40 protein-coding genes, 1 tRNA gene, 1 pseudogene and 1 riboswitch are annotated in these 41182 nt (G+C 72.6%); of the genes and pseudogenes, 17 read left to right on the top strand and 25 right to left on the bottom strand.

The annotated features are described in order from the left end of the window. A partial coding sequence (locus tag EST54_RS34895; protein WP_174857475.1) for a TerD family protein occupies positions 1-919 on the bottom strand: 919 nt, incomplete at its 3' end. Between the two features lie 217 nt (positions 920-1136). On the opposite strand from EST54_RS34895, the gene EST54_RS20250 reads away from it, so the two are divergent. The 4 genes from EST54_RS20250 to EST54_RS20235 all read left to right on the top strand — a co-directional run bounded on the left by EST54_RS20250 (position 1137) and on the right by EST54_RS20235 (position 6496). After that, a complete protein-coding gene (locus tag EST54_RS20250) occupies positions 1137-2309 on the top strand; it encodes an HpcH/HpaI aldolase/citrate lyase family protein (protein WP_129249045.1) in 1173 nt (390 codons plus the stop codon). A gap of 44 nt (positions 2310-2353) precedes the next feature. Continuing rightward, positions 2354-4870 (top strand): phosphoribosyltransferase, encoded by a 2517-nt coding sequence (locus tag EST54_RS20245; RefSeq protein ID WP_129249044.1) that lies wholly within the window; start codon positions 2354-2356, stop codon positions 4868-4870. After that, positions 4870-5760, top strand: a complete 891-nt coding sequence (locus tag EST54_RS20240) for an HAD family hydrolase (RefSeq protein WP_372448275.1) — start codon at positions 4870-4872, stop codon at positions 5758-5760. The genes EST54_RS20245 and EST54_RS20240 overlap by 1 nt, the downstream gene beginning before the upstream one ends. Before the next feature lie 112 nt (positions 5761-5872). Next, entirely contained in the window at positions 5873-6496 is a 624-nt protein-coding gene (locus EST54_RS20235; RefSeq protein WP_174857476.1) for an O-methyltransferase, read from the top strand. A 47-nt stretch (positions 6497-6543) separates the two neighbouring features. On the opposite strand, the gene EST54_RS20230 is transcribed toward EST54_RS20235, so the two are convergent. The 7 genes from EST54_RS20230 to EST54_RS20195 form a co-directional block, all read right to left on the bottom strand. Further along, positions 6544-6765: an FmdB family zinc ribbon protein gene (locus EST54_RS20230; protein ID WP_129249042.1), complete on the bottom strand. Its 222-nt coding sequence runs from the start codon at positions 6763-6765 to the stop codon at positions 6544-6546. 25 nt (positions 6766-6790) lie between these two features. Then, positions 6791-7822 (bottom strand): sugar kinase, encoded by a 1032-nt coding sequence (locus tag EST54_RS20225; protein WP_129249052.1) that lies wholly within the window; start codon positions 7820-7822, stop codon positions 6791-6793. Next, positions 7819-8439, bottom strand: coding sequence for a bifunctional 4-hydroxy-2-oxoglutarate aldolase/2-dehydro-3-deoxy-phosphogluconate aldolase (locus EST54_RS20220; protein WP_129249041.1), 621 nt, complete (start codon positions 8437-8439; stop codon positions 7819-7821). The genes EST54_RS20225 and EST54_RS20220 overlap by 4 nt, the downstream gene beginning before the upstream one ends. A 217-nt stretch (positions 8440-8656) precedes the next feature. Further along, positions 8657-9802 carry a galactonate dehydratase gene (gene dgoD / locus EST54_RS20210; RefSeq protein WP_129249039.1) on the bottom strand — a complete coding sequence of 382 codons (1146 nt, stop codon included), beginning with the start codon at positions 9800-9802 and terminating at the stop codon, positions 8657-8659. 183 nt (positions 9803-9985) lie between these two features. After that, on the bottom strand, positions 9986-10690 hold the full coding sequence (locus EST54_RS20205) for a FadR/GntR family transcriptional regulator (RefSeq protein ID WP_129249038.1): 705 nt from the start codon (positions 10688-10690) through the stop codon (positions 9986-9988). Positions 10691-10712: 22 nt separating this feature from the next. Continuing rightward, positions 10713-11483, bottom strand: a complete 771-nt coding sequence (locus EST54_RS20200) for a DUF4383 domain-containing protein (RefSeq protein WP_239013767.1) — start codon at positions 11481-11483, stop codon at positions 10713-10715. A gap of 242 nt (positions 11484-11725) precedes the next feature. Further along, positions 11726-13114: a coiled-coil domain-containing protein gene (locus tag EST54_RS20195; protein ID WP_129249037.1), complete on the bottom strand. Its 1389-nt coding sequence runs from the start codon at positions 13112-13114 to the stop codon at positions 11726-11728. A gap of 140 nt (positions 13115-13254) precedes the next feature. Between EST54_RS20195 and EST54_RS20190 the strand changes: the two genes are divergently transcribed. Continuing rightward, positions 13255-13329: transfer RNA gene (locus EST54_RS20190), tRNA-Val, on the top strand. Between the two features lie 87 nt (positions 13330-13416). On the opposite strand, the gene EST54_RS20185 is transcribed toward EST54_RS20190, so the two are convergent. Together EST54_RS20185 and EST54_RS20180 are read right to left on the bottom strand one after the other, a co-directional pair. Further along, positions 13417-13800 carry a helix-turn-helix domain-containing protein gene (locus tag EST54_RS20185; RefSeq protein WP_239013768.1) on the bottom strand — a complete coding sequence of 128 codons (384 nt, stop codon included), beginning with the start codon at positions 13798-13800 and terminating at the stop codon, positions 13417-13419. 105 nt (positions 13801-13905) lie between these two features. Next, positions 13906-14547, bottom strand: coding sequence for an HAD family hydrolase (locus tag EST54_RS20180; RefSeq protein WP_129249036.1), 642 nt, complete (start codon positions 14545-14547; stop codon positions 13906-13908). A 64-nt stretch (positions 14548-14611) separates the two neighbouring features. Here EST54_RS20180 and EST54_RS20175 point away from each other — a divergent pair, with 64 nt between their 5' ends. Then, positions 14612-14803, top strand: a complete 192-nt coding sequence (locus EST54_RS20175; RefSeq protein ID WP_129249035.1) for a hypothetical protein — start codon at positions 14612-14614, stop codon at positions 14801-14803. A gap of 51 nt (positions 14804-14854) precedes the next feature. Beyond that, complete coding sequence (locus tag EST54_RS20170) at positions 14855-15358, top strand: hypothetical protein (protein ID WP_129249034.1); 504 nt, start codon at positions 14855-14857, stop codon at positions 15356-15358. Between the two features lie 85 nt (positions 15359-15443). Here the strand turns inward: EST54_RS20170 and EST54_RS20165 are convergent, their stop codons facing one another. Next, entirely contained in the window at positions 15444-16235 is a 792-nt protein-coding gene (locus EST54_RS20165; RefSeq protein ID WP_244942570.1) for a bestrophin-like domain, read from the bottom strand. 228 nt (positions 16236-16463) lie between these two features. On the opposite strand from EST54_RS20165, the gene EST54_RS20160 reads away from it, so the two are divergent. Then, positions 16464-17888 (top strand): protein kinase domain-containing protein, encoded by a 1425-nt coding sequence (locus tag EST54_RS20160; RefSeq protein ID WP_129249033.1) that lies wholly within the window; start codon positions 16464-16466, stop codon positions 17886-17888. A gap of 54 nt (positions 17889-17942) precedes the next feature. Here EST54_RS20160 and EST54_RS20155 read toward each other — a convergent pair whose 3' ends face one another. Then, positions 17943-18842: a LysR family transcriptional regulator gene (locus EST54_RS20155; protein WP_129249032.1), complete on the bottom strand. Its 900-nt coding sequence runs from the start codon at positions 18840-18842 to the stop codon at positions 17943-17945. A 240-nt stretch (positions 18843-19082) separates the two neighbouring features. Here EST54_RS20155 and EST54_RS20150 point away from each other — a divergent pair, with 240 nt between their 5' ends. The 6 genes from EST54_RS20150 (at position 19083) to EST54_RS20125 (ending at position 25434) form a co-directional block, all read left to right on the top strand. Beyond that, positions 19083-19529 carry an ATP-binding protein gene (locus EST54_RS20150; RefSeq protein WP_129249031.1) on the top strand — a complete coding sequence of 149 codons (447 nt, stop codon included), beginning with the start codon at positions 19083-19085 and terminating at the stop codon, positions 19527-19529. 187 nt (positions 19530-19716) lie between these two features. Then, on the top strand, positions 19717-21021 hold the full coding sequence (locus EST54_RS20145) for an MFS transporter (protein ID WP_239013769.1): 1305 nt from the start codon (positions 19717-19719) through the stop codon (positions 21019-21021). Between the two features lie 102 nt (positions 21022-21123). Continuing rightward, a complete protein-coding gene (locus tag EST54_RS20140; protein WP_129249030.1) occupies positions 21124-22539 on the top strand; it encodes a M20/M25/M40 family metallo-hydrolase in 1416 nt (471 codons plus the stop codon). Positions 22540-22544: 5 nt separating this feature from the next. Then, a complete protein-coding gene (locus tag EST54_RS20135; protein WP_129249029.1) occupies positions 22545-23771 on the top strand; it encodes a CaiB/BaiF CoA transferase family protein in 1227 nt (408 codons plus the stop codon). A 41-nt stretch (positions 23772-23812) separates the two neighbouring features. Next, positions 23813-24625, top strand: a complete 813-nt coding sequence (locus EST54_RS20130; RefSeq protein ID WP_244942569.1) for an enoyl-CoA hydratase/isomerase family protein — start codon at positions 23813-23815, stop codon at positions 24623-24625. Between the two features lie 308 nt (positions 24626-24933). Beyond that, complete coding sequence (locus EST54_RS20125; protein ID WP_129249028.1) at positions 24934-25434, top strand: VOC family protein; 501 nt, start codon at positions 24934-24936, stop codon at positions 25432-25434. Between the two features lie 128 nt (positions 25435-25562). On the opposite strand, the pseudogene EST54_RS20120 reads toward EST54_RS20125, so the two are convergent. From EST54_RS20120 to EST54_RS20110, 3 genes and pseudogenes are all read right to left on the bottom strand, one after another. Continuing rightward, positions 25563-26678: pseudogene (locus EST54_RS20120) on the bottom strand (HoxN/HupN/NixA family nickel/cobalt transporter); the annotation flags it as partial. Positions 26679-26709: 31 nt separating this feature from the next. Further along, a riboswitch (cobalamin riboswitch) is annotated at positions 26710-26923 on the bottom strand. A 79-nt stretch (positions 26924-27002) separates the two neighbouring features. Continuing rightward, positions 27003-27851, bottom strand: a complete 849-nt coding sequence (locus tag EST54_RS20115; protein ID WP_129249027.1) for an alpha/beta fold hydrolase — start codon at positions 27849-27851, stop codon at positions 27003-27005. After that, positions 27848-28495, bottom strand: a complete 648-nt coding sequence (locus tag EST54_RS20110; RefSeq protein ID WP_239013770.1) for a MarR family winged helix-turn-helix transcriptional regulator — start codon at positions 28493-28495, stop codon at positions 27848-27850. Before EST54_RS20110 ends, EST54_RS20115 begins: the two co-directional genes overlap by 4 nt. Before the next feature lie 120 nt (positions 28496-28615). On the opposite strand from EST54_RS20110, the gene EST54_RS20105 reads away from it, so the two are divergent. Beyond that, positions 28616-28987, top strand: coding sequence for a hypothetical protein (locus tag EST54_RS20105; protein ID WP_129249026.1), 372 nt, complete (start codon positions 28616-28618; stop codon positions 28985-28987). 19 nt (positions 28988-29006) lie between these two features. Here EST54_RS20105 and EST54_RS20100 read toward each other — a convergent pair whose 3' ends face one another. The 8 genes from EST54_RS20100 to EST54_RS20065 all read right to left on the bottom strand — a co-directional run bounded on the left by EST54_RS20100 (position 29007) and on the right by EST54_RS20065 (position 38148). Further along, a complete protein-coding gene (locus EST54_RS20100) occupies positions 29007-29663 on the bottom strand; it encodes a nucleoside/nucleotide kinase family protein (RefSeq protein WP_129249025.1) in 657 nt (218 codons plus the stop codon). A gap of 170 nt (positions 29664-29833) precedes the next feature. Continuing rightward, on the bottom strand, positions 29834-31030 hold the full coding sequence (locus EST54_RS20095; RefSeq protein ID WP_129249024.1) for a methyltransferase: 1197 nt from the start codon (positions 31028-31030) through the stop codon (positions 29834-29836). Between the two features lie 207 nt (positions 31031-31237). Further along, positions 31238-31885: a GNAT family N-acetyltransferase gene (locus EST54_RS20090; RefSeq protein ID WP_129249023.1), complete on the bottom strand. Its 648-nt coding sequence runs from the start codon at positions 31883-31885 to the stop codon at positions 31238-31240. A gap of 186 nt (positions 31886-32071) precedes the next feature. Next, on the bottom strand, positions 32072-32725 hold the full coding sequence (locus tag EST54_RS20085; RefSeq protein WP_167511577.1) for a DedA family protein: 654 nt from the start codon (positions 32723-32725) through the stop codon (positions 32072-32074). 234 nt (positions 32726-32959) lie between these two features. Beyond that, positions 32960-33424: a DoxX family protein gene (locus EST54_RS20080; RefSeq protein ID WP_129249022.1), complete on the bottom strand. Its 465-nt coding sequence runs from the start codon at positions 33422-33424 to the stop codon at positions 32960-32962. Between the two features lie 80 nt (positions 33425-33504). Beyond that, positions 33505-35475, bottom strand: coding sequence for an FAD/NAD(P)-binding protein (locus EST54_RS20075; RefSeq protein ID WP_129249021.1), 1971 nt, complete (start codon positions 35473-35475; stop codon positions 33505-33507). Between the two features lie 193 nt (positions 35476-35668). Beyond that, positions 35669-37390 carry an alkaline phosphatase D family protein gene (locus EST54_RS20070; RefSeq protein ID WP_129249020.1) on the bottom strand — a complete coding sequence of 574 codons (1722 nt, stop codon included), beginning with the start codon at positions 37388-37390 and terminating at the stop codon, positions 35669-35671. A gap of 113 nt (positions 37391-37503) precedes the next feature. Continuing rightward, positions 37504-38148 carry an HNH endonuclease family protein gene (locus EST54_RS20065; RefSeq protein ID WP_129249019.1) on the bottom strand — a complete coding sequence of 215 codons (645 nt, stop codon included), beginning with the start codon at positions 38146-38148 and terminating at the stop codon, positions 37504-37506. Between the two features lie 206 nt (positions 38149-38354). Between EST54_RS20065 and EST54_RS20060 the strand changes: the two genes are divergently transcribed. Continuing rightward, positions 38355-39113, top strand: a complete 759-nt coding sequence (locus EST54_RS20060) for an ABC transporter permease (protein ID WP_129249018.1) — start codon at positions 38355-38357, stop codon at positions 39111-39113. Between the two features lie 231 nt (positions 39114-39344). Continuing rightward, on the top strand, positions 39345-39926 hold the full coding sequence (locus EST54_RS20055; RefSeq protein ID WP_129249017.1) for a TMEM165/GDT1 family protein: 582 nt from the start codon (positions 39345-39347) through the stop codon (positions 39924-39926). Between the two features lie 121 nt (positions 39927-40047). Here EST54_RS20055 and EST54_RS20050 read toward each other — a convergent pair whose 3' ends face one another. Both EST54_RS20050 and EST54_RS20045 read right to left on the bottom strand, forming a co-directional pair. Beyond that, complete coding sequence (locus tag EST54_RS20050; protein ID WP_129249016.1) at positions 40048-40710, bottom strand: HAD-IA family hydrolase; 663 nt, start codon at positions 40708-40710, stop codon at positions 40048-40050. Positions 40711-40881: 171 nt separating this feature from the next. Beyond that, a partial coding sequence (locus tag EST54_RS20045) for a peptidoglycan-binding domain-containing protein (protein WP_135796894.1) occupies positions 40882-41182 on the bottom strand: 301 nt, incomplete at its 5' end.

Below are 41182 nucleotides of genomic sequence, written 5' to 3'. Positions count from 1 at the left end.
GGGGCTGCGTCGGCGGGGGCGGCACGTTCTGCGGGTAGCCGTAGCCGCCGCCGGTGGGCGCGGGAGGGGCCGGCGGGGCGCCGGCCGGCGGCAGCGGTGCGGACGAGAACGGCTCCGGCATCCCCTCCGGCACATGCTGGGTGACCGCGTCGGGGTCCGACGCCGCGGCGGTCTGCGGATCCGCCGCGGACGGCGGGCCGGAGGCCTCCTCGGGCCAGGTGCTGGGCGGCGGGGTCGCGGGGGAGCCGTCGGCACCCGCCGACGGGCCGGGCTCGCTGCGGGGGGACGGGATGTCGGCAGCCGCGGGCTCCGTGCCGGGCTTCTCCGGCTCCGGTGCCGTCGCCTCCGGGGCGTCGGTGGGTGCCGCGGCCGGTTCGTTCTCGTCCACCGAGATGCCGAACTCGGTCGCCAGGCCGACCAGGCCGCTGGCGTACCCCTGCCCCAGGGCGCGGAACTTCCAGGCCTCGCCGCGGCGGTACAACTCCCCGCAGATCAGGGCCGTCTCGTCGCCCGTCTCGGGTACCACGTCGAAGACCGCGAGCGGCTCGCCGTCGCTCGCCGCCGCGTCGTACAGCAGGACCCGCAGATCCGTCACGCCCGCGAACGGCCCGCCGTCCGAGGACGCGGCCAGGACGACCCGGTCCACCGAGGGGTCCAGTGCCGCCAGATCCGCCTCGATGGTGTCGGTCAGCGCCTCGTCGACCTGCGTCTTGGGCAGATGCCGCACCAGGCCGCTGGGGTGGCGGGGCTGGTTGTAGAACACGAAGTCCTCGTCGGAGCGCACGCGTCCCCCGGGTCCCACCAGCAGGGCCGAGGCATCGACATCGGGCGCGCCGGCGCCGGGCGTCCAGCGCAGGACGGCCCGGACAGCCGTGGCATCGAGGGGTACGTTCGACCCTTTCAGCATCGCGTGCGTCATGCCGCAATCCTGCCTTCCCTCAGGTCGCAGGGACAACGCGGGGGCCCCGTGAGCCGCGAACGGCCCGGCCGGCGGACACCCGGGCGCCTCGCGTGGGTTACGTGATTTTCACGCACGCGGGAACCATCCACACCCCCACACACGTACGATTACCGGCTGGATCCAGACAGCGAGCCGCCGCGGGGGGCCCGGGTCCCGCAGGTATACGGGGAGTTCTATGCAGCATTTTGGGCACCTAGCGCCCGACGTTCGGAAGGCACTGTTCCACCAGGAGCCGGTGGAGTTCACCGCCGATTCCCCGGCCCGCACGCTCGCGGTCGCCCTGGGCGCCACGCTCTACAGCCCCGCCACCCGCCCGCAGCTCGCCGCCGACGTCCTCAAGCAGGCCGGGCGTGGCGTGCTGTCCATGGTGCTGTGCCTGGAGGACTCCATAGGGGACGGGGACGTCGAGGCCGGCGAGGAGAACCTCGTGCGCCAGCTCGCCCTGCTCGACGAGGCGGCCGCCGCGGGAACGTCCCTTCCGCTGCTGTTCATCCGGGTCCGTGCCCCCGGCCAGATACCGGACCTGGTGCGGCGGATGGGACCCGCCGTGCACAGGCTGTCTGGATTTGTACTTCCGAAATTCACCGAGGAAAGCGGCATCCCGTTCCTTGAGGCGCTGACCGCGGCCGAGTCCGCAAGCGACCGGCGGCTGTTCGCGATGCCGGTGCTGGAATCCCCGCAGCTGCTGCATCTGGAGAGCCGCGCCGAGACCCTGCAAGGGATCGCCAGGTCCGTCGACAAGTACCGGGACCGGGTGCTCGCCCTGCGCCTCGGCGTCACCGACTTCTGCTCGGCCTACGGACTGCGCCGCGCTCCCGACATGACGGCGTACGACGTCCGGATCGTCGCGTCCGTGATATCCGACGTGGTCAATGTGCTGGGACGGGCGGACGGTACGGGCTTCACGGTCACCGGCCCGGTGTGGGAGTACTTCCGGCTGCAGGAGCGGATGTTCAAGCCGCAGCTGCGGCGCAGCCCGTTCCTCGGGCGGGCCGAGGAACTGCGGACGGCCCTGATCGAGCACGACATGGACGGTCTGCTGCGGGAGATCGAACTCGACCGCGCCAACGGTCTGCAGGGCAAGACCTGCATCCACCCCTCGCACGTCGCACCGGTGCACGCCCTCTCGGTCGTCAGCCACGAGGAGTTCAGCGACGCGGTCGACATCCTGCGGCCCGAGCGGGGCGCCGGCGGAGTCCTGCGCTCCGCGTACACGAACAAGATGAACGAGGTGAAACCGCACCGGGCCTGGGCCGAGCGGACCCTGCTGCGCGCCGAGGCGTTCGGCGTCGCCGGGGAGGGCATCGGGTTCGTGGAGCTGCTGACGGCGAGCGTGGTGCCGACGTGACCGGCGCCGCACGACATGACGGTACGACCAAGGAGACACAGCGCGTGGTCTGGACGGGAGAATGGGTCGCCGGTCGGCTCGGGGTCTCGCTGAGCGGCGGGGACGAGCTGCCGGAACTGCTCGGGCTGGCGCTGCGGCGCAACCCCAAGCGGGCCCATCTGCTCGTGTCGAACGTGCTCGGCAAGCACGTGCCGCAGCGGCCGGACGTGGTCCATGGCGCCGGCCTCGGCCTGGGACGCCGGGTGCGGCAGCTGCTGGGCGAGGAGGCCGCCGCCCGCTCCGTCGTCCTGGGCTACGCCGAGACCGCCACCGGCCTGGGACATTCGGTGGCCGACGGCCTGGCGCTGGCGCCGTATCTGCACTCCACCCGCCGGCCGGTGGCGGGCGTGGCGCAGGTGGGCGGCTTCGAGGAGGAGCACAGCCACGCCACCTCGCATCTGCTGCTCCCGCAGGACCGCGCACTCCTGGCCGGGGACGGACCGCTGGTGCTCGTCGACGACGAGTTCTCCACCGGCCGGACCGTGCTGAACACCATCCGGGCGCTGCACGCGCACTTCCCGCGCGAGCGGTACGTGGTCGTCGCCCTGGTGGACATGCGCTCCGACGAGGACCGCAGCCGTCTGGAGAAGTGCGCGGCGGAGCTGGGCGCCCGGGTCGACCTCGTGGCGCTGGCCGCGGGCGGCGTCCGCCTCCCCGACGATGTGCTCTCCCGCGGCCAGGACCTCGTCGCCCGGCACGAGGCCCGCGCGGCAGGGACGCCCGGCCCCGACGGAGCGCCCCAGGACGGGCCCCGGCCGGCGGACACGTCGGGCGCACCCGCCGCCGGCGGTGCGCCCGCCGTACGGGTCGACCTCGGCTGGCCCGCCGGTCTGCCGGACGGCGGGCGGCACGGCTTCACCCCCGCGCACCGCGAGCGGCTGGAGGCCGGGCTGCCCGCCATGGCGGCCCGGCTCGCACGGCACCTGGACGGCGCGCGCCGCGTCCTCGTCCTCGGCAACGAGGAGTTGATGTACGCGCCGCTGCGGATCGCCGGGGCGCTGGACGCGCTGGTCACCGCGGAGCACGGCGACGCCGCCCCGGCACCCGCCGACGGCACCGGCGCGGGCGTCTTCTTCTCCACCACCACCCGCTCGCCGGTGCTCGCCGTGGACGACCCCGGGTACGCGATCCGCACCCGGCTGTCCTTCCCCGCCCATGACGGCCCGGCCGACGGGCCGGGGGAGCGCTACGCCTACAACGTCGCGCCCGGCTCCGCCCCGGAACGCCGCTTCGACGCCATCGTGGCCGTCGTGGACGCGCCCGGCGACCGCCCCGAACTGCACGCCGCCGGCGGTCTGCTGCACCGTCTCGCCGCGCACACCGACCGGCTGCTGCTCGCCGTCCTCCCCTCGTACACGCCGCCGCCGGAGGCCGGATCCATGCCCCTCCCCGAGCCGCTGCGCGGCCCCGCCTTCTCCTCCTACGCGGCCGACGAGGTCGGCTGGCTGCTCCAGGACCTCTCCGGCGTCTCCCTGGAAGCGCCGACCGAGGAACGCGAGGAGGCGATCCAGCGCGGCGGCGCCCACTACGCGGAGTCGCTGCCCGTCGAATTCCAGCCGAGCCAGGAGTACCAGGCGCTGTTCCACAGCGCGCTGCAGGCCTCGGCGAGCCGGATCGCGCGGGCCGTCGGGACCGTCACCGAGACCGTGCTCGCCGAACGCGGCCCGCGCCCCGTACTGGTCTCGCTGGCCCGCGCCGGCACCCCCGTCGGGGTGCTGATGCGCCGCTGGGCCCGGCACGTCCACGGGCGGGAGCTGCCGCACTACGCGGTCTCGATCGTCCGCGGCCGGGGCATCGACACCACGGCGCTGCGCTGGCTGGCCGCCCGGCACGATCCGGCGGACGTCGTCTTCGTGGACGGCTGGACCGGCAAGGGCGCCATCACCCGTGAACTCGACCGGGCACTGGCGGACTTCCCGGGCTTCGATCCGCGGATGGTCGTGCTCGCCGACCCCGGCGGCTGCGTCGAGACCTACGGCACCCGCGACGACTTCCTCATCCCGTCCGCCTGCCTCAACTCCACCGTCTCCGGCCTCATATCGCGCACCGTCCTGCGCGCGGACCTGGTGGGCCCGGACGACTTCCACGGCGCGAAGTTCTACCGCGAACTGGCCGCGGCCGATCTGTCCGGGACGTTCCTGGACACGGTCGCCGCGCGCTTCGACGAGGTCGCCGAGGAGGTCGCCGCGGAGGTGAAGGAGCTGGCCGCCGCGGACCGGACACCCACCTGGGAGGGCTGGGCGGCCGTCCGGCGGATCAGCGAGGAGTACGGCATCCACGACGTCAATCTGGTCAAACCCGGTGTCGGGGAGACCACCCGCGTCCTGCTGCGCCGGGTCCCCTGGAAGATCCTGGCCCGGCGGGGCGCGGGGGCCGATCTCGCGCATGTGCGCCTCCTGGCGGAACAGCGCGGCGTCCCCGTCGAAGAGGTCGACCAACTGCCCTACACCTGCGTGGGGTTGATCCACCCCCGCTTCACCCGCGGGGCCACCGGGGCCGACGGCAAGGCGGTGGCCTCCTGATGAGCGGCCGGCCCCTCGCCCACCACCACCCTTCCCCGGAAGCGCTGCGCGCTGCCCCTCTTTTGGTCGCCAGCGACCTCGACCGCACCCTGATCTATTCGGCCGCGGCGCTGGACCTCGCCATGCCCGACGCCGAAGCCCCCCGGCTGCTGTGCGTCGAGACGTACGAGCGCAAGCCGCTGTCCTACCTGACCGAGACGGCCGCCGGGCTGCTCGCCGAACTCGCCGGCCGCACCACCTTCGTGCCCACCACCACCCGCACCCGCGCCCAGTACGGCCGCATCCATCTCCCCGGACCGGCACCGGAGTTCGCCATCTGCGCCAACGGTGGGCAGCTGCTCGTCCGGGGCGAGCCGGACCCGGACTGGCGGCGCACCGTCGACGAGCGGATCGCCGCGCGGTGCGCGCCCCTGGCCGAGGTCCGCGCCCATCTCGTCCGCACCGCCGACCCGGCCTGGCTGCGCAAGGAGCGGGTCGCCGAGGACCTCTTCGCCTATCTCGTCGTGGAGCGGCCGCTGTTGCCGGACACTTGGGTGAAGGACCTCGCCGGCTGGGCGGCGGAGCGCGGCTGGACGGTGTCCCTCCAGGGCCGCAAGATCTACGCCGTACCGCGGCCGCTGACCAAGAGCGCCGCCGTGGCGGAGGTGGCCCGCCGCACGGGCGCCGCCGAGATCCTCGCGGCCGGTGACTCCCTGCTCGACGCCGATCTGTTGCAGGCCGCCGACCGCGGATGGCGGCCCGGACACGGCGAACTGGCGGCGACCGGCTGGTCCGCCCCCCACGTCACGGCGCTGGATGCCCGCGGGGTCGCCGCGGGCGAGCACATCGTCCGCGCCTTCCTCCGTGCCGCTTCCCCGGACCGGGCGGTGGGGCACGACGGCCTCGGCTAGGGTCTGTCCGATGGGGCAGGGCGCGGGCCCGGCCATGACCCATCGGGACCGCGATCCTTGATCAAGAGGAGAGTCAGTGGCTGAGTCCAAGAGCACGCAGATCACCGCGGAGATGTACGACTACGTCCTCGCCCACAATCCGCCGCTGAACGACGCACAGCGGGACATCGTCGAGCTCACCCATCGCGTGTTCCCCGAGGCGGCGGTGATGCAGTCGGCCCAGGAGCAGGGTCCGCTGCTGGCGTTCCTGGTGCGGCTGATCGGGGCCCGGCGGATCGTCGAAGTGGGCACCTTCACCGGCTTTTCGGCCCTGTCGATGGCCCAGGCACTGCCCGCGGACGGCACCCTGCTCGCCTGCGACGTGTCGGAGGAGTGGACGGCCTACGCCCGGGAGGCCTGGGAGCGGGCCGGGGTCGCGGACCGCATCCAGCTGCGGATCGCGCCCGCGCTGGAGACCCTGCGGGCGCTGCCGGACGAGCCGCGGATCGATCTCGCCTACCTCGACGCGGACAAGAGCGGCTACGTCTCCTACTGGGAGGAGCTGGTGCCCCGGATGCGGCCGGGCGGTCTGATCGTCGCGGACAACGTCCTCTACCAGGGTGACGTCATCGACCCGGCGGCCACCGGTTCGGCCCTGGCCATCAGGGCGTTCAACGACCACGTCGCGGCGGACCAGCGGATGGAAGCGGTGCTGCTCACCGTGGCGGACGGCCTGACGCTGGCCCGCAAGCGTTAGCGGTCTCGGGCCCGGCACTGCCACCCGCCCGTAGTCGGCCGCGGCGCCTAGCCGCAGCCGCCGCCTCCGCAGCAGCCGCCGCCCGCAGCGCGCGGCGCGGGGGCGGGGGCCGGGGCGGCGGCGGAACCGCCGACGGCGACCGTGGAGAGAAGCTTCACGGTGTCCTCGTGGCCGCGGGGGCAGACCGCCGGGGCGGAGGACTCGGCCATCGGCCGGTTCAGCTCGAAGGTGGTGTCACAGGGGCGGCACCGGTATTCATAACGAGGCATGAGCACAGATTAGCCGTGGCGCCGCTCAGCGCACGACGGTGCCGGGCGGCGCGTCCAGCATGCCCAGTTCCGCGCGGGTCGGGGCGCCTTCCCAGTCGCCGGCGGAGGCGACCGCGAACGCGCCGGTGGTGACGCCCCGCGCCAGCCGCCCGGCCGGCTCCTCGCCGTCCAGCAGCGCCGACAGATAGCCCGCCACGAAGGCATCGCCGGCGCCCACGGCGTCCACGGCCCGTACCGAGGGGGCGGGCCGGTGCACACGGCCGCCGCGGGTGAAGGCCGTCGCCCCCTCCGCGCCGAGCGTGACCACGACCTCGCCGACGCCCAGGTCCAGCAGGAGTCCGGCCTGCGCGGCGAGGGACGGCCGTTCGCCCTCCGTATCCGTACCTCCGGGCAGGCACAGCGGCAGCTCGTCATCGGAGGCGATCAGGACGTCGACGAACGGGACCCAGGCGCGCAGGACCGCGGTGGCTTCCGCGGCGGTCCACAGCCGGGCGCGGAAGTTGACATCGAGGCAGACCAGCGAGCCGCATTCCCGGGCGAGGGGGAAGACCTGACGGGCAGCCCGCCGGGCCGTGGGGCTCAGGGACGGGGTGATGCCCGTCAGATGCAGGACGCGCGGCGGGGCGGCGGAGAAGGCGCCCCGGACCAGGTCCGCCGTGAGCCGTGAGCCGGCCGACCCCGTGCGGTAGTAGTGCACCCGCGTGACGTCGGGCAGCCGCGGCTCGGTCCACAGCAGCCCGGTCGGGGCCTCGGGGTCCGTCGAGGCGCCGGACACCTCGACGCCCTCGGCGCGCAGCGTACGCAGCACCAGCTGCCCGGCCTCGTCCGCGCCGACCGCGCCCGCCCAGCGGACGTCGTGCCCGAGCCGCGCCAGGCCGATGGCGACATTGCTCTCCGCGCCGGCGATGGAGACCTGGAGCGTGCCGCCGAGCTTCAGCGGGCCGCCGCCGCGCAGGGCGACCATGGTCTCGCCGAAGGTGAAGACGTCCGGGCGGCCCGGTTGCCGGGGAAGCCGCGGCCGGACGGCGCCGGCCCCGGGCGTCGGCTGCCCCGTCATCGTGCGCACGCCGCCTGGAACTCCGCCGCCCGCTTGCGCAGCTCGTCCAGATCGCCCCCGTCCGCCGCGTCCCCGATCAGCGGGGAACCGACGCCCACCGCCACCGCCCCCGCGTCGAAGTACTCCTGCGCGGTGGTCAGGTCCACCCCGCCGACCGGCACGAATGCCGGCTCGGGGAAGGGCCCGCGGAGCGCCGCCAGATACGACGGCCCGCCCACCGACGCCGGGAACAGCTTCAGGGCGGAGACGCCCAGCGCCTCGGCCGCGATCACCTCGGACGGCGTCAGCACCCCGGCGAGCGTCGGCAGCCCCTGGCGTACGGACTCCTCCAGACCGGCCCCGAGACCGGGCGTGACGATGAGGTTCGCCCCGGCTTCGGCGGCCCGCCGGGCGTCGGCGGCCGTCTGGACGGTGCCGGCGCCGAGCCAGGCCGCGTCGCCGAGCTCGACGCGCGCCCGCCGGATGACGGTGAGGGCGTCCTGCCCGCTGAGCGAGATCTCGACCAGCAAAAGGCCTGCCTCCGCAAGCGCCATGACCGTGCGGAAGGACGCTTCCGCATCCCTGCCCCGGATGATGGCCACCAGCCGCTCGGTCCGGAGCGCCGTGCTGAGGTCCATAGCGTTTCCTGCTTTCTCCCGCACCCCGCCGCGTGTGCCGCGCGACCGGGTCGCGCAGGCGCGCGGGTGACACCGTCAATTATTTCCGCTCTGGCCGGGCGGCGGGGCCAAGTCACCACCGCCCGTCACCATCCGGCCAGCCGTCACCATCCGGCCAGCCGTCACCCTCCGGCCCGCCGTCACCCTCCGGCCCGCCGTCTCCACCCGGTCCGCCCCGTCACCATTCGGCGAACGCGCCGTCCTCGTGACGCCACACCGGATTCCGCCACGCGTGCCCCCGCGCATCCGCCGCCCGTACGGCGCCCTCGTCCACGTCCACCCCGAGGCCGGGGCGGTCGGTCCGCAGCAGCGACCCGCCGTGGAAGCGGAACGGCTCCGGATCCGTGACGTAGTCCAGCAGCTCGGCGCCTTGGTGGTAGTGGATCCCGAGGGACTGCTCCTGGATGAGGAAGTTCGGGGTGGTGAAGGCGACTTGGAGGCTGGCGGCCAGCGCGACCGGACCCAGCGGGCAGTGCGGGGCGAGCTGCGCCCCGTAGACCTCCGCGAGCGCGGCGATCCGGCGCAGCTCGGAGATGCCGCCCGCATGCGAGACATCGGGCTGGACGATCGCGACGCCGGCCTGAAGCGGAGCCAGGAACTCCCGTCGGGTGAAGAGGCGTTCACCGAGTGCCAGCGGGATGCCGGAGGCATTGACGAGGTCGGGGAGGGCATGCAGATGGTCGCAGAGCACGGGCTCCTCCACGAACATCGGCGCGTAGTCGGCCAGCAGCGGGAGCAGCCGGCGGGCGTTGGCGGGCGAGACCCGCCCGTGGAAATCGAGGCCGAAGTCCCGTTCGTCGCCGAGGACTTCGCGCGCGGTCTCGGCGCGCAGCAGGCATGCCCGTATCTCGGCGCGGGTCGCCACCGGCGTCATCCGGCCGCAGCCGTTCATCTTGACGGCGGTGAAACCGGCCTCGATCTGTGCGGTGACCGCGTCGCGCAGGGCATGCGGCTCGTCGCCGCCGACCCAGGCGTAGGCGCGGATCTTCTCGCGGACCGGGCCGCCCAGCAGCTGATGGACGGGGACCCCGTGCCGCTTCCCCTTGATGTCCCACAGCGCCTGGTCCAGGCCGGCGACGGCGGACGAGAGGACCGGCCCGCCCCGGTAGAAGCCGCCCTTGGTCATGACCTGCCAGTGGTCCTCGATACGTGCCGGATCCTGGCCCAGGAGGTATTCGGACAGCACCTCCACGGCCGCCCGGACCGGCTCGGCCCGCCCCTCGACCACCGGCTCACCCCAGCCGACGACGCCCTCATCGGTCTCCACCCGTACGAACATCCAGCGCGGCGGGGCGAGGAAGGTCTCGATGCGGCTGATCTTCATGCGGACCGGCCCGTCCTTTCGGCGTGCGGCACCTGGCGTGCGGTGTGCGGCCTCCCGCCCGGGCCCGTGCCGCGGACGGCGTCGGGTTCGTGCGGCGTCAGCCGCTCGTGCGCAGTGCCTCGCGGTGTCCTGCCCACCGGCGTCCGCGCCGTAACGGCCGCCGCCCGGGGATTCCCCGCAGTGTTACGGATGCTCCCGCGCGGACAGATCGAGCAGTTCGAGCATCGCCATGTAGGCGCCGTCGACGTCCCTGTTCCGTACGGCCCCGACGACCGCGGCATGGACCGCGTGCGGCGGCGCGAGCGCCCCGGCCGCGGCGAGCACCTCCCGGTCGCGCTGGACGAGGACCGGCACGATCACCCGGTGCATCTGCGCATAGAAGCGGTTGTTGGACGCGATCAGCATGGCGGTGTGGAAGGACGCGTCGGCGCGCACGAGCATCACCGGGTCGCCCGCGCTCGCGGCCATCGCGCTCAGCGCGGCGTCCAGGGCCGCCAGATCGTCATCGGTACGGCGCTCCGCGGCGAGCGCGGCCGCCGCGGGCTCGATGGAACGGCGCAGTTCGAGCACATCGGCGAAGAAATCGGAGGAGACCCCGGCCGCGAGCTTCCAGCGCAGCACGTCCGCGTCGAGAAGATTCCAGTCCTCCCTGGGCCGCACGAACGTGCCGCGCTTCGTATCGGTGCCGAGGATCCCTTTGGTGGTCAGCACCTTGACCGCCTCGCGCAGGACGGTCTGGCTCACCTCCAGCTCCGCCATCACCTCCGGCATGACCAGGCTGTCGCCCTCCCCGTAGGTGCCCTTGAGGATCCGGGTGGCGAGCGCTTCGACCGCCACGTTGTGCACCCCGTGCCCGGTGACGGACGCGGCGTGCCCGTGACGGCTCATCGTGCTGCCGCCCCGCCCCGGCTCAGGACTTCTTGCGGCCGGTGCCGGACCCCGTGCCCGAGCCCGCGCCGGTGTCCCGGCCGCTGCCGAGCGCGCCCGTGCCGGAGGACGTGACGCTGCGCCGTCTGCTCCCGCTCGTGCCGGCGCCGAACGAACCGCGCCCCGCATGGGAGGCGCCCTGCATCCTGACCCGCGCCGCCTGCCGCGCGGCCGTCATACCGGAGACGGGTACCAGCTGTCCGCGGTCGAACCGTTCCGCTTCCTCCGGGTGCCGGGCCCGCCAATACGGATTGTCGTGCGGGAGGCCGCCGCTGACCCGTCCGTACATCCCGAAGACCAGCAGCATCAGCCCCACCAGGAAGCTGAAGAGGACGTTCTGGAGCCGGAAGGCGAGGAAGTTGGCATCGGTCTGCAGCAGCGCCAGGTTCACGAACCCGCTCAGCAGGAACAGCCCGCCGAACACGATGTTGAGGGTCGAGGCGAAGTTCCCGCCGATCACCATGCCGAGGAAGAGGATCGCGCCGACGACGATCGAGAGCACGCTCAGGGTGCCGTTGGTGTTCAGCCCGGCCACGGTGTCGCCGCCGGTGTCGAAGTAGCCGATGTGGTGGGTGAGTCCGAGGATGCCGAAGGCGATCAGCACCAGGCCCATCAGCCCCGCGCCGACACGGTAGACCTGGCTGAGCCGATGGTCCACGGGCAGGTGCTCATCGAGGCGGGTGTGCCGTGCCTTCACCCGGTGGAACGGATTCGCGGGCCCGTGGAGGGGCTGGCCGGTAACCCCAGTAGCCATGTCCGGCCTCCTTCGCGCAGAGGTGCCGTCTGAGCCGTGCCTCTCCAGGATCCGCCCACGCCACAGATCACGCCATCGCCGGGACGGCGCGGATTGTTCACTTTCCGGAGGAAAGCCGCCGGAGACCGCCCTCAGCGCCACCGGAGCCCCGGGCCGGGGCGATCCGGGCCGCCCCGGGGCGGGTCGCACCCCGGCCCTAGAAGCCGGCCGGCCGCCCCGCGACGCCGCGGGCCCGGGCCATCTCAGCCGCCGCCGGCCCCCGCCCCGCCCCTGGCGTCCCTGATCTCCTGCACCACCCGGGCCGCCGTCTGCCGGACGGCGTCGGTCTCGGTCAGGAAGTGCCACCAGTCGGGATGCCGCCCCTCCAGGCCCGCGACCGCGCGCTCCAGCCGCGCCACCGCGTCGTCCAGGGGGCCTGCGTGCCGCGGGTCGGGGGTGCTGCGCCCGGTCATCGCCAGCCGCTGGGCGTCGCGGATCGCGAAGCGCGTCCGGTCGATCTCCTTCTGCCGGTCGAACGACACCGCATCGAGCCGCTGCAGCCGGTCACCGGCCGCCGACACCGCCTCGTCGACGGTGTCCAGCAGCGCCCGTACGGTCGCCAGCAGGCTCGTGGCATCCGCCCAGCGCTGCTCCTCACGCGCCTGCTGCGCCTCCCGCAGCTTCGTCTCGGCCTGCCGGACGGACTGCGCGGCCTGCTCCGGCACCTGCTGCAGGTCCTGCCAGCACGCCGCGCTGTACCGCCGCCGCAGCTCGCTGAGGACCGGGTCGACCTTGCCCGCACGCGTGGTGATCGCCTGCGCCCGGGTCCGCAACGACACCAGCCGCTTGTCGATCTCCGCAGCCCTGCCCGGCAGCCGCTCGGCCTCGGCCCGTACGGCCTCCGCCTTGCGCAGCACCTCGTCGGCCCGCCGGATCGTCTCCTGGACGCCGTGCTGCCCGGCGCCCTGATTGAGCTTGGTCAGCTCCGGCCCGAGCGCCGCCAGCCGGCCCGCAAGATCGTCCGCCCGCAGCCCCTGGGCACGCACCGCATCCAGCCCGTTGCTCGCCGCGAGCAGCGCCTGCCGGGCCCGCTCCACGGACGGGGCCAGCCGCGCCAGCTGCGTCTCGGCGGACTGCAGCAGCGGCCCGAGCCCCTGCGCGAACCGGTCGAGCTCACCCTTGACGCGGTTCAGCTCCTCCTTGGCCCGCGTCAGATCGGCCCGCGCCCGCGCGATGGCGGCGCCGTCCAGATCGTCGCGGTCCAGATCGTGTGAGTCGACCGCGGTGATGTAGCCCTGGCTCACCTCGTCGATCCGCCGGCCGAAGCCCGCGTAATCCTCCGCGGCCTTCCGTGCGGCCGGCGAGCTGTCCACGGCGGTGATCGTCTCCAGGGAGATCCGCAGATCCCGCTGCGCGGTGTCCAGCTCGTAGAACGCCTCCGCCGCGGCATCCTTCGCGGCCTGCGCATCGGCCCGCTGGCCCTCCCCGCGCCCGAACCAGCGACGGGTCCCCCCGCCCGCGAACGCCATCGGCGCCAGCGCGGCCAGCAACGGCAGCGGCAAGAGCGCGAGCGCCACCACATCCCGGACCGGCCCCCCACGGGCGCGACGGCGTCCTCGCTGCTCATGCGGCTGCGCTTCTGTCGCCGTCACTTCCCTCTCCCGCTCGCATCGCCCCAGGCCGAATGTCATTGTCCCACTCACCGGAACGAACACCCCGACCGGTAAGTTCGCCCTCCGCACACTGGTGTGCAGCCCAGCCCCGAAGGCAAGGTAGTCTGTCGGCTCGGCCAGGGCGCATAGCTCAGCGGTAGAGCGCTGCTCTTACAAAGCAGATGTCACAGGTTCGAATCCTGTTGTGCCCACCAGCGAAAACGCCCCCGCGGAGACCCCTCCACGGGGGCGTTGACGGTAGATCTCGACGGCAGTCCCTGCTCCGGACGCCATCGCCGGCGCTACAACAGGCGGGCCGGCTGTGCCCGCCCCAACTCGATGGAGAAGCCGGAGCGCCGCTCGGCCGCGAGGGCCGGCAGCGGCCGGAACGGTCCGCCTTCCGGGACGTCGTAGGCAGCGAGGACCGACGAGAGTCCCGGCATGGACTGGTGCGCGCGATCGTCCGGGCGCTCCTTGTCGGGCAGCAGCCGAGCCGGGTCGATGTCGAGCGCGTCGGCGATGGCGTCCAGAACAGCATCGGACACGCCGCGCTCACCACGCTCGATCTTTCGGATGGTGCCCAGGGCGATACCGGCGGAGCGCGCCAGGTCGGCTTGGGTGAGGCCGGAGATGCGCCGTTCGTAGGCGATGCGGGGGCCTACCCCGCGATACACAATGCTGGGCATACCAGTCTCCGTTCGGTGCAGCCACTCCGAACGGTACCCGTTCCGTCACGGTCCGAGAACAGAAACGGCCCCGCCCCATCGCGTGGGTGGGGCCGTGCAGTTCGCTCACTCGGACCGCAGCACATCGACCAGCTCGGCGAGGCTCCCCACCTGCCATTCCGCGGCCCGCGCGTCCTCGCTGTCCGCCCACAGATGCCCGAGCGGCCCGCGACACAAGTGGGCTGCCCGAAGGCCAGCGGCGCGCGCCGGAATGACGTCGTTCTGCGGGTGGTCGCCGACGTACAGCACCTCCTCAGCCGGGACGCTAGCCAGCTCGACAGTGCGTTTGAAGAACTCGGGTGCAGGCTTCGCCACCCCCCACTCCCCTGACGTGGCCAGCGCATCCACCGGCAGGTCGAGAGCGCGCAGCAACTCGCCAGCGCGCGCTGTTTGGTTGCCCGCCACCACCACACGGACGCCGCGCGCCCGGAGCGCGGCGAGCGACGGCCGAACGTCCGGGTACAGGTCGGACTCGTTCAGGACTTCGCCCCGGCCGGCCCGCTCCATCGCAGCCCGTTCCGCCTTCACATCGATGCCCGGCCGAACGAGCCGCAGCGCGTCCGTGTTGTCCCGGCCCTGCGCAACGACCGCCCCGACCAGGGCCGACAGCGTGTGCCGGTTGACGCCGAGCCAGTCGGCCCACGAGCCCCACCCGCGGTCATCGCTGATGAGGGTCTCGCCAACATCGAATGCCACTGCACGGATCATGCGAGAAGCCTACGGTTCGGCAACCTGTGTGCGTATGTCAGCACCCAGCCGTACGATTCGAGACATGGTGACCACCTGCGCCCCTGCCGCCACCATCGAGCAGGCGAACGAGCGGATACGGGCGTTCATGGCCGCGCGGGCGGGCCGCACTCTCTTCACCGACGAACAGGTCGAGCACGAACGGCTTCTCGCCGCGTGGGCCGCCGCCACGGGTGGCGGCTCACCTGCATCTCCCCGCGCCTCGTCGATTTCCTGAATCCGCTTCAGGTTCTCCTCCGCTGTGAGAGCGGAGCATCTGGGAGATGCCGTGAGCAGCAGCAAACCGGCGTGGTCCGAGCGTGAGCTCCCGGCGTTCTTCAGGCGGTGGCGCACCGACTGGAAGGACGAGGACCTCTCACCGGGCAACTACCTCGACTTCGAGGGCGGCCTGCGTTTCGTCCTGGCCGCAGCCTGGCTGTTCTGCCCCGAGACGGTCGAGTACCGCGGTTGCGTGTTCCTCAAGGAGCGCTTCAGCCAGGGCACTGTCGACGACTGGTTCGCGAATCTCGGCGACGATCGGCGACGTATCGAAGGCGTGGCCAACCATGTCGAGTTGTGGGATATGTTCAGAAATACCCCCCTGACGGATGACGATCAGCTCGGGGAGGAACTGCCGCAACTCGCGCTGGCTCTGGGGGAGTGTTGGCAGGGGATCCTGTCCGCGCGCTACCCCGACCGGGAGATCACCGTCGAGGTGAGCGACGAGGAGGACGGCTCCTATGGGCCGACTGTGACCTTCTGGACATCCCCCGCTATCTCGACCTTCGGGTAGTGCTGCAGGTTGCTCCCTCCCGCGCTCTGCACAGTCTCAGCACGTGAGCTCGCACGTGGGTGGCGCTGACCTGGGGATCTCCGGGCTACTGAGGCGACGACAGGACCTGGATCACCGCGTTCAGTGGCTCCGGTGACGAGGAAAGTTCGCCGAGGTAGGGATAGGCGAGTTCGGTGACGAGGAAGAGGTTGGCGGCAACGAGGGCGCTCACCGCCCCGACCATCCCGTAGTGCATCCGGGTCTGCTCGGAGCCGAAGATGACGGAGAACCCGAGAACCAGTCCAGTGTTCAGAAAGATCACCATCCACAAGGACAGGGGTGGGCCGGTGTTGGTGCGTGCCTGGAGCAGTCGTACCGTGCGTGCGCCGGTCAATTCCCTCAGGGACGCGAGCGAGCCGGTGAGGAAGGCTCGTTGGGAATCGTTGTGCGGCTTGACGCCCGCGTACGTGCGGTGCAGGCGGTTCAGCGCATTCTCGGCCTCGGGCGTGGTACGGCCGACCACGGCGCGGGGCCACTCGGCCGCCGCCGCGCGTGCGTACTCCAGCAGGCTCTGCCGGATCCGTGCGCTCTCGGCCTTGCTGAACACATTGAGGCCCCTGGCCAGCTGCACTGCCGCGGCGCCCTCGGCCCGCGTCGTCTGGTCTGCCGAGTTCACCTGGCCCCAGAGCACGAGGACCATGAACCCGATGAGGAATCCGTAGACAACGGCGACAACGGGAAAGAGGAACTGTGCGACCTCGTTGTGCTTGCCCTGCCTGAGGCGAGGGAAGCTGTGCCGGACAATCACCTGGACGACTGCTGTCCCGCCGCCAATAACGACGATGAGCCCCGCCAGCAGCAACACGGGCGGGAAGTTCATCACGATCCAACGGGCCACTGCTCCACGCTCCTGACGTACCCCACACCCGCCACCACCGGCGCGGTGGCCAACGAACGCACCGGCCTGCGGACACGCCCAGGTGCGGTGGGGGTGGCCCGTCCGGGCCAGGGTGTCTGTCCGGCCGGGGTGGTACTCCCGTGGTGCCGGGGTCGTTCTCCCTGCCGGGAGGGCGCGGGACGCCTTGGGTAGAGTGCGCCGCGCGTACCACGTTTGGGGGAGCGAGCGATGCCAGAGCCACTGAGCGCCGAAGACCCGGTGGTGGTCGGTCCGTACCGATTGCGGGCCCGGCTCGGGGCCGGCGGTATGGGGCAGGTGTACCTGGGCGAGTCCGGTTCGGGGCGGCGGGTCGCCGTGAAGCTCGTACGGGCCGAGATCGCCAAGGACCCGGGCTTCCGCAGGCGGTTCCGGCGGGAGGTCGAGCTGGCGATGAAGGCGGGCGGCTTCTGGACGGCTCCCGTGGTGGACGCCGACCCGGACGCGGCGACGCCCTGGGTGGCCAGTCAGTACGTCCCGGGTCCCTCGCTGGCGGAGCAGGTGGCGGCGCACGGGCCGCTGGACGAGGCGGCGTTGCGGCAGCTGGCCGCGGGACTGGCCGAAGCGCTGCAGGCGTTCCACGGCACGGGGCTGGTGCACCGCGATCTGAAGCCGTCGAATGTGCTGCTCCTGGACGACGGGCCGCGGGTCATCGACTTCGGGATCTCCAAGGCCCTGGAGGACGACAGCGGTACGGCGCTGACGGTGACCGGGACGGTGCTGGGCACCCCCGCCTATATGTCCCCCGAGCAGGCCGTGGGGCGGGAGGTGGGGGAGCCGTCGGACATCTTCTCGCTCGGTTCGGTGCTGACGTTCGCCGCGACGGGGCGGGGGCCGTTCGGGGACGGGTCGACGCATGCGCTGCTCTTCCGTGTGGTGCACGAGCCGCCGGTGCTGAGCGGACTGCCGCCGGGGGTACGGCCGTTGATCGCGGCATGTCTGTCCAAGGAGCCGGCGGAACGGCCCCGGGCGGCGGATATTGCGGCCATGGCGCTGGGGCTCGGGTCGGTGCCGGGGGAGGATTCGGGATGGGGCGAAGCTCCGGGCCCGGTCGAGGCCGCACCTCCGGTCGAGGCTGCACCTCCGGTCGACGCCGGAGTCCCGGTCGGCGCCCCAGCCCCGCTCGACGCCGCAGCTCCGGTGGCATCTCCGGGCCGGACGGAAGCTGCGGAGGGGCCGACCGTACGTGCCTCCGGCTCGGGCGGGCCCGTTACGGCCGAGGCCGCGACGGCACCCGCCTTCCGGCCGCCGGGCCCGGCTCGCGCGAGTACGGTGAGCGCGCCGCCCGCCCGGGAGGGCGCCGTACCGCGGGCCGGCGGAGCGCCGGTCGGGCGGGGCGCGCTGCTGGGGTTCCGGGCCACGGCCTACGCCAGCGGTGTGCTGACCCTGGTGACCTGGGGGGCGGCGGCCGGTGAGCCGGCGGGGCTGTCCCCCATTGCTGTGATCAACGGTTTCCTCCTGATCCTGTACGTGATCGCCGCCGTCCGTCTTTCGTTCCGGCTCAGGCTGTCCGCCGGGACGAAGATCCTGGTCGTGCTGGCGGCCTGGCTCCCGCTGGGTACGTTCCTGGCGGAGCGGAAGCTGACCCGTATGGTCCGGGTGGCGGCCGTCCGGTAGGGCTCGCGCGGCGGGCCGCTGTGCCGCGGGGGAGAGCGGCCGTGCCCCGTGTTCCTACACCTCGATCTCCGCGAGCCGGTGGATCAGGTGGTCGGCGAATGCGTCCACGACGGCCGGTAGTTGACGGCCTGCCATGGCCTGGATCTGGATGGTGCGCAGATGCATTTCCGGGTTGCGGATGGAGATGGCCTTCAGCCCCTCTCTGCGCAGCCTTTCGTGCACGGTGATGTGGCCGATCAGTGAAACGGCATTCGCCTCTTTGACGAAGTTGGACAGGGCGCTGGAGCTTGAACTGACCAGCAGGGGTTCGAAGCTGATTCCCTCGGTCGAGCAGCACAGGTCGAAGAGGCGCCGGTTCGTGGTGCCTTCTTCGGTGAGGGCGACCGGATAGGGGAGCAGATCGTGCAGATGGATTTCGTCCCGCTGCGCGAGCGGGTGATCGGATCTGACCATGGCCTGGATCGGGGCCCGTTGGGCGTGGATGACGCGGACGTCGGGAGTGGGCGCGAGGCTGAAGGTAACGGCCAGATCGACCGAGCCGTCCTGGACCATTTGCGTGGTCAATGACGGGCTCACCACGGGCATGTGGAAGGTGGTGCCCGGATTCTCCTTGCGGAAGGCGGCCATGGCGTGCGGAAGGAATTCCTGCGCGGCTCCCTGGGAACTCGCCACCCGGACGACGGTCCCCAGCCGGCCGCGGCCGCGGATCTCCGCGAGTACCTGATCGGTTTCCAGAGCGGCGCGGCGCGCATAGGCCGCCAAAAGGGCACCGGCCTCACTGGGCACCATTCCGCGCGGCCGGCGCTCGAACAGCGGGACGCCGATTTCCTGCTCAAGTTTGCCGATTTGCCGGCTGATGGCCGAGCCCGCGACCAGGAGTCGCCTGGATGCCTCATTGACCGAGCCGGTGCGAACCACCTCAAGGAAGTACTCAAGAGCCGGACTGTTCAGCATGCGCTCAGCATAGAAAGGTATTGCTCTTCGGGCAACGATTTGTTCTATAAATTGCGATTGCGTGAATGGTGGGGCCGTGCCTAACGTCGGCAATACGCCCTGCGGGCTCATCCGGAACGGGCGGGCCGAGCGAATCGGCGGCGCCTTTTACCGGCGGCCCCGTCGACCGGCGGCCGGCCGATAGGGCTCCCCCTCACCCGGTGTGCATCCTCCCCGCAGGCAGCCGAGGCAGGGATGATCATGAATGCGACGGTCACCGGCGACGACACCGGATCCTGGGCGACACCGGACGGGGACGTGGCCTTCCGCTGTCCGCTGCCCCATCTCCCGGAGGCGGTCGCCCCGGTGCGCCGTCGCGCGCACACCGTACTGACCTCCTGGAATCTTCCCGCCGCGACCATTGAGGATGCGGTGTTGGTGATCTCCGAACTGGTCACCAATGCGGTCACCCACGCCCTTCCGCCGGCCGTGCTGCACCTGTCCCGGCCCGGTGGCGACGCGCGCTGCGCGCTGCGCATCGAGGTCTCCGATGCGGGGCCGGCGTCCTGCGTCCGGTGGCCGGCCGACGGCGGGCGGCCGGCCGAGCACGGCCGGGGGAGCGGCATCGTCACCGCCCTGTCCCTCCGGTACGGCGCCCGCGCCCACCGCGACGGGATCACCCGCTGGGCGGACCTCCCGGCGGCCTGAGCGGCGTTCGCGCACGTTGCCCATTCGGCAATCACGTGTTCTAAAAGTTGCGATTGTGCGAACAGTCGGTGACCCCTAACGTCATCGCTCAACGAGCTCACGAGGCCCATTTCCCGGCTTCGGACTCACCTTCGGCGTTTCCACCCTGCGCGACAGTTCGCCTGCTCGATTCGAGGGAGTAACACTCATGACGACCGCTGGAGAGACAGGTCAGATGATTGCCGAGAAACCCCTGAGCCGGAATCGGGCGAGGCGAGCCGTGCTCGCCGCCACGGCCGGAAACACGCTGGAGTGGTACGACCTGACCGCTTATGGGTTCTTCGCGGTTTCGATCTCCAAGGCGTTCTTCCCCACCGGTGACGCGACGGTGTCCCTGATGCTCGCCTTCGGCACCTTCGGGATCTCGTATCTGATCCGGCCGTTGGGCGCACTCGTTCTGGGACCGTACGCGGACCGCGCCGGACGCAAGGCCGGTCTGCTGCTGACGATCCGGCTGATGATGATCGGCACGTTGCTGATCGCCGTGATGCCCACCTATGCCTCCATCGGCATTGCCGCACCGCTCATGATTCTGCTCGCCCGGCTGCTCCAGGGATTCTCGGCGGGCGGTGAATTCGGCAGTGCGACCGCATTCCTGTCCGAACAGTCGGAGGACCGGCGCGGCTACATGGCGAGCTGGCAGTTCGCCTCGCAGGGCCTGGCGACGCTGCTGGCCGCGACCTTCGGCACCGTGCTCAGCATGAATCTCTCCGATGCCCAGCTGGATTCCTGGGGCTGGCGCATTCCGTTCCTCCTCGGCCTGCTGATCGGCCCGGTGGGGTATGTGATCCGCCGGCAGCTCCCGGAGACCCCTGAATTCGCCGAGGCCGTCGAGGCGGGAGAGGCCACGACGACACCGATCCGACAGGTGCTCGGAGGGCAGAAGCTGCGGGTGCTGCTCATGGTCGGCGCCATGGTGATGTCCACCGCGGTGACGTATGTGATCGTCTATATGCCGACCTACGCACACGAGTCCCTGGGGCTGCCGTCCTCCGCGGGATACGTCGGCGCGGCGGTCTCCGGTGTGATGCTGACGACCGTGACGCCCCTGATCGGCCATCTCTCGGACCGGGTCGGCCGCATCAAGATCATGCTCATCGCCGCGATCGCGATGGTGCTCAGCATCGTCCCGCTGTTCCTGCTGCTGTCGGGCAGCCCGTCGCTGCTGGTCATGGGCCTGGTGATGGGGGTGCTCGGGCTGTTGAAGGCCTGTTACTTCGGGTCGCTGCCCGCCTTGATGTCGGAGGCGTTCCCGACCGCCACCCGCAGCACCGGCCTGTCCCTGAGCTACAACCTCGGCGTGCTGTCCTTCGGCGGCTTCGCCCCCGCGATCATCACCTGGATGATCGCCAGCACCGGCAATCACCTCTCGCCCGGCTTCTACATCATGGCGGCCGGCGCCCTGAGCATCGCCGCCCTTCTGGCCGCCCGGCGCTTCCTGACCCTGCGCTGACGTACCGGCCGTATCCCGTACGCACTTCTGACGAGCCGCCAACGGCTGCTGCCGGACGGGCCCCTGCCCGCCGGCCCCCCACGAGAGAACGAGGTCACTTCCATGACGGACGCTGCGACGATCCGCGCTCAGCTCCCCGGCACCCCGCGTGACCTGGTGCACGAGCACCAGGACGCACTCATCACCGGGCTGATGGACTACGTGAGCCACCCCAGCGTGAGCGCGACCGGGGAGGGGTTTCCCGCCGCGACCGACCATGCGCTCGACGAGGTCAAGCGGGCGGGCCTGACGCCGTCGGTGCTGACCGGCGACGGTGGCCGGCCGCTGGTGGTCGGCCACCGCGCCGGGCCTGCCGGGTCGCCGCACGTCCTCCTCTACGGCCACTACGACGTCCAGCCGACCGGCCCGCGCGAACAGTGGGATTCCGACCCCTTCACCCCGGTCCTGCGGGACGGGCGGATCTGGGGGCGCGGCACCGGCGACAACAAGGGCCAGCACTATGCGCATCTGCAGGCGCTGCGCCTGTTCGACGAGTACGTCGGCCAACTGCCCTGCTCGGTGACGGTGCTGCTCGACGGCGAGGAGGAGATCGGCAGCCCCACGCTGGCGGCCACCCTGGGGACGCACCGGGAACTGTTCGACGACTGCGATCTGGTCGTCTGGAGCGACCGGTCGGTGCACGAGTCCGGTGAATGGTGTGTCTCGCACGGGGTGCGCGGCATGCTCCGGCTCCGGCTGCGGGCGACCGGTGCGAGCCGTCCCCTGCACTCCGGCAACTTCGGCAACGTCGCGCCCAATCCGGCCTGGCAGCTGGTCCAGGCGCTGGCCTGCCTCAAGGACCCGGCCGGCCGGGTCCTCGTCGAGGGCTTCGAGGACGGCCGCGAACCGCTGCCCGACGCCGACCGCGCCGCGTTCGCCGCGCTCCCGCTCGATCTGCCGCAGGTCCTCGGGGACATCGGGCTGAGCGGCATGGACCCCGCCTTCGACGGGCTGTCCTTCTACGAGCGCCTGGCGGACCGCCCCACGCTGACGATCAACGGGATCAGCACGGGTGACGTGGCCCGGACGATCATCCCCGACACCGCGGAGGCGGGCGTCGACATCCGGCTGACGCCGGGCCAGGATCCGCAGGCCGTCTTCGAGCGGGTGGCAGCCCATCTGCGGGCTCATGCCCCCGAGGTGACGGTCACCAAGACCGGCGGCACACCGGCCTCCCGGACCACGATCGACAATCCCTACACGCCGCGGGTGGCAGCGGCCGTCTCCCGGGTCACCGGGCGGCCCCCGCTGCTGATACCCGCCTATGGCGGCACCCTTCCGGACTGGGTCTTCACCGGGGTCCTCGGGCTGCCCAGCATCGGCCTGCCGCTGGCCAACGCCGACCAGGCCAACCACGCGCCGAACGAGAACCTGCGCGTCGACTACTTCCTCGACGCCACCGCCATCTGCATGGAGCTCCTGCTCGAACTGGGCTCGGCCACCGGCCCGTTGGCGCGTCCCACCGCAACGGAGGCGTGAGACCGATGCACCCCGCACCACACCCCGGGCCCTGGCTCGTCCACGAGGGAACGCTGACCGGTCTGAAGGTCCTCGATCTGTCCCGCATCCTGTCCGGGCCGTTCTGCACCATGATGCTGGCCGATCTCGGCGCCGATGTGATCAAGGTCGAGGACCCTGTCTCCGGAGATGACACCCGGGCCTGGGGTCCCCCCTTCCAGGGCGAGGACGCGGCGTACTTCCACAGCGTCAACCGCAACAAGCGCGGCATCGCGGTCGACCTCAAGGACCCGGAGTGCCGGGGCCTGATCCACGAGCTGGCGGCCACCGCCGATGTGATCGTGGAGAACTTCCGGCCGGGCACCGCGGCCCGCCTGGGGCTGGGGTACGAGGACGTCCGGGCCGCCAATCCCGGCGTCGTCTACGCCTCGATCAGCGGCTACGGGCAGACCGGGCCGTACCGGCAGGAGCCCGGCTATGACGCGATCGCGCAGGCGGTGAGCGGGGTCATGAGCGTGACCGGCGAGCCCGGGGGGCCGCCGGTGCGCTTCGGGGTGTCCCCCGCCGACCTCGCCGCCGGCATGTGGGCCGCCCTCGGCATCCTCGCCGCCCTCCGCAGCCGTGAACTCACCGGCAGGGGCGAGTGGGTCGATGTCTCGCTTCTGGACGGCCAGGTGGCCTGGCTGAGTTATGTGGCCGCCGGCTACTTCGCCTCCGGCGACGTCCCGCGGCGCTACGGCTCGGCCCATCCGGCGATCGTGCCCTACCAGGCGTTCCCCACCGCCGACGGTCATCTCATGGTGGCCGCCGGGAACGACGGCTTGTGGCGCCGTTTCGCCACCGCGATCGGACTCGCCGCACTCGTCGACGACCCACGGTTCGCGACCAACCCCGACCGGGTCCGCCACCGCGCGGAACTGCTTCCGCTGATCGAAGGCGCGCTGGCTTCCCGCGGCGCCCAGGAGTGGGCCGCACAGCTCACCGCGGAGGGGATACCGGTCGGTCCGATCAACACCGTCGACCAGGCCCTGCGGCATCCCCAGGTCGTCGCCCGCGGCATGGTCGCCGAGATCGAGCACCCCGGCGCCGGCACCCTCCGTACCCTCGCCTCGCCCCTCAAGCTGTCCGAGCACCCGGCGGCCGTACGCACCCCGCCGCCCCGGCACGGTGAGCACACCGCACAGGTACTGACCGCCCTCGGGGCCGGCCCCGGGCAACTGGCCGGGCTCCGCGCACGGAAGGCCGCGAAGTGACCCCGGGGCACGAAGTGGCACCGGAGTCCGAGGTGACACCGGTGGCCGAAGTGACCCCGGAGCCCGAAGTGACAGCGGTGCCCGGCGCCGAACCCGCCGTCGGGATCACCCGGTCCGGTGCCGTCGGCGAGATCCGGATCGGTGACGGCGGCCGGCGCAACGCCCTTCCCGGCGCGGCCTGGGCGGCCCTGGCCCGGCGGATCAGGGAGCTCGGGGCGTGCCGGTCGCTGCGGGTGCTGGTGATCCGCGGGCAGGGCGACACCTTCTGCGCCGGGTCGGACATGACCGACTGGGTGGCGGCGGACCCCGGCCGTGTCGAGGAGTCCTTCGCCCACATGGAAGCGGCGTTCACGGCGATCGAGGACTGTCCGGTCCCGGTGATCGCCGAGGTCCGCGGGGTCGCCGCGGGGGCGGGGTGCCAGCTCGCCCTCGCCTGCGATCTGCGGCTCATGGCGGCCACCGCACGGATCGGGATGCCGATCGCCCGGCTCGGCATCCTCGCCAGCCCACTCTTCGCCGCACGGCTGGTCGCCCTGGCCGGACCGGGTACGGCACGGGAGTTGCTCTACACCGGCCGGCTGGTCGAGGCCCGTACGGCGGTGGCCCTCGGACTCGCCGACCGCTGTGTCCCCGACGACCGGCTCACCGAGCACGTCGGCCGCCTCGCCGCCGGGATCGCCGACCATCCGCCGGCGGCGATCCGGGCCGCCAAACGGGCCGTCGTCGCCGCCCTGGCACCGCAGCGCACGGCCACCGCCGCCCCGCAACGGCCGGTGGTGGCCCGGCCCCACTTCGACCGCGCGATCGCCGCGTTCCTCGGGCGGCCGTCGGCGGCACCGCCGGACCGGGCCTGAGTCCGGACCCGCCCTGAGTCCGGACCCGCCCTGAGTCCGGACCCGCCCTGAGTCCGGACCGGGCCTGAGCTGGGAGGGCGTGCGGCGGGCGCGCGGCGGGCCGCCCGAGGCTGCCGCGCGCTGTTGTTCGCCGTGGGGGTGCTGTGTATCGTCGAGAGTGACTTGAAGTTTCAAGTAACTGGTTCCGGGGCGGGCAGAGCAGGAACAGTCGCCGGTCCGGCCCGGGGCGGGCAGGAACAGCGGAGCCGGAAACGGGGAGTGCGGCGGCACCACGGTGGTGCCGCGGCGGAAGAGCGGAGAGCAGGACCATGCCGGTACGACGTCTCAACCACGCGGTGCTCTACGTACGTGAGGTGGCGCGGTCCGTCGCCTTCTACACCGAGGCCCTCGGGCTGACGGTGGATGTCGAAGTGCCGGGGCGCGCCGCGTTTCTCAGCGCTCCCGGCTCGCTCAACGATCATGATCTGGGGCTGTTCACGGTGGGGCCCGGGGCTCCCGGGCCCGAAGCCGGACGTGTCGGGCTGTACCACCTCGCGTGGGAGGTCGGCACGATCGGCGAACTCGTCGCGGCGCGTGACCGGCTCGACGAGCGGGGCGCCCTGCTGGGCGCCAGTGACCATCTCGTCGCCAAGTCGCTGTACGCCAAGGACCCGGACGGCAACGAGTTCGAGGTGATGTGGCGGGTCCCGCGGGAGGACTGGCCCGGCCCGGACCAGCCGGACCGCGTGCTGCCGCTCGATCTGGCGGCGGCCCTGGAGCGCTGGGGGCCGGACTTGGAGACGGGGGCGGCGGCGGGGTCCCCTACCTGAGGGGAGAGCGGGGCGGGGCCGGATCGGACAGGCTCGGCCCCTGCCCCGCTGCGGGACCGGGGGCGAGCGCCTCGTTCTCCGTACCTGCCGTACCTGCCGTACCTGCCAGATCTGCCGTACCCCCCCGGATCCGCCGGCTGTGCCTGCCGGGTCCGCTCCGTCCAGCGCTTCTCGACGCCGGACAGCCGCCAGTACGCCAGCGCCGCGGCCCACACGACGACGAACAGGCCGACGATGATGAAGCCGACGTTGTCGAGGTCGAGGCCGGATATCCAGCCGGTCAGCGGGTCGGTGAGGGCAAGCTTGTCGTGCAGCACCGTCACCAGCTCGATCGTGCCGATGAAGAAGGCGACGGCGATCGAGAGGCCGGTGATCGCGAGGTTGTAGTAGACCTTGCGCACCGGGTTGGAGAACGCCCACTGGTAGGCGAAGTTCATGAAGGTGCCGTCGAGGGTGTCGAACAGGCTCATTCCGGCGGCGAAGAGCAGCGGCAGACACAGCACCGCGTGCCAGGGCAGACCGGCCGCGGCGCCGCTGCCCGCCATCACCATCAGGGTCACTTCGGTCGCGGTGTCGAAGCCGAGCCCGAAGAGGAAGCCGAGCGGGAACATCTGGCCGGGGCGGGAGACGGAGCGGGTGAACCGCCCCAGGAAGCGGTTCATGAAGCCGCGTGAGTCGAGTTGCCGCTCCAGCTCGGCCTCGTCGTAGCGGCCGCTGCGCATCTCGCGGAAGACCCGCCACATCCCGGACAGCGCGATGAGGTTGAGGGCGGCGATGAGGTAGAGGAACGACCCCGAGACGGTGGTCCCGACCGTGCCCAGGATCTGGTGCATGCGGGACTCGTCGTTGAGCAGGATGCCGGCGAGCTGCGCGCCGCCCGCCACGAGGGCGGCCATCACGACGACCACGCTGGAGTGGCCGAGCGCGAACCAGAAGCCGACCGAGACCGGCCGCTTGCCGTCGGCCATCAGCTTGCGGGTGGTGTTGTCGATGGCGGCGATGTGGTCGGCGTCGAAGGCGTGCCGCATGCCGAGGGTGTACGCGGTGATGCCCAGCCCGACGCCGAAGACCCGGCTGCCGACGGTGTAGTGGTGCGGGACCACCAGCAGGAAGAGCACGCCGAAGGCGACGACATGCAGTCCGGCTATGACGGCCATCAGGCCCGCGGTACGGACGGTGTCCTGCCGGCGCCAGCGGAAGGCGCCGGAGGCAGGGGTGTTCGGGGTATCGGTGGACAGGGCCATCCGGCGGTCACGCTCCAGCACCTCGTGGATCACTTCGTGAAATGCCGTGGCCGGTCTCCTGGCTTACGGGTGCACGCGTCCGCCCCGCCTTCCCGGCCGCGGGCTGCGGTCAGTGGCGCCGCAGAGGCGTCATGCGTCTGCGGAAGGGGTGGAAACTCCCCGATCACAGTGGCGAGGGCCGCTCCGGACTGGGACCTCAAGGTCCGTCACCGGTCTTCCCGAGCACCACGGCCCGGCCACTCTAACCGCCACGGGGGAGAGGTGCGGTCCGTGGTGCGGGTCCGGGGGCGGGCGGGAGCGCCGTCCGCGGGAGAGGCTCGTCCGTCACAGGTTCAGGGAGCAGAGAAAGGCATGGAGTTCCTGGTCGAAGAGCGCGGTGTTCTCCAGATTGACCATATGGCCCGCGCCCGGTATCCGGACCCTGTGGGCGCCGGGGACGGACAGTGCTATCGCATGGGCGTTGGCGGAGATGTCGCGGCCGTCGAGATCGCCGTCGCACACGACCGTCGGCACCCGGATTTCCCCCAGCCGCCCGGCGGCTCCGACCTCAAGGGGCATCCCGCCCCCCGTCCCCTCGCCATGCACCTCCACATTGGCCTCGGCCGAGGCGCGCATCCGCTCACGGAATCCCGGGTGCACCGCGGACGGTTCGCGGTGCGGTCCGTCCACCCACATCCGCAGGAAGTGCTCGATATAGCGCTCCACGCCGTCCGGTGCGCCGATCGCCGCCACCTGCTCCTTGATGTGCTCCAGGATGAAGGGGTCGGTGAAGGCGCGGCCGCTGATCCCGGGGGAGGCGAGCGCGAGAGCCGCCACCCGGTCCGGGTGGGCGAGGGCGGTGTCCAGCGCGACCCGGGCGCCGTGGGAGAGGCCGACGAGGACGGCGCGGGGCACGTCGAGGGCGTCGAGAAGCGCGCACAGGTCGTCGTGATGGGCGTAGTCACCGGCCACGGTGGAGGACAGGCCGTGGCCGCGGAAGTCGTAACGGATCGCGCGCAGGCCGGAGTTCACCAGCCAGGCGAACTGCTCGTCCCACATGTGTTGGTCGAGCATCGCGCCGTGCAGCAGTACCACCGCGGGGCCCGAGCCCGCCGTCTCGTAGAAGAGTTCGCCCTCCTCGACCGGCACGAGGCCGTTGTCGATCTCGGACCAGGCGGTGATTCTGCGGGTCATTCTCTGAGCCGTCCTTTGTGCGTCGGATGCGGTGAGCTGGGCTGGATGCGACTGGCGTCGGTATTGCCGCGACTGTCGGGTTCCTCCGGTGGAACGTGTGAGCCGTTCCCGAGGTGCCGGAATTCCTCACCGAGTCGGTCGAGTACGTGCAGCGCGGTGCGGAGGTCCTCGGCGGGCAGATCGGCCAGCCGCTGCCGCAGCTGCGCCGTCTCGAACGTCTGGATCCCGCGTATCGCCTCCGCGCCCTCGCTCGTGAGCTGGATCAGCGACGAGCGGCGGTGGGCGGGGTTGGGTGCCGTCACCGCCAGCCCCAGTTCGACGGCGTGGTTCACCCAGCGCTGCACCGGCTGCCGGTCGAGGTCCATCGCGCGCGCCAACTGCGGGACGGTCCGCGGACCTTCGGCGTGCAGCGCGTCCAGTAGTGCGTGTTCCCCGGCGGTCAGGCCCGTGCCGGACAGTTCGCGTTCCACCACGCGCACGACCGTGCGGTGCAGTGGCCACAGGCGCCGGATGACGCCGTACAGCAGGTCGTCGTCGGGCGCCGGTGCTCCGCCGTTGTTGCTGTTGCTGTTGCTGTTGCTGTCGCTTTCGCTGTCGCGCTCGATGGTGCTCATGGACATGGACTCCCCCTCGATGACACTCATAGTGTCATGGTGACACCGGTGATGTCGTTTGGGAAGGGGGTTGCCGCGGAAAGGAGTTGGAGGGGACAACGAGTCTGACGGGGCTCGTGTGACCAGTGGGTGAGGAAAGGCGGACGGTGGATGAAGGTCTCTTTGTTGCGTGCGGTCGGGGTGGCCACCGCGGCGTACGGGGTGGCGGTGGCCGCGGCGCCCGGTCTGCTGGCGCGGCCCTCGGGGCTGGTCGATACCGCGGGGCGGACCGCGCCGGCGACCCGGACCTCGCTGCGTCCGCTGGCCTGGCGGGACGCGGTGAGCGGGCTGGCGCTGGCGCTGGCTCCGGAAGGGCCGGCGCTGCGTACCGCCGCATATGTGCGGATCGCCGCCGACTTGGGGGATGCCGCGCTGCTCGGCGCGACGCTGCCGGGGCGCGGCCGCCGGGCGGTGGCGGTGGCGGTGTCCGTGGGCTGGGGCGCCCTGTCGGTGGCCGGGCTGCTCGCCGACGAGCAGCGGTAAGGAGGCCGGGAGCAGGGGCCTATGCGCCTTCGGGGGACGGAGCCTCGTCGGGTGTGAAGCGGATGACGAGGTCGGCGAGCTCGCGGGTGGCCGCCACGACACGGGCGTTGGCCTCGTCCGAGGCGAGCACGAACCGCTCGGCGTCGGCACGCGGGCGTCCGAAGCGCTCATGGCGGTCGATCAGCCGCCGGATCCGCTCCGCGCCGTCCAGCTCCACGTACCAGACCTCGTCGAGCAGTGCGCGCACCCGCGACCAGGGGGCGGAGTCGAGCAGGAGGTAATTGCCCTCGGTGACGATGAGCGGGATGTGGGGTGCGACGGGGATGCTGCCGGCGACCGGCTCCTCGATACGGCGGTCGAAGGCCGGGGCGTAGACGGAGGTGTCCGGTTCGGGGGAGCGCAGACGGGCCAGGAGTGCCGCGTAGCCCGCGGGGTCGAAGGTGTCCGGTGCGCCCTTGCGGTCCCCGCGGCCCAGACGGCGCAACTCCGCCTCGGCGAGATGGAAGCCGTCCATCGGCACCAGCGCCGCCTGCCCGGCCAGCCCGGCCACGAGATGGGCGGCGAGGGTGGACTTCCCGGCGCCCGGCGGGCCGGTGATGCCGAGCAGCCGGCGCCGGCCGGGCGTGGCGGAGGCGGCGAGGTCACGGGCGCGGGAGAGGAGGTACCGGAGATCCATGATGTCTCCATCGTGCCTGACCCGGAGGCGCATCGGGCGGCTGCGCTCCGGGGCGGCGGCCGCGTCTCACGGTTCAGATGGGCACCGCCTGGCGGCCGTGCCTCCCGGTCCACACCGGCCCGGCCCGGTGGCCGCGCCGCCGTCCCGCCGCGGCCCCAACCCGCCCGGCCTCAGCGGGAGTCGGCCGTACCCCCGGCCGCGAGGCCCAGCCGCCACAGGGACGTGACCTCGGCGGCGCGGGCCACATGGAGCGGGTCGGAGGTGTCGCGGGCGCGCGGATGGCGGGGGGTGATGTCGAGGCGTCCGAGGACCGTCAGGCCGGAGGCGGCGAAGGCGTCAAGGAGCGCGGCGTGCGGACGCAGGCCGAGGTGCTCCGCGAAGTCGGAGAGGATCAGCCAGCCCTCGCCGCCTGGTGTCAGATGGTCCCCGAGGCCGCCCAGGAAGCCGTGCAGCATCCGGTTTCCCGGGTCGTACACCGCATGCTCCACAGGGGACGTCGGTTTCGCGGGCACCCACGGGGGGTTGCAGACGACCAGCGGGGCGCGGCCGGCCGGGAACAGATCGGCCTCGACCACCTCCACCTGTCCGGCGACGCCCAGCCTTTGGGTGTTCTCACGGGCGCAGGCCAGCGCCCGCGGGTCCTGGTCGGTGGCCACGATCCGGCGTACTCCGCGCCGGGCGAGCACCGCGGCCAGTACGCCGGTGCCGGTGCCGATGTCGAACGCCAGCTCCTGGGAGGGCAGCGGTGCCTCGGCCACCAGGTCGACGTACTCGCCGCGGGCCGGGGAGAAGACGCCGTAGTGCGGATGGATGCGGTCGCCACCGAGCGCCGGGATCTCCACGCCCTTCCTGCGCCATTCGTTGGCGCCGATGAGGCCGAGCAGCTCGCGCAGCGAGACCAGGGAGGCGGTCGGATCCCCGCCCTCGGCGGTCCCGGACGCCTCGTCGCCGGCGGGCTCGGCGGGGCCGTACGCCCTGGCGCAGGCCTCGCGGACGTCCGGGGCACGGTGCAGCGGGACGGCGAGGGACGCGTCGAGCGGGACCAGCAGCATGCCCAGGATGCGGGCGCGTTGATTCTGCGCGGCGCGGTGCAGATGGAACGCCTGGGTGACGTCGGCGGGCGGTGCCTTGCGGGGGCGGCGGTCGATCCGGCGGGCCATCGCGGTCAGCAGCTGGCGGGCGTTGTGGAAGTCGCCGCGCCACAGCAGTGCGGTGCCCTCACAGGCGAGTTTGTAGGCGTCGTCGGCCTTCGTCCGGTCGTCCGCGATGACGATGCGGCGGGGTGGCGGAGCGCCGTTCTCGGAGCGCCAACGGGCGCAACGGGCCTCGTCGGCCTCGGTCCATTCGACGACCGGCGGTTGGTTCACCGAAGTGTGCCTCGCGTGTGTGGTTCGGACCCCGCCGAGGGGTGCCGCCCAGGGAGGCGGTCCCGGTCCGGCGTCCGGGGAGCGCGTACGGCTCACAGGAGACGGGGGGCGTGGTGTGACGGTCGATTTTACTCCGGATCGGGGAGGCGCCCGCCCGTACGGCACCGCCCGAGCGGCCCGGGCCCGCAGCCCGCCCGCAGCCCGCCCTCAGCCGATGCCGAACGCCCCGGCGTAGCGCACCACGCCGCGCGGGGGCGGGGAGCCGTCCAGGGACAGCGCCATGAAGGCCTCGTCCGGCCAGGGCTGCGGGGGCTGGATGCCGAACCGGGAGGCGGCCGGTACGAAACCGAAGCGCGGGTAGTAGGGCGGATGGCCGAGCACGATCGCGGTCCGCTCGCCGGCCGCCTGCGCCGCCGCGAGCAGTGCCCGGATCACCGCCCCGCCCGCACCGCTCCGCTGGAACGCGGGCAGCACGGCACAGGGAGCGAGCGCCACGGCGGGGACCTCGCCGACATGACAGCGGGTCAACAGGGCATGGGCGACCGGGGTGCCGTCCGGTGCGTCGGCGACCCAGGACAGCCCCGGCAGCCAGGCCTCCGGGTCGCGGCGCAGCGCCTCGACGAGGTCCGCCTCCTGGGCCGTCTCGAAGGCGGCGAGGTGGAGACGGCGGACGGCCGGCCGGTCCTCGGCGGTCTCGGGGCGGGGCCGCCAGCTGGCGTTGGCCGGGGGAGTGGGGTCGCCGCCGGTACCGCGAGAACCGCCGGGATCGTTGGCGGCGCCGAGATCGTGGAGGGTGTCGGGACCGTCGTGATCGTGGGAGCCGTCGGGATCGTTGGGTGTGCCGCTACCGCACATGCCGGTCATCGTCGCACCGGGCTGCGGCGCCCGGCCAAGGGTTTCCCGTCCGCGGCCGCCACCCCGGAGGCCGCCGGGACCACATCGGCGAGTTCTTGCCGGGCCGCCGGACTCTCGCCCGGCCACCGGGCCGCCCGGCTACCGGGCCACCGGGCCGCCCGGCCGCCGAGCCGCCAGGCCATCCGTTCAGCGCGCCCCGGACCGCTCCGGCCGGCGCATCAGAAACGCGGCGGCCGATCCGGCGGCGAAGAGGGCGACGGCCGAGAGGGCGGTGCTCACCCAGGACGTGCCGAGCCACTGCCCGCCGAAGTAGCCGAGGCTCACGCTGTATGCGGCCCAGGCGAGGCCGGCCAGTGCGGACCAGGGCAGGAACTCGCGGACCGTGCGGTGGGCGACGCCGGCGCCCAGGCTGACCACGGACCGTCCGGCGGGCGCGAAGCGGGCCAGGACGACGACGATGCCGCCGCCCCGGGTCAGCGCCGTACCGAGTCGCCGCTGCGCCGCGGTCAGCCGGCGGGAGCGGCCGATGGCGCGGTCGAAGCGGTCACCGCCGCGCCAGGCGAGGCGGTAGGCGACCATGTCGCCGAGCACCGAGGCGGTGGCGGCACACAGCAGCAGCGAGAACACCTGGGCCAGCGGGGCTCCGCCGTGGACGGAGGCGGCGACACCGACGCGACCGACCGCGTCCACGGCGCTCCCGGCGCCGGCGGAGGTGGTGGCCGCGGCGATCACCAGGATCCCGCTGGGCAGGATCGGGACGAAGACGTCGAGCACGATCGAGCAGCTGACGACCACATACACCCACGGGGTGCCACTGAGGGACCCCAGGCTTTCCAACAACGTCCTACTCCCGGTCCGAACCCCGCCGCGACGTCGCTCGGTGCGGCAGGGGCGGCCCTTCAGCCATACAGCGTACGCCTGTGCGCCCGGCCCCCTCCGGCCGGGTGACCGGGTGGTCGGCCGGAGGGGGAACGCGGCAAGGCCCGTACGGCGGGGATGCCGTACGGGCCAGGGAGGTGCGGCGCCGGGGAAGTGTGCGGGGCCGCGGAGGTGCCTCCGGGTGGAGTCGGCGCCTCAGGCGGCGGACGGCTCCTGCTGAGCGGCCGGCGCCGCCGGCTCCGTGCGCGCGCCGAAGAAGACCCGGTCGAGTGCCCAGGAGCCGGGGCCGGTGAAGAAGACCAGCAGGAATGCCCAGCAGAACATCACGGACGCCTCGCCGCCGTTCTGGATCGGCCACAGCGCGGTGCCCTGGTGCGTGGAGAAGTAGGCGTACGCCATCGAACCGGAGCTGAGCAGGGCCGCGGGGCGGGTGCCCAGGCCGAGCATCACCAGCAGGCCGCCGGCCAGCTGGATCACGGCGGCGTACCAGCCCGGCCAGCTGCCGGTGGGGAGGGTGCCGCCCTGACCCATGGCGCCGCCGAGGACACCGAAGAGCGAGGACGCGCCGTGGCAGGCGAAGAGCAGCCCGATGACGACGCGGAAGAGTGCGAGGACGTGTGGGGTGGCTCTCTGGAGGAACGAGTCCAGGGATGCAGACATGGTGGGGGCTCCTACGGCTTTTTGGGGACGGGTAACCGCTGGAGGCACAGGTTAGGGAAACCTAACCAGTACTTGCAAGTTCAACCTCTGGCCATATGGGACCTTTGGCTCGAAGCGGCAGATCGCGCTGCCGGAACCGTGCCTCCACGCGCACCGGCACCTGTATGTACCCCGGCAACCGCCACCCGCAGCGCCGCCCGTGCCACCGCATCCGTATCGGCGAGGGTGACCGACCCCACACCCGGTCGGGCCCCGGCCGCCGTCACCCAGTGCACGCCCTCCGTCGGGACCCCCACCGCGAACCGCCGCGGATGGCGCCGGCCGTCGGCCTCGATCAGGTGGTACGGGCTCGGCGACACATCGAGCCCGCCGGTCTCGTAGCCGTCCACGGTGTGCGGGCGGCAGCCGCCGTCGGCCAGCAGCCGGGCCAGCAGCGCATCCCCGGTGCGCCGCAGGTCCGGCTCCGGCAGCCGCGCCTCGATCAGCGCCGCCGCCGTCACCTGGGACCCCGTCACCTCCGGGGAATGGGCCGTGAAACCGGGCCCGCGGCCGTCGGCGGTGCCCAGCCGGACCGCCATCCGCGGGCCGACGACCTCCAGCACCCCCGCCTCGATCAGCGCGGCCATCTCCTCGATCCGGCGCCGCGGCGGCCCGATGGAGAGGAAGGCGTTGAGCGGGGTGTACCAGCGGTCCAGGTGGTCGCGGCGGGACACGCCGGCCAGCCCGCCGTGGTCGACGATCTGCCGCAGCTCGTTGCGCAGATCCCGCAGGACGTCGAGGGCCGCCTTGACCGGGCCGGACACATTGTTCTGCCGGGCGTGGGCGACGTCCGTGCGCAGATGGCCCAGCAGCCACTCGCGGAAGGCCGCGGGGCCGGCGAACGACTGCTCCGTGTGCGGCCGGGCGAGGCGGTCCCAGTCCCAGCGTGCGTCCGGCGCGATCCCGAAGGCGTCCAGGACGGCCGCCTCTTCGGGGCCGCGGTGCGCGCCGGCCAGGAACCGCTCCCGGAAGCGGAGCACCGCCGCGCTGCCCACGCCGCGCCGCGCCAGCAGCGCCTCGTAGTAGACCGCCTCCACCTCCTTGGCCACCAGGGGCCAGACCTCCGTCAGGAAGTCGGGCAGGTCACCGGAGTCGGCACGGGTGCGGAAGGCCGCGCGCACCTCCGGGGTGAGCACCAGCGGCAGATGACGGCCGTGGGCGCCCTTCGCGTTGTCGCCCCGCGCGTGGTACGGGATGCCGCGCCGGGAGCCGGCGTAGAGCCGCGGCTCACGGCCGGACGGCAGATACACCGGCGCACCGTCCGTGCCGCGGACGAACCGGCCGCCGCGGGCCGTCGTCAGCAGCGCCATGTGGTCGAAGAAGTTGAGGCCGAGGCCGCGCAGCAGCACCGGACGGCCCGGAGCCAGCGACTCCAGCTCGGCGGAGAGGTCGGCGGGGTTGGCGGGCGGCAGATAGTGCAGACCGTGCCCGGCGGCGTAGTCGGCCAGCCGCTGCTGCTCGGTGTCCGGTGCGGTCGGCAGATGGCCCTGGGCCAGGACCACCGCCCCCAGGCCGTGCAGTGTCCGGCCGTCGTCGAGGGTCAGCGACTGCGAACCGTCGGGCGCCTCGGTCAGCCGCACCGCACGGGCCGGGTGCGTCACGACCGTCACGTCCGGGGGAGCGGTGCGCACCGTGCGGCGGAAGACCCACTCCAGATAGCGGCCGTACAGCGCCCGCCCCGGGTAGTCGTCCGGGCCGACCTCGCACCCCTCCCAGTCGTACAGGCTCGGCCCGGGGCGTATCGGGCCGGCACACTCGACGCTGTCATCGGTGAACAGCGTGACCTGCGACGCCACCGTGTTCATCAGCAGCTCGGGCGGCTGGGCGGTGCGCCACACCTGCCCGGCACCGGGCGGGGCAGGGTCGATGACATGGACGGTCAGCCCGGTGCCCGGGGCCAGTTCGGCGGCCGAGGCGCAGAGCCGCTCCAGAACGCTCGTGCCGCGCGGTCCGGCGCCCACGAGGGCGAGGGCGGGCCGGGGGTGGCGGTCGGCGAGACGTTCGGCGGCCAAGAGGGGCGCTCCCTGGGGCGGCGGACGGCCGGCGCGTGCGGGGCGCGGCCGCCCGGTACGGGCGACGGGCAAACGTGCGCCCTATCATCACCGCCCTGTATACCGGCGCGGCACCCGGGTGCCACAAAGCAAGACGCCCGCTTCGGCCGGCCCGGGACACCGCCGGCCCCTCACGAATGCCGGGCCGCCCGCCTCATCCGCTCTTCGGCCGGTTCGCTCCCGGTACCGGACCGTCCGCGGCGGCGGATTCCCCGGCAAGGCGGGCATCGGCCACCTCCGTGCGCCAGACCGTCACGAGCCGGACGCCGCCCTGTTTCTCCCGGCGGGCCTGGTCCAGGGCGAGCCGCGCCGCACGGCCCGCCAGCGTCAGCGTCATCAGCTGGTTGCCGAACCACGGGCCGCCCGTACGCCGCCACTTCACCGGCGGCCGGGGCAGCCGCCCGTGCCGGGCCAGCAGCTTCCCCAGCCACCGGCCCGGCCGGCTCCAGCCGAACCGGAATCCGGCCTGCAGTATGCCGGGGATGCTGTTGTGGACGGGTGAGCAGGTCAACTGGAGCACCCGGCTCGCGGGATGCGGGCCGGCGCCACGGCGGCGCGGCTCCGCCACATAGGCGTGGTGCACGTCCCCCGACAGCACGCAGACCGTCGCCGGGGCGTCCCCGCCGGAGCCCGCCTCGGTGATCAGCTCGGTGAGCGCGGTGAACGACTCGGGGAAGGCCGCCCAGTGCTCCAGGTCGGCGCGCTGGCGCAGGGACTCGCTGTGCCGGGCCCAACGGGGGCCGCGTTCACCGGCGCACAGCGCGGCGTTCCAGCCCTCGGCGGCATGGACGAGATGCGGCAGCAGCCAGGGCAGCGAACTGCCGAGCAGCAGGTGGTCGTAGCTGCCGCGCTGCTCCAGCACCGCCTGCCGCAGCCATTCGCCCTCGGCCTTGTCGAGCATGGCGCGGCCGCCCTCGTCCAGGATCCGGCCGGCCCGGGTGTCGATCATGACCAGGCGTACCCGGCCGAAGTCCCGGCGGTAGCTCCAGCGGACGCCCGCCGGATCGTTGTCCGCGGCGGCCGCGAACTCCCGTACCAGGTCCGTCCCGTCGCCGGCGGCCCGTACCCGGGCGTACAACTCGTCGGCGGCCAGTTCCGCGGGCGACAGATTGCCCAGGTGCTGGTGCACCCAGTACGACATCAGGCCGCCGAGGATCCGCTCGCGCCACCACGGCGTCTCCCGCATCCGGGCCAGCCAGGCCGCCGAGGTGTTCCAGTCGTCGATCACATCGTGATCGTCGAAGATCATGCAGCTGGGGACCGTGGACAGCAGCCAGCGGACCTCCGGGCCGAGCCAGGATTCGTCGTAGAGATGGGTGTATTCCTCGTAGTCGGCGACCTGCTTCCACGGCGGCTCGCTGAGGTCGCGGCGGGCGGCCAGCGCACGGGCGGTCGCCTCGGAGGTCTGGTCGGCGTAGACCTGGTCGCCCAACAGCAGCAGGACGTCCGGGCGTTGCCGGCCGGGATCGGCGGCGAGGGTGGCGGCGAGCGCGTCCAGGGCGTCCGGGCCGACCGGGTCGTGCGAGGCGTCCGCCGGCGTCGCCGACCAGCGGCAGGAGCCGAAGGCGAAGTGCAGCGGCCGGTCCGGGGAGGCGGGGAGGGTGCGGATCGTGCTCGCGGGGAAGGGGCTGTCGGGCGGCGGCCAGACCGTTCCCTCGTCCAGCAATACCTGGTAGGGCGTCTCGCTGCCGGGCGCCAGACCGGTCACCGGGACCAGCGCGTAGTGGTGCCCGGCCACCTGCCAGGTGCGTTCCGCGCCGTGTGCCCCGCCCTCGCAGCGGATCCGCACCTCGCACGGCCGGTCGGTCTCCACCCACACCGTCGCGCTGGTGGCATCGACGTACCGCAGCAGCGGTCCCAAGCGCAGTCCGGCCATCGGTGCCTCCCCATGTCGTCGTCAGAGGATAAGCACACCGGGTGTCGCGAGAGGCGGGGGGCGGCGCGCCCGCCGGCCGGTGGTGTCCGGCCGGCGGGCCCGGGGGCGACGGCTCAGCAGCCGTCCAGGATCTTCTTCAGCGCGGCCTTCTCGGCGGAGTCCGCGGTCATGCCGTACTCATGCTTGACCCACACCCACATCCGGGCGTACTCGCAGTGGTACGAGTCCTTCGGCGGCAGCCACTTCGCCGGGTCCTTGTCCCCCTTCTCCTGATTGACGTTGTCGGTGACGGCGATCAGTTGGGAGTGGGTGAGGTCGTTGGCCAGCTCCTGGCGGCGCGCGGTGGTCCACTGCGCGGCGCCCGACCTCCACGCCTCGGCCAGCGGTACGACGTGGTCGATGTCGAGGTCGTCCGCCTTGGTCCAGGTCGCCCCGTCGTACGGCGAGACCCACTTGCCGCTCACGGCCGCACAGCTGCTGTCCTGCTGCACGTCCGTGCCGTCCCGCTTGAGGACCACCTCGCGGGTGTTGCAGTTCTTGCCCTGGTCGATCCAGTGCGGGAACTTCTCGCGGCTGTAGCCGTCCAGCGGGCCCTCGGCCTGCTCCTTGATGTCGGCGAGATACGTCCGTGCGGTGGCCGCGTCCGGGGGGCTGGGCGGCGCTGCCTGGGCGGACTGGCCGCTGAACACCAGCGTGCCGACCAGAGCGGCGGCCGCGCCCGCGGCGATGGAAACTCGACGCGCGTAGACCTTTGCCATCGAAACTCCCTGTATGTGGGGGGAAGTTGCCATGTGGTGCGGCCCATGGTGACGACGTGGGGTTGCCATGGGGCGGGCACCAGGTAACAGACTGGCGACATGCCCACGTCAGTTCAAGAGCTGACGGGAGACCATAAGTGCACAACCGCACTCCGGTTGAACCGCTCCCGCGCACGCGCCCTCCGCCGCGCCCCTACAGTGAGCGCGTGCTGCTGCCGGTCAACGCCACCCTCGGGGTCGTCCTCGCCGTCCTGCTCGTCGCCGCCGTGGCCCTCGCCGCCGCGGCACGTCTCGGCCACGCCCGCGCCATCGCCGTCGCCGGGCTGCGCGCGGCCGCCCAACTCGCCGCCGTCTCCTACCTCATCGGCTGGGTGGTGCATGCGCTCCCGTGGCTGCTGTGCTTCCTGCTGCTGATGTTCACGGTGGCGGTACGGACCGCCGGCCGCCGGATCACCCAGAACCGCACCTGGTGGTGGGCCGCCGCGCCGATCGCCACCGGCGTCGTCCCGGTCGTCGCCCTGCTGCTGCTCACCGGCCTGGTCCCGCCGCGCGGACTGACCCTCATCCCCGTCACCGGCATCCTGATCGGCGGCGCGCTGACCGCCACCGTGCTGGGCGGGCGGCGGGCGCTGGACGAGCTGGAGACCCGGCGCGGCGAGTTCGAGGCGGGTCTCGCGCTGGGGCTGCTGGACCGGGAGGCGCGGATGGAGGTCGCCCGCCCGGCCGCGTCGGACGCCCTGCTGCCGGGGCTCGACCAGACCCGGACGGTGGGACTGGTCACACTGCCCGGCGCGTTCGTCGGCATGCTGCTGGGCGGCGCCTCGCCCGTACAGGCCGGTGCGGTGCAGCTGTTCGTGCTGGTCGCCTTGCTGGCGGTGCAGGCGGCGGCCTGTGCGGTGGTGCTGGAGCTGGTCGCGCGCGGACGGCTGCACCGCGTACCCTCGGGGGCAGCAGAAGGGGAGTAGCTCTCTGCCGGACCGTCGACATAATGCCCTCCCGTCGCCCGACCACCACCCCTGGTGGAGCGCGCCTCGCGCGCTGTGACGACGTGGCGAGCCGGCGCCCGGAGCGCGGTACGCAGCCATCCGTACGGCGCCAGCGAGACCTTCGGCCGCAGTGTTTGACGCTGCCGTGCCGAAGCGACCCCCTTCCCGGGCCTCTTTGGTGCGGCCCGACCGATCGAGGTATGCCACCCCGTGTTCAGTCCCACCATCGCCGCCGTCGTCTTCGGCGTCGTCTTCCTCGCCGAACTGCCCGACAAGACCGCCCTCGCCGGCCTGATGCTCGGCACCCGCTACCGCGCCTCCTACGTCTTCGCCGGCGTGGCCGCCGCCTTCCTGGTGCATGTCGCCCTCGCCATCGCCGCGGGCAGTGTGCTGACGCTGCTTCCGCACCGCTGGGTACAGGGCGTGGTCGGTGTCCTCTTCCTGGCGGGCGCCGCCGTCCTGCTGTTCCGTAAGGGCGACGACGAGGAAGAAGTGAAGAAGCCCGCCGACCAGAGCTTCTGGAAGGTCTCCGGGGCGGGCTTCATGATGATCCTGGTCGCCGAGTTCGGCGATCTGACCCAGATCATGACCGCCAACCTCGCGGCCCGCTACGACGCCCCGCTCTCGGTCGGCGTCGGCGCCGTCCTGGCCCTGTGGTCGGTGGCGGCCCTGGGCATCCTCGGCGGCCGCACCCTCATGAAGTACGTCCCGCTCCGGCTCATCACCAAGGTCGCCGCGTGCGTGATGCTCGTGCTGGCGGGCCTCAGCCTGTACGAGGCGATCGCGGGCTGAGGGGGCGCCGAGGCGGGCGGGGCGCGGGGGCGCGGGGGCTGCCCGCCACGACCGTGCCGTACCGGCCCGTGCTGTACCGGCCGGCCCCGTGCCCGGGCTCCCTTCGCTCCGGGCCGGTTGCTCAGTCCGTGAGGTGGAGGGCGATCACGCCGTCCGCCCGCGCCTCGACGCGGACCTGGGTCAGGTCGCGTACGTGCGCGGTGGGCGCGAGCGCGGCGGCGCGGTCGCCGACGCCGAGCACCCGCATACCGGCCGCCCGGCCCGCCTCGATGCCCGCCTCGGAGTCCTCGAAGACCAGGCAGTCCTCGGGGGCGAAGCCCAGTTCGGCGGCGCCCTTGAGGAAGCCCTCCGGATCGGGCTTGCTGGCGCTCACGCTCTCCGCCGTGATCCGTACGGCAGGCATGGGCAGCCCGGCCGCACCCATCCGGGCGTCGGAGAGCGCGATGTCGGCGGAGGTCACCAGGGCGTGCGGCAGGCGGGCCAGGGCGGCCATGAAGGCGGGTGCGCCGGGAATTGGCACCACGCCGTCCATGTCGGAGGTCTCCTGGGCCAGCATCCGGCGGTTGTCCGCCACGTTGCGCTCCATCGGGCGGTCCGGGAGCAGCGCGGCCATGGTGGCCCAGCCCTGCCGCCCGTGGACGACCGTCATGACCTCGTCCGCGTCCAGCCCCTGCTCGGCCGCCCAGCGCCGCCAGCAGCGCTCGACGACGGCCTCGGAGTTCACGAGGGTGCTGTCCATGTCCAGCAGCAGGGCGCGGGCGGTGAGCGTGGTGACGGCCGTCATCGGCGGGCTCCTGTGCTTCAGGGCATGCGGACGGCGGCGTCGGCCGCGCAGAAGGTCAAGCGGCTCCGCCCGCCGGTCAGGGAGTGCGGGCGGAACCACTTTGTTCAACCACAATACAAAACGTTCCCGGGTGTCGACAACCGGCCCCGTCAGCGCCCCGCACCGTCGGGGCTACGGCCCGGCGGTGCGGGACTCCAGCGACGCCCGTGTCCCGGCTCCGTAGACGCCGTCCGGGTCGCCGGTCACCCCGTAGAGCCGCTGGTAGCGCGCGACCGCGGCCCGTACCTCCGCGTCATAGCGGCCGCTTCCCGCTCCCGGATACAGGCCGAGCTGCCGCAGCCGACCCTGGAGTTCCGCCACCTCCGGACCGGCGGCACCCTCGCGTAGCACCAGCGGCCCGGTGGGTGGGGCGCTCGGGGGCGTCGGGCTGTAGGGGGAGTCGGCGACGCTGCCGGACGCCCTGGTGGGGGCG

It is taken from the genome of Streptomyces sioyaensis (assembly GCF_004122735.1).
In the GTDB taxonomy this organism is placed as follows: domain Bacteria; phylum Actinomycetota; class Actinomycetes; order Streptomycetales; family Streptomycetaceae; genus Streptomyces; species Streptomyces sioyaensis.
This window is presented reverse-complemented; position numbering and strand designations above follow the sequence as displayed.

What these genes read in the sequence shown, in the direction of transcription:
- EST54_RS20105 (WP_129249026.1), top strand. Translation starts at nt 28,616, where the DNA reads ATGAAGGTCTCTTTGTTGCGTGCGGTCGGGGTGGCCACCGCGGCGTAC.
- EST54_RS20065 (WP_129249019.1), bottom strand. Translation starts at nt 38,148, where the DNA reads ATGGCAAAGGTCTACGCGCGTCGAGTTTCCATCGCCGCGGGCGCGGCC.
- EST54_RS20230 (WP_129249042.1), bottom strand. Translation starts at nt 6,765, where the DNA reads ATGCCTCGTTATGAATACCGGTGCCGCCCCTGTGACACCACCTTCGAG.
- EST54_RS20240 (WP_372448275.1), top strand. Translation starts at nt 4,870, where the DNA reads ATGAGCGGCCGGCCCCTCGCCCACCACCACCCTTCCCCGGAAGCGCTG.
- dgoD (WP_129249039.1), bottom strand. Translation starts at nt 9,802, where the DNA reads ATGAAGATCAGCCGCATCGAGACCTTCCTCGCCCCGCCGCGCTGGATG.
- EST54_RS20225 (WP_129249052.1), bottom strand. Translation starts at nt 7,822, where the DNA reads ATGACGGGGCAGCCGACGCCCGGGGCCGGCGCCGTCCGGCCGCGGCTT.
- EST54_RS20070 (WP_129249020.1), bottom strand. Translation starts at nt 37,390, where the DNA reads ATGGCCGGACTGCGCTTGGGACCGCTGCTGCGGTACGTCGATGCCACC.
- EST54_RS20160 (WP_129249033.1), top strand. Translation starts at nt 16,464, where the DNA reads ATGCCAGAGCCACTGAGCGCCGAAGACCCGGTGGTGGTCGGTCCGTAC.
- EST54_RS20125 (WP_129249028.1), top strand. Translation starts at nt 24,934, where the DNA reads ATGCCGGTACGACGTCTCAACCACGCGGTGCTCTACGTACGTGAGGTG.
- EST54_RS20250 (WP_129249045.1), top strand. Translation starts at nt 1,137, where the DNA reads ATGCAGCATTTTGGGCACCTAGCGCCCGACGTTCGGAAGGCACTGTTC.
- EST54_RS20235 (WP_174857476.1), top strand. Translation starts at nt 5,873, where the DNA reads ATGTACGACTACGTCCTCGCCCACAATCCGCCGCTGAACGACGCACAG.
- EST54_RS20090 (WP_129249023.1), bottom strand. Translation starts at nt 31,885, where the DNA reads ATGTGCGGTAGCGGCACACCCAACGATCCCGACGGCTCCCACGATCAC.
- EST54_RS20155 (WP_129249032.1), bottom strand. Translation starts at nt 18,842, where the DNA reads ATGCTGAACAGTCCGGCTCTTGAGTACTTCCTTGAGGTGGTTCGCACC.
- EST54_RS20140 (WP_129249030.1), top strand. Translation starts at nt 21,124, where the DNA reads ATGACGGACGCTGCGACGATCCGCGCTCAGCTCCCCGGCACCCCGCGT.
- EST54_RS20135 (WP_129249029.1), top strand. Translation starts at nt 22,545, where the DNA reads ATGCACCCCGCACCACACCCCGGGCCCTGGCTCGTCCACGAGGGAACG.
- EST54_RS20050 (WP_129249016.1), bottom strand. Translation starts at nt 40,710, where the DNA reads ATGACGGCCGTCACCACGCTCACCGCCCGCGCCCTGCTGCTGGACATG.
- EST54_RS20200 (WP_239013767.1), bottom strand. Translation starts at nt 11,483, where the DNA reads ATGGCTACTGGGGTTACCGGCCAGCCCCTCCACGGGCCCGCGAATCCG.
- EST54_RS20185 (WP_239013768.1), bottom strand. Translation starts at nt 13,800, where the DNA reads ATGCCCAGCATTGTGTATCGCGGGGTAGGCCCCCGCATCGCCTACGAA.
- EST54_RS20100 (WP_129249025.1), bottom strand. Translation starts at nt 29,663, where the DNA reads ATGGATCTCCGGTACCTCCTCTCCCGCGCCCGTGACCTCGCCGCCTCC.
- EST54_RS20150 (WP_129249031.1), top strand. Translation starts at nt 19,083, where the DNA reads ATGAATGCGACGGTCACCGGCGACGACACCGGATCCTGGGCGACACCG.
- EST54_RS20220 (WP_129249041.1), bottom strand. Translation starts at nt 8,439, where the DNA reads ATGGACCTCAGCACGGCGCTCCGGACCGAGCGGCTGGTGGCCATCATC.
- EST54_RS20175 (WP_129249035.1), top strand. Translation starts at nt 14,612, where the DNA reads ATGGTGACCACCTGCGCCCCTGCCGCCACCATCGAGCAGGCGAACGAG.
- EST54_RS20145 (WP_239013769.1), top strand. Translation starts at nt 19,717, where the DNA reads ATGACGACCGCTGGAGAGACAGGTCAGATGATTGCCGAGAAACCCCTG.
- EST54_RS20110 (WP_239013770.1), bottom strand. Translation starts at nt 28,495, where the DNA reads ATGAGTGTCATCGAGGGGGAGTCCATGTCCATGAGCACCATCGAGCGC.
- EST54_RS20080 (WP_129249022.1), bottom strand. Translation starts at nt 33,424, where the DNA reads ATGTCTGCATCCCTGGACTCGTTCCTCCAGAGAGCCACCCCACACGTC.
- EST54_RS20205 (WP_129249038.1), bottom strand. Translation starts at nt 10,690, where the DNA reads ATGAGCCGTCACGGGCACGCCGCGTCCGTCACCGGGCACGGGGTGCAC.
- EST54_RS20115 (WP_129249027.1), bottom strand. Translation starts at nt 27,851, where the DNA reads ATGACCCGCAGAATCACCGCCTGGTCCGAGATCGACAACGGCCTCGTG.
- EST54_RS20180 (WP_129249036.1), bottom strand. Translation starts at nt 14,547, where the DNA reads ATGATCCGTGCAGTGGCATTCGATGTTGGCGAGACCCTCATCAGCGAT.